The sequence below is a fragment of the uncultured Bacteroides sp. genome (genome assembly GCF_949298305.1).
Lineage (GTDB): Bacteria > Bacteroidota > Bacteroidia > Bacteroidales > Bacteroidaceae > Bacteroides.
In genome coordinates, this window is record NZ_CASFWU010000014.1 from 1 (window position 1) to 53208 (window position 53208).

At 48.0% G+C, this 53208-nt stretch carries 41 protein-coding genes; 12 read left to right on the forward strand and 29 right to left on the reverse strand.

Annotated features, from left to right (window positions below; translation table 11 throughout):
• Nucleotides 1-647 precede the first annotated feature (647 nt).
• Nucleotides 648-2054 carry a glucuronate isomerase gene (uxaC, locus tag Q1Y74_RS03100; protein ID WP_300812264.1) on the reverse strand — a complete coding sequence of 469 codons (1407 nt, stop codon included), beginning with the start codon at nt 2052-2054 and terminating at the stop codon, nt 648-650.
• Between the two features lie 221 nt (nt 2055-2275).
• Between uxaC and Q1Y74_RS03105 the strand changes: the two genes are divergently transcribed.
• Nucleotides 2276-3337 carry a substrate-binding domain-containing protein gene (locus Q1Y74_RS03105; protein WP_300812265.1) on the forward strand — a complete coding sequence of 354 codons (1062 nt, stop codon included), beginning with the start codon at nt 2276-2278 and terminating at the stop codon, nt 3335-3337.
• 54 nt (nt 3338-3391) lie between these two features.
• Nucleotides 3392-4870 carry a tagaturonate reductase gene (locus Q1Y74_RS03110; protein ID WP_300812266.1) on the forward strand — a complete coding sequence of 493 codons (1479 nt, stop codon included), beginning with the start codon at nt 3392-3394 and terminating at the stop codon, nt 4868-4870.
• A gap of 135 nt (nt 4871-5005) precedes the next feature.
• Here Q1Y74_RS03110 and Q1Y74_RS03115 read toward each other — a convergent pair whose 3' ends face one another.
• Nucleotides 5006-5641 carry an HU family DNA-binding protein gene (locus Q1Y74_RS03115; RefSeq protein WP_300812267.1) on the reverse strand — a complete coding sequence of 212 codons (636 nt, stop codon included), beginning with the start codon at nt 5639-5641 and terminating at the stop codon, nt 5006-5008.
• A gap of 409 nt (nt 5642-6050) precedes the next feature.
• On the opposite strand from Q1Y74_RS03115, the gene Q1Y74_RS03120 reads away from it, so the two are divergent.
• Nucleotides 6051-7274 (forward strand): DEAD/DEAH box helicase, encoded by a 1224-nt coding sequence (locus Q1Y74_RS03120; protein WP_300812268.1) that lies wholly within the window; start codon nt 6051-6053, stop codon nt 7272-7274.
• A 179-nt stretch (nt 7275-7453) separates the two neighbouring features.
• Complete coding sequence (locus tag Q1Y74_RS03125; protein ID WP_300812269.1) at nt 7454-8005, forward strand: DUF3332 domain-containing protein; 552 nt, start codon at nt 7454-7456, stop codon at nt 8003-8005.
• A 783-nt stretch (nt 8006-8788) separates the two neighbouring features.
• On the opposite strand, the gene galE is transcribed toward Q1Y74_RS03125, so the two are convergent.
• The 9 genes from galE to Q1Y74_RS03170 all read right to left on the reverse strand — a co-directional run bounded on the left by galE (nt 8789) and on the right by Q1Y74_RS03170 (nt 17395).
• Nucleotides 8789-9823 (reverse strand): UDP-glucose 4-epimerase GalE, encoded by a 1035-nt coding sequence (galE, locus tag Q1Y74_RS03130; protein ID WP_300812270.1) that lies wholly within the window; start codon nt 9821-9823, stop codon nt 8789-8791.
• A 178-nt stretch (nt 9824-10001) separates the two neighbouring features.
• The gene (gene rsxA, locus Q1Y74_RS03135) at nt 10002-10580 is read right to left on the reverse strand and encodes an electron transport complex subunit RsxA (protein ID WP_300812271.1); all 579 of its coding nucleotides are present in this window, start codon (nt 10578-10580) and stop codon (nt 10002-10004) included.
• A gap of 25 nt (nt 10581-10605) precedes the next feature.
• Nucleotides 10606-11190, reverse strand: a complete 585-nt coding sequence (locus tag Q1Y74_RS03140; RefSeq protein WP_300812272.1) for an electron transport complex subunit E — start codon at nt 11188-11190, stop codon at nt 10606-10608.
• A gap of 17 nt (nt 11191-11207) precedes the next feature.
• Nucleotides 11208-11861 carry an RnfABCDGE type electron transport complex subunit G gene (locus tag Q1Y74_RS03145; protein ID WP_300812273.1) on the reverse strand — a complete coding sequence of 218 codons (654 nt, stop codon included), beginning with the start codon at nt 11859-11861 and terminating at the stop codon, nt 11208-11210.
• A complete protein-coding gene (locus Q1Y74_RS03150; RefSeq protein ID WP_300812274.1) occupies nt 11858-12847 on the reverse strand; it encodes an RnfABCDGE type electron transport complex subunit D in 990 nt (329 codons plus the stop codon). The genes Q1Y74_RS03145 and Q1Y74_RS03150 overlap by 4 nt, the downstream gene beginning before the upstream one ends.
• 6 nt (nt 12848-12853) lie before the next feature.
• Complete coding sequence (gene rsxC, locus Q1Y74_RS03155) at nt 12854-14191, reverse strand: electron transport complex subunit RsxC (protein ID WP_300812275.1); 1338 nt, start codon at nt 14189-14191, stop codon at nt 12854-12856.
• 39 nt (nt 14192-14230) lie between these two features.
• The gene (locus Q1Y74_RS03160) at nt 14231-15154 is read right to left on the reverse strand and encodes a Fe-S cluster domain-containing protein (RefSeq protein WP_300812276.1); all 924 of its coding nucleotides are present in this window, start codon (nt 15152-15154) and stop codon (nt 14231-14233) included.
• 32 nt (nt 15155-15186) lie between these two features.
• Nucleotides 15187-15612 carry a SoxR reducing system RseC family protein gene (locus Q1Y74_RS03165; protein ID WP_300812277.1) on the reverse strand — a complete coding sequence of 142 codons (426 nt, stop codon included), beginning with the start codon at nt 15610-15612 and terminating at the stop codon, nt 15187-15189.
• Between the two features lie 271 nt (nt 15613-15883).
• On the reverse strand, nt 15884-17395 hold the full coding sequence (locus Q1Y74_RS03170) for a DUF3078 domain-containing protein (RefSeq protein ID WP_300812278.1): 1512 nt from the start codon (nt 17393-17395) through the stop codon (nt 15884-15886).
• 414 nt (nt 17396-17809) lie between these two features.
• Between Q1Y74_RS03170 and Q1Y74_RS03175 the strand changes: the two genes are divergently transcribed.
• From Q1Y74_RS03175 to Q1Y74_RS03185, 3 genes are all read left to right on the forward strand, one after another.
• Nucleotides 17810-19444 (forward strand): CTP synthase, encoded by a 1635-nt coding sequence (locus tag Q1Y74_RS03175; protein ID WP_300812279.1) that lies wholly within the window; start codon nt 17810-17812, stop codon nt 19442-19444.
• A 37-nt stretch (nt 19445-19481) separates the two neighbouring features.
• Nucleotides 19482-21341 (forward strand): membrane protein insertase YidC, encoded by a 1860-nt coding sequence (yidC, locus tag Q1Y74_RS03180; RefSeq protein ID WP_300812280.1) that lies wholly within the window; start codon nt 19482-19484, stop codon nt 21339-21341.
• A 200-nt stretch (nt 21342-21541) separates the two neighbouring features.
• On the forward strand, nt 21542-22873 hold the full coding sequence (locus Q1Y74_RS03185) for an MATE family efflux transporter (protein ID WP_300812281.1): 1332 nt from the start codon (nt 21542-21544) through the stop codon (nt 22871-22873).
• Between the two features lie 177 nt (nt 22874-23050).
• On the opposite strand, the gene Q1Y74_RS03190 is transcribed toward Q1Y74_RS03185, so the two are convergent.
• Both Q1Y74_RS03190 and Q1Y74_RS03195 read right to left on the reverse strand, forming a co-directional pair.
• Nucleotides 23051-24058 (reverse strand): class II fructose-bisphosphate aldolase, encoded by a 1008-nt coding sequence (locus Q1Y74_RS03190; RefSeq protein ID WP_300812282.1) that lies wholly within the window; start codon nt 24056-24058, stop codon nt 23051-23053.
• A 203-nt stretch (nt 24059-24261) separates the two neighbouring features.
• Entirely contained in the window at nt 24262-25269 is a 1008-nt protein-coding gene (locus tag Q1Y74_RS03195) for an endonuclease/exonuclease/phosphatase family protein (protein WP_300812283.1), read from the reverse strand.
• 186 nt (nt 25270-25455) lie between these two features.
• On the opposite strand from Q1Y74_RS03195, the gene Q1Y74_RS03200 reads away from it, so the two are divergent.
• Entirely contained in the window at nt 25456-25707 is a 252-nt protein-coding gene (locus tag Q1Y74_RS03200; RefSeq protein WP_300812284.1) for a type B 50S ribosomal protein L31, read from the forward strand.
• A gap of 605 nt (nt 25708-26312) precedes the next feature.
• Here the strand turns inward: Q1Y74_RS03200 and hydF are convergent.
• The 11 genes from hydF to Q1Y74_RS03255 form a co-directional block, all read right to left on the reverse strand.
• Nucleotides 26313-27494, reverse strand: a complete 1182-nt coding sequence (hydF, locus tag Q1Y74_RS03205; protein WP_300812286.1) for a [FeFe] hydrogenase H-cluster maturation GTPase HydF — start codon at nt 27492-27494, stop codon at nt 26313-26315.
• Between the two features lie 98 nt (nt 27495-27592).
• Nucleotides 27593-29011 (reverse strand): [FeFe] hydrogenase H-cluster radical SAM maturase HydG, encoded by a 1419-nt coding sequence (gene hydG, locus Q1Y74_RS03210; RefSeq protein ID WP_300812287.1) that lies wholly within the window; start codon nt 29009-29011, stop codon nt 27593-27595.
• A gap of 353 nt (nt 29012-29364) precedes the next feature.
• The gene (hydE, locus tag Q1Y74_RS03215) at nt 29365-30414 is read right to left on the reverse strand and encodes a [FeFe] hydrogenase H-cluster radical SAM maturase HydE (protein ID WP_300812288.1); all 1050 of its coding nucleotides are present in this window, start codon (nt 30412-30414) and stop codon (nt 29365-29367) included.
• Complete coding sequence (locus Q1Y74_RS03220) at nt 30411-31886, reverse strand: monomeric [FeFe] hydrogenase (protein ID WP_300812289.1); 1476 nt, start codon at nt 31884-31886, stop codon at nt 30411-30413. The genes hydE and Q1Y74_RS03220 overlap by 4 nt, the downstream gene beginning before the upstream one ends.
• 230 nt (nt 31887-32116) lie before the next feature.
• Nucleotides 32117-33994 (reverse strand): transglutaminase-like domain-containing protein, encoded by a 1878-nt coding sequence (locus Q1Y74_RS03225; RefSeq protein ID WP_300812291.1) that lies wholly within the window; start codon nt 33992-33994, stop codon nt 32117-32119.
• 2 nt (nt 33995-33996) lie between these two features.
• Complete coding sequence (locus tag Q1Y74_RS03230; RefSeq protein ID WP_300812292.1) at nt 33997-35967, reverse strand: DUF3857 domain-containing protein; 1971 nt, start codon at nt 35965-35967, stop codon at nt 33997-33999.
• A 475-nt stretch (nt 35968-36442) separates the two neighbouring features.
• The gene (gcvT, locus tag Q1Y74_RS03235) at nt 36443-37546 is read right to left on the reverse strand and encodes a glycine cleavage system aminomethyltransferase GcvT (RefSeq protein ID WP_300812293.1); all 1104 of its coding nucleotides are present in this window, start codon (nt 37544-37546) and stop codon (nt 36443-36445) included.
• A gap of 44 nt (nt 37547-37590) precedes the next feature.
• Complete coding sequence (gene pepT / locus Q1Y74_RS03240) at nt 37591-38814, reverse strand: peptidase T (RefSeq protein ID WP_300812294.1); 1224 nt, start codon at nt 38812-38814, stop codon at nt 37591-37593.
• 107 nt (nt 38815-38921) lie between these two features.
• Nucleotides 38922-40331 (reverse strand): amidophosphoribosyltransferase, encoded by a 1410-nt coding sequence (locus Q1Y74_RS03245; protein WP_300812295.1) that lies wholly within the window; start codon nt 40329-40331, stop codon nt 38922-38924.
• A gap of 515 nt (nt 40332-40846) precedes the next feature.
• A complete protein-coding gene (locus tag Q1Y74_RS03250) occupies nt 40847-42874 on the reverse strand; it encodes a cytochrome c biogenesis protein CcdA (protein ID WP_300812296.1) in 2028 nt (675 codons plus the stop codon).
• Between the two features lie 15 nt (nt 42875-42889).
• On the reverse strand, nt 42890-43189 hold the full coding sequence (locus Q1Y74_RS03255) for a Dabb family protein (protein WP_300812297.1): 300 nt from the start codon (nt 43187-43189) through the stop codon (nt 42890-42892).
• 100 nt (nt 43190-43289) lie between these two features.
• On the opposite strand from Q1Y74_RS03255, the gene udk reads away from it, so the two are divergent.
• Together udk and Q1Y74_RS03265 are read left to right on the forward strand one after the other, a co-directional pair.
• The gene (gene udk / locus Q1Y74_RS03260) at nt 43290-43898 is read left to right on the forward strand and encodes a uridine kinase (protein ID WP_300812298.1); all 609 of its coding nucleotides are present in this window, start codon (nt 43290-43292) and stop codon (nt 43896-43898) included.
• 11 nt (nt 43899-43909) lie between these two features.
• Nucleotides 43910-45334 carry a transglycosylase SLT domain-containing protein gene (locus Q1Y74_RS03265; protein WP_300812300.1) on the forward strand — a complete coding sequence of 475 codons (1425 nt, stop codon included), beginning with the start codon at nt 43910-43912 and terminating at the stop codon, nt 45332-45334.
• Between the two features lie 405 nt (nt 45335-45739).
• Here Q1Y74_RS03265 and metH read toward each other — a convergent pair whose 3' ends face one another.
• From metH to Q1Y74_RS03290, 5 genes are all read right to left on the reverse strand, one after another.
• A complete protein-coding gene (gene metH, locus Q1Y74_RS03270) occupies nt 45740-48511 on the reverse strand; it encodes a methionine synthase (protein ID WP_300812301.1) in 2772 nt (923 codons plus the stop codon).
• Between the two features lie 20 nt (nt 48512-48531).
• Nucleotides 48532-48984: an SsrA-binding protein gene (smpB, locus tag Q1Y74_RS03275; protein ID WP_300812302.1), complete on the reverse strand. Its 453-nt coding sequence runs from the start codon at nt 48982-48984 to the stop codon at nt 48532-48534.
• 34 nt (nt 48985-49018) lie between these two features.
• Nucleotides 49019-49594, reverse strand: a complete 576-nt coding sequence (locus tag Q1Y74_RS03280) for a Yip1 family protein (protein WP_300812303.1) — start codon at nt 49592-49594, stop codon at nt 49019-49021.
• A gap of 3 nt (nt 49595-49597) precedes the next feature.
• Nucleotides 49598-50404 (reverse strand): hypothetical protein, encoded by an 807-nt coding sequence (locus tag Q1Y74_RS03285; RefSeq protein ID WP_300812304.1) that lies wholly within the window; start codon nt 50402-50404, stop codon nt 49598-49600.
• A 135-nt stretch (nt 50405-50539) separates the two neighbouring features.
• Nucleotides 50540-51067 (reverse strand): DMP19 family protein, encoded by a 528-nt coding sequence (locus Q1Y74_RS03290; RefSeq protein WP_300812305.1) that lies wholly within the window; start codon nt 51065-51067, stop codon nt 50540-50542.
• Between the two features lie 151 nt (nt 51068-51218).
• Here Q1Y74_RS03290 and Q1Y74_RS03295 point away from each other — a divergent pair, with 151 nt between their 5' ends.
• Nucleotides 51219-52781 (forward strand): pectate lyase, encoded by a 1563-nt coding sequence (locus tag Q1Y74_RS03295; RefSeq protein ID WP_300812306.1) that lies wholly within the window; start codon nt 51219-51221, stop codon nt 52779-52781.
• Nucleotides 52782-53000: 219 nt separating this feature from the next.
• Nucleotides 53001-53208 (forward strand): hypothetical protein (locus tag Q1Y74_RS03300; protein ID WP_300812307.1); only part of this gene is annotated, 208 nt, incomplete at its 3' end.

The following is a 53208-nucleotide window of genomic DNA, read 5'->3' on the forward strand; positions in this document are numbered from 1 at the left end:
CCGAACAGAACTTTTAATGCTAAACTTATCAAAGAACTATTTGGCATAGTGGCAGAAGCCGCTTAGCCGATATGTTGAATTCTTAACGGACTATTAATACGTCTAAGCGTTAAAAAATCAAGTTCCGCAAGCTCAAGTTGCAGTTGACGAGCAACAAGTTGACAGGTCTACAAGGTGTTTACTTAAGTTTCGGATTTAATATTTCTCTGGTAGTTAAGCAGTTAAGAAGTTAAGGAGTTAAGGAGTTGAGCCAATACATTGTGAGCTGTTTGTTTTTCTATTGGCTTTTAACTCCTAAGCCCGCCCTGGCGGAATCTCTCCCCCTTCGGGGGGAGTTGGAGGGGGCTTCCTTCTAACTCCTCTAACTCCTGCAAGTTTGGCTTCGCCGATTTTCAATTCGGTAAAACCAAAACTTGAATAATAAAATCTTCATTCCTCATTCTTCATTATCTCGTCTATTGGCCTTTAACTCCTAAGCCCGTCCAAGACGGGTGATAACTCCTTTTGACTCCTTTAACTCCTGGAAGTTTCGCACTTGCGAAACTTGAGTAAATATAAAGTCAAAAATGGAAAACCGAGGACGGAAAGCTGACAGTCTCTCCGTCCTCAATTTTCCATTCAATCATCAGTTATCGGTCTGCAAGGTATCAGAACTGGAAGAATCGTTTGGCATTGTTGTAGCTGATGTCCTCAATCATCTGGTTTACGCGTTCCATCTCCGATACGGGTATCTCGCCGTTCTCCACATCGCGGCCTACGAGGTTGCACAGCGTACGGCGGAAATATTCATGACGCGGATAAGAAAGGAACGAACGCGAATCGGTCAGCATACCTACAAAGCGGCTCAACAGGCCCAGTACGGACAAGGCATTCATCTGCTTCTCCATGCCATCCTTCTGGTCGAGGAACCACCAGCCCGAACCGAACTGGATTTTGCCGGGAACAGTACCGTCCTGGAAGTTACCCAGCATGGTGGCTATCACTTCGTTGGCACAGGGGTTCAGGTTATAGAGGATGGTCTTGGTCAGCTTGCCTTCCGAGTTCAGGCGGTCCAGGAACTTGGCCATGGCCTTGGCGGTCGTAAACTCACCGATGGAGTCAAAGCCCGTGTCGGGTCCCAGCAGCTTGAACATCTTGCTGTTGTTGTTTCGGATGGCTCCGTAGTGGTATTGCTGTGTCCAGCCCTTTTCCCAGTCCATCCGGCCGAATACCACCAGCATGGCCGACTTGAACTTCAGTATTTCCTCCTTGCACAGGGTTGCGCCGCCATATACCTTATTAAATATAGCCTTGATTTCGGCTTCCGTATAGTCCTCGGCATAGAATTCCTCGATGCCATGATCGGAAAGTTTACAGCCCTGGCTGGCAAAGAAGTCATGACGCTTGCGCAATGCCTCCACCATGTCGTCAAACGTAGAAATCGTCACGCCGCTCACCTCGGACAGCTTTTCCACGTAGGCACGGAAATCGGCAGGCACCTCTACGGCCATCGCTTTATCAGGACGCCAGGTAGGCAGCATCTTTACCTCAAAACCGCTCTCACGGGTCTTGATGTGGTATTCCAGCGAGTCTACAGGGTCATCGGTCGTACAAACCACTTCCACATTGTAACGGCGCATCATGCCGCGTGCCGAGTATTCGGGCAGCTTCAGCTTCTCGTTGCACTCGTCGTAAATCTCGCGGGCAGTCTGCGGGTTCAGGATTTTAGTAATGCCGAAAGCGGTCTTCAGTTCCAGATGCGTCCAATGATACAACGGATTGCGGAAAGTGTAAGGCACCGTCTCGGCCCATTTCTCAAACTTCTCCCAGTCTGTGGTATCCTTTCCTGTACAATAGCGCTCGTCCACTCCGTTGGTACGCATGGCACGCCACTTGTAGTGGTCGCCACCCAACCAGATTTCGGTCAGCGATTTGAATTGGTAGTCATCGGCAACCATCTGCGGAATCAGGTGACAATGATAATCGATAATCGGCATCTTGGCCGCATGTTCGTGATACAACTTCTGTGCGGTTTCGGTCTGCAACAGGAAGTTTTCATCCATAAAGTTTTTCATTTCCCAGTGTTTTAAATATCTAAAAATATTACTTTTCCATTCAATACACGATACAACGTTGATAATAAACAGAATATGCTCTTTTCTGCTTTCACTTTTATTAACCGTTATCGAACACAAAAGTAGAAATTTTACTTGGAGCAACAAAATTATTCGTATCTTTGCGGCAATTAATTTATAATATTTAAGCTTTGAATGTTGAACCTTATCGCCCCCTCGAAATGGAAAACAAGAATTATACCATTAAGGACATAGCACGGCTGGCCGGCGTGTCGGCAGGAACCGTAGACCGCGTGCTACACAACCGCGGCGACGTCTCTGCGGCAAGCCGGGAAAAGGTACAGAAGGTTCTTGACGAAATAAACTACCAACCCAACATGTTTGCCATCGGCCTGGCCGCCAAGAAACCCTACCGCATTTTGTGTATTATACCTTATAATAAGGAACACGACTATTGGCATACCGTGGAACAGGGCATCGGCCGGGCCGCGCAGGAGATGCAACCGTTCAACGTCAAAGTAGACTACCTGCACTACAACCATGCCGACAAGGAGTCATACATGCAGACCTGCCTTTCCCTGCACGAAGAGCCGGCGGACGGTGTGCTCATAGCCCCCAACTTTGAGGAGGAGACACTGAGGCTGACCGCCGCACTGGAGAAGAGGAACCTCCCCTACGCCTTCGTCGACTTCAACGTGGACGGCGCACACGCCCTCTGCTACATCGGACAAGACTCACGCATGAGCGGATACGTGGCCGCCAAGGCACTGATGAGCCGCTACCGGCAGGGAGAGGAGCTCATCTTCTTCCTCAACAACCAGAAATCGAGCCCCGCCGAGATACAGATGCGCCGTCGCCTGAAAGGCTTCATGGACTACCTGGGCGAGCGCAACGAACAGCCCACCATCCACGACGTCATCCTCCAGAAGGAAGACAGCACCGAAAACAGGCGGATACTGGACCGCTTCTTTGCCGGACATCCGCACGCCGTTCTGGGAGCAGTCTTCAACTCGCGCGTCTATCAGGTGGCCGACTACCTGCGCGAGACCGGCCGCCGGCTGGATGCTCTCGTGGGCTACGACCTTCTGCCCAGGAACACCGACCATCTGCGCACAGGCCAGGTGGACTTCCTCATCGGACAGCGCCCCGAACTGCAGGGCTACTACGGTGTGAAGGCCCTGTGCAACCACATCGTCTTCAAGAAGCCCGTGCCGCCCATCAAGTACATGCCCATCGACATCCTGATGAAGGAGAACATTGACTACTACTTCGAGTTTGAATGACGACATACAAGACTGACAAACAATTTATATCAACCTTTATATACATTACTGACAATGAAAGCATTGAACAAACTGACGGCACCCAAGTCCGTCGCTCCCGAGAGAATCATCCAGTTCGGTGAGGGAAACTTCCTCCGCGCCTTTGTAGACTGGATTGTCTACAACATGAACCAGAAGACCGACTTCAACAGCAGCGTCGTAGTCGTACAGCCCATCGAGCGCGGCATGGCCGAGTGGCTCAACGGACAGGACTGCCTCTATCACGTCAACCTGCAAGGCCGTCTGAACGGTGAAGCCGTGAACTCGCTGACCCGCATCGACTGCATCAGCCGCGCCCTCAATCCCTACACGCAGAATGCGGCTTTCATGGCACTGGCCGACCAGCCCGAAATCCGCTTCGCCATCTCCAACACCACCGAGGCGGGCATCGCCTTCGACCCCGCCTGCAAGCTGTCCGACGCCCCCGCCTCCTCCTACCCCGGCAAGCTGACGCAGTTGCTCTACCGCCGCTTCAAGACCTTCAAGGGCGACAAGACAAAGGGACTCATCATCATGCCCTGCGAGCTCATCTTCCTCAACGGACACCACCTGAAGGAGTGCATCTACCAGTACATCGAGCTCTGGAAGGACGACTTCGGCGCCGACTACGAGAAGTTCAAGACCTGGTTCACCAAGTACTGCTACGTATGCGCCACCCTCGTGGACCGCATCGTGCCGGGCTTCCCCCGCAAGGAGATTGCCCAGATACAGAAGAAAATCTGCTATGCCGACAACCTCGTCGTACAGGCCGAAATCTTCCACCTCTGGGTCATCGAGGCCGCCGAGAACCTCTCGCTGCGCCAGCTGGCCGACGAGTTCCCCGCCAACAAGGCCGGACTGAACGTGCTCTTCGTCAAGTCCGAGGCACCCTACCACGAACGCAAGGTGACCCTGCTCAACGGCCCGCACACCGTCCTCTCGCCCGTGGCCTACCTGAGCGGAGTGAACATCGTGCGCGACGCCTGCAACCACCCCGTCATCGGCAAGTACATCCACAAGGTGCAGTTCGACGAACTGATGCAGACCCTCAACCTCCCCATGGACGAACTGAAGAAGTTCGCAGCCGACGTGCTGGAGCGCTTCAACAACCCCTACGTGGACCATCAGGTGACCAGCATCATGCTCAACTCCTTCCCCAAGTTCCAGACACGCGACCTGCCCGGCCTGAAGACTTATCTGGAGCGCAAGGGCGAACTGCCCAAGGGACTGGTGCTCGGCCTGGCCGCCATCATCACTTACTATAAAGGCGGCGTTCGCGCCGACGGAGCCGAAATCGTGCCCAACGACGCACCCGAAATCATGCAGCTGCTCACCGACCTCTGGGCAACGGGCGACACCCGCCGCGTGGCCGAAGGCGTACTGGCAGCCAAGGACCTCATCTGGGGCGAACACGGCGACCTGAACGCCATCCCCGGCCTGACGGACATGGTGACCGACTTCCTGAACTCCATCCAGGAAAAGGGCATGCTGGAGACCGTAAAGAGCATCCTCTAACGCAAGCCCCCGCCACGGCGGAAGCCCCCACACAAGGGAGCCGGAAAGCCGCAGTGACTGCACACGCTGTCACTGCCGGCCTTCCGGCTCCCCGCGTTTCAAGACGCCGGGCGACGACACCCGGCCCGCCGCCGCTCACTCCCGGGGCGCACGCACGTAGACCCGGTGCGACCCGCGCCCCTCAATACCGATGCCCGCACCCGGTGTCTCGCGCCACCTGCGCAGCTCCCGCCCCGCCGTCGTCCGGCTCAAGCCCGTCAGGGCGGCATAGACCGGCACCGTCAGGAAGGCGTTCTCCTCCAGATAGCGCTGCGCCAGCGCCAGACGCTCGTCCGGCGTAAACTCCGACACCCGACAGTCAATCCGCCCCGGCGCACGCGTCAGCCGGCAGCGCAGGTTCGTCTCCCTCAGCAACCCCTTCGCCGGGCGGAAATTGACGCCGCCCACCTCAATGCTTCCCGCATTGCGCCGCCTGCCGCTTCCGTCGGCCGCCTCGCGTTCCTTCCCCTTCTTCAGCGACAGCGAGGGCGTAAACAGCCCCAAGCCGTCAATCTTCACCGACCGCCCCTCGGCCATGGCCCACGCCACCGCACGGGCCGCCAGCTCCAGCGCAGCCTTCACCTCGGCCGGGTTCAGCGTAGTGTGTACCGCGGCCAGCGCGGCCAGTTCGTCCGTCCCGCAACAATCCCTGATAATCATCCGCGGGTAAAGCAACTTCTCACCTTCCCGGTGGAAGTCCTTCATTTCCTGCATAATGTATTCTGCTGACATAGGCATATAAAGTTTAAGAGATACCGTAGAAAAAGTTCAGTAGAATGGAGAGAAAACTTCCAAACACCTCGGAATGAGTTTAAAACCGAATAGTAGTTTCTACAAACCATTCTTTGGTTTATAAAAACCGAACAGTGGTTTATACAAACCAAAGACCGGTTTTAAAATCAGACAAGGCAAAGATAAAGTTTTTCCCCCGTAATCGCAAACATTCCTCCCCATTCTCTCCAACTTTTCATCGGCACGAAGCCCACACACCTGCCTACAGGCGGCACACGGCCGCCGGGCGGGAGGCGCGACAGGACGGCCACCGCCGCGCCCGCAGCCGCACCGGGCGGCACGTAGAGGCAGAAAACACTTGGCTTTAATCGCAGAAATACTTATCTTTGCGCCCAAATAATGACTGAACATGAAGTTTTCCGAACTATCACTGAACGACCAGGTACTGGATGCGTTGGACGCCATGCGTTTCGAGGAGTGCACTCCGATACAAGAGCAAGCCATCCCGGTCATACTCGAAGGTAAAGATTTAATAGCAGTGGCACAGACCGGCACCGGCAAGACCGCCGCCTACCTGCTTCCCGTACTGAACCGCCTCTCCGAAGGCAACCACCCCGAAGACGCCATCAACTGCGTCGTCATGGCCCCCACGCGCGAACTGGCCCAGCAGATAGACCAGCAGATGGAAGGCTTCTCCTACTTCATGCCCGTATCCAGCGTGGCCGTCTATGGCGGCAACGACGGCATCCTGTTCGAGCAGCAGAAGCGCGGCCTCACGCTGGGAGCCGACGTGGTGATAGCCACTCCGGGGCGCCTGATAGCCCACCTCAGCCTGGGCTACGTGGACCTCTCCCGCGTGTCCTACTTCATCCTGGACGAGGCCGACCGCATGCTCGACATGGGCTTCTACGAAGACATCATGCAGATTGTCAAGTACCTGCCCAAGGAGCGGCAGACCATCATGTTCTCCGCCACCATGCCCGCCAAGATACAGCAGCTGGCCAACTCCATCCTGCACGACCCCGTCGAAGTGAAGCTGGCAGTCTCCAAGCCGGCCGAGAAAATCATACAGGCCGCATACATCTGCTATGAGAACCAGAAACTGGGCATCATCCGCCACCTCTTCGCCGAGCAGACGCCCGAACGTGTCATCATCTTCGCCTCGTCCAAACTGAAGGTGAAGGAAGTGGCCAAAGCCCTGAAACAGATGAAGCTCAACGTGGGCGAGATGCACTCCGACCTGGAACAGGCGCAGCGCGAAGAGGTAATGTACGAGTTCAAGGCCGGGAAAATCAACATCCTGGTGGCGACGGACATCGTGGCGCGCGGCATCGACATCGACGACATCCGCCTGGTCATCAACTACGACGTCCCCCACGACAGCGAGGACTACGTACACCGCATCGGACGTACCGCCCGCGCCAACAACGACGGCGTGGCCCTCACCTTCGTCAGCGAGAAGGAGCAGAGCAAGTTCAAGACCATCGAGCGCTTCCTGGAGAAAGACATCTACAAGATACCCGTTCCCGAGGAGCTGGGCAGCGCCCCAGCCTACGCCCCCCACGCCCCCGAGAAAAAGAAGAACGGCGGCGGCAGGCACAACAACCGCAAACGCGACCGCAACAGGAAGTGACACCCCGTCACCCCCACCGGCACGGGGCTTCGTCCCCGGCCGAGGCATCGCCAATCTGCCATCCGCACAAAACTTTGGCACCCCGGATGCGTTTTATTCCAAATGAAATCCATATCTTTGCCAAAGATGTTCCCCGCCGGGGAACCATCCTCAACTTAAACACAGTAAAGAAAAGAGTTATGAGAAAGATTAATTTAAAAATGACAGCCACCGTACTCGTCTGCGGCGCATTCCTGTTCTCATCGTGCATCGGTTCCTTTAGCCTGCACAGCAAACTGGTCAGCTGGAACCAAAGTATCGGCAACAAATTTGTTAACGAACTCGTCTATCTGGCCTGCAACATCATCCCCGTTTACGGAGTTTGCTACCTGGCGGATGCACTGGTTATTAACTCCATCGAGTTCTGGTCCGGCAGCAATCCCATGGCCAGCATCGGAGACATCAAGAAAGTACAGGGTGAAAACGGCAACTACCTGGTGGAAACCCTGGAAAACGGCTACTCCATCACACGCGAAGGTGAAGACCTCTCCATGCAGCTCATCTATGATCAGGACCTGAAGACCTGGAACGTCGTATCTGACGGTGTATCCACCGAACTGATAAAGCTGAATGAAGATGGAACTGCACGGATGTACCTTCCAGATGGCGAAAGCATGGATGTAGCACTGAACGCCCAAGGCGTAAGTTCCATGAGACAGGCAGCTATGATAAACTTATATGCCAACCGCTGACTCATTCTACAGTACCAAGAAATTGACACTGATTGTCAGGGTCTCAAAGAGGATGTATCCCAAATGAATAAACACCGGCATATTGTCATCAGCTTTAGCTGAAGCCTCTTATGGCAACTTACCCACAGACATAGGACATAGTTCCACGGGCAGAAAGCCGAATCTTGGAAACACATGCACAGGTTCTCGGTTCTTCGCTTCATTCAAGCAGACGTGAGATTTAAATCATACTTATTCTAATGCGTCCTCACATTGAGTCAGACGACCTTCATTTACAACAGTAAGAACCTTATCATTCCCCATCCCAATGGAATTGGTAAGGTTCTTCATATTTTCAGCCCCTATATAGCACAGATACAGAGCCAATCCAAACTTGAGTTCATCGATTTTCAAACCGAACTAACCGGAAACAGGACACAATCTTCCGCACAGGACTGACAGTATACATTCTCTTTCCCATCCAGTCATTTTGACTCACCCAAAGCACGGGGAGTCTTTGATTCAAGTACTTACCTTCAGCTGGACACACAGTCTGAGAGAAAAAAATAAGCCTTGTCTCGCGACAAGGCTCATTCACAACACAAACACAAAATAAAACACGACAAAACTACTATGCAATCTTACCTGTCTATGCCGGGGAGGCATACGTACTATTTATGGATATTCACATACTCATAAAGAGCTTCAGGTTGATTAGCACCATATAAACAAATGCGGGGATGCATTTGTTTTATCCTTATTGTTAAAAAGAACAAAATTCAATTTGTCAAATACCATACGCTCTTATTGAATACCTCTTTCACGAAGCTTCAACTGCCAATTCCATGCAGAAAGCAGCGTATCTTCAATACTCGTTTCGGCCTTCCATCCCAACTCAGTATTGGCAAGTTCCGGATTGGCCCAAACTTTTTCAATATCACCAGCACGACGACCAACTATCTGATAGTTCAACTTTACACCTGTTGCCTTTTCAAAAGCATGGATAAGTTCCAAAACAGAAAGTCCACGTCCAGTACCAATATTGAATACTTCCACTTTTTCTTTCTGTTTCTTCTCCAAGATTCGCTGTATTGCCACTACATGAGCCTTTGCCAAGTCTACAACGTTAATGAAGTCACGAATGCAGGAGCCATCAGGCGTATCATAATCATCACCGAATACGCTCAACTTCTCACGAATGCCGATAGCAGTCTGAGTAAGATATGGTACCAAATTTTGTGGTACCCCATTAGGCAATTCACCCAACAAAGCAGTAGGATGAGCACCAATCGGATTGAAATAGCGCAACAAGATTGCACTTATAGGAGCACCAGAAGCTACCGTATCACGCACAATCTCTTCATTGATTTGCTTTGTATTTCCATAGGGAGACTCAGCCTTCTTGATAGGTGCATTTTCTGTAACCGGCAATTCATCCGGTTGACCATATACAGTACATGAGGAAGAGAATACAATACCTTCTACCCCGTATTTCGGCATCAGCTCCAACAAATTAATCAACGAAACCAAATTGTTTCGATAATAGAGCAACGGTTTCTGTACAGACTCACCTACAGCCTTACTTGCAGCAAAATGAATAATAGCCTTTATATTCTTATATTTAGCAAATACCGCTTCAAGACCAGCAAAATCCAAACAATCCAATTTTTCAAAAGCAGGACGAATACCCGACACTTTTTCAATGTTGTCTACCACATCAGCATTGGAATTGGACAAATTGTCTATAATAATCACCTCAAAACCTGCATTTTGAAGTTCTACGACTGTGTGAGAGCCGATATAACCGGTACCTCCCGTAACTAATATTCTTTCTTTCATAAATTGAGCATTTAGCTTATAGGTTGTCAAAACGATACAAATGTAAGAAAATAAATTTATATAAATGACAAAACGAGAAAAAAAACGCAGATTGACACCAATATTTCCACAAGTAAAAAGAGACTTATGAAAAAAGGAGGTGTCAATCTGCGCTACACAAACGCTCTTATTCGAAGAATCAAATCTTCACAACGCCTGAAAATCCCATAAACGCCATAGCCAACAAGCCAGCAGTAATAAGGGCGATAGGAGTTCCCTGCATACCCTTAGGCACATTAACCAGACTCATTTGTTCGCGCAAGCCTGCAAATAAAGTCAAAGCCAAACCGAAGCCCAAGGCTGTTGAGAAAGCGTAAACAACACCCGTCAACAAATCATAATTCTTTTGGATAACCAAAATGGCAACACCCAAAATACAGCAGTTTGTTGTAATCAAAGGCAAGAACACGCCCAACGCCTGATACAAGGAAGGGGACACCTTTTTCAGGATAATTTCCACCATCTGTACCAATGCAGCAATCACCAGAATGAAAGTAATGGTCTGCAAATAGCCCAGCCCGAAGACATCAAGCACAAACTTTTGAATAAGGAAAGTGACAATGGTGGCAATCGTAAGTACAAATGCTACGGCAGCAGACATACCCAAAGCCGTCTCAACCTTCTTGGAAACACCCAAGAAAGGGCAGATTCCCAAGAACTGCGACAATACGATGTTATTGACAAAGATTGCCGAGATAAATATCAGTATATATTCCATAATATAACAATTACAAGTTATTTAATTACGCCTTCTTCAGCCTGTTAACCAAAGCAATAAGGTAACCTAAGGCAATGAATGCACCGGGAGCCAACACAAACAGCAACATGCCGTATTCCTCAGGAAGAAGAGTCATGTTAAAAATCTTGCCAGTCCCCAGGAATTCACGCACGGCGCCCAACAATGTAAGCGCGATGGTAAATCCGAGTCCTATACCCAAACCGTCAAAGAACGAAGCAACCGGATTGTTCTTGGCAGCAAACGCCTCAGCACGCCCCAACACGATGCAGTTCACCACAATCAGAGGGATAAACAGGCCAAGAGTAGCATAGAGGTCAGGGACATAGGCCTGCATAATCATTTGTAACAACGTCACGAAGGAAGCAATCACCACAATATAAGAAGGAATGCGGACCATATCAGGAATCAGGTTCTTGATGGCAGAAATCACCACATTGGAACAAATCAGCACAAACATGGTAGCCAAACCCATACCCATACCGTTAATGGCAGAAGAAGTTGTACCCAACGTAGGACACATACCAAGCAGGAGTACAAATGTGGGGTTTTCTTTAACGACCCCATTCATCAAAACTTTAAAATTATTCATGTTTCTACTCCTTTCTATTATTTAACGCTGACAGAATCCGCAGCTGCGGCATCAGCAGATTCAACACTCTTTTGAGTAGCACCCGAAGTGCCGTCAGTCGTATTCTGACCGGCATAAGCAGCATAAGCGGCATTGACGGCATTCAGGAACGCACGGGATGTGATGGTAGAAGCTGTGATGGCATCCACTTTTCCACCGTCCTTGCTGACGGTCAACGGAGCCTCGCCCGGATTCATTCCGGTGATGTCTCCCTTGTTGCCACTTTTGAACCAGTCGGCAGCCTTAGAGCCCAATCCCGGAGTCTCAGCATGAGACAAGAGTGAGTAATCGATAATTTTGCCCGACGCATCAAATCCCACCAGAACTCTCAAATCTCCACCAAAGCCCATGGCAGAAGCCTCGACTGCGGCACCAATATACTCACCACCTTTCGTAGCAGGATAGACGGCATATTCCACACCGTTCACTTCCTGCATCTTCTTCTCAGCAATGGGGTCATTGTCAAACCCGGGAACTACCGCGCTGACTGCGTCACTCAATGTCTTGGCATTGGCCAACGCAATCGGTTCTTTTGTCAATTCATTCACATAAGCCAGCAAGGCTACGGAGATAGCAGTAACTCCCGTAAGCACCAGCAACATGTTCTTCAAAGATGATTCTAACTTTTTCATTTTTTCTTTGCCACCTCCCCAAAGCGTTTAGGTTTCACATAAGTGTTAATAAGTGGAGTGAACGCATTCATAATCAGAATGGCGAACGACATACCCTCAGGATATGCTCCGAACAAGCGGATAATCACCGTAAGCAGACCAATGCACACACCGTAAATAAGCATACCCTTGTGGTTCATCGGTGAGGTTACATAATCTGTAGCCATAAAGATGGCTCCCAGCATCAGACCTCCCGACAGCAGGTGTACGAAACCACACGCATACTTGGCAGGGTCAACCAGGTGCATAATATAACTGAACACGAATACGGTTACCAGAATGGATACAGGGATGTGCCAGGAAATGATTTTCTTCCAAAGCATATAGGCCAACCCCAGCAACAAAGCCAATGCACTGACCTCGCCGATACAGCCGGGATTGTTACCAATGAGCAAATCGAAAGAACTGGGAAGCTGATCAATAGAGAAACCCGGCGCACCATTGATGACACCTTTCATAATGGCCAACGGAGTAGCCGTAGTCACCGCATCGGTATAAGCAGTCAGCTGTCCAACAGCAGGCCAGCTGGTCATCTGCACAGGGAAAGACAACAGCAGGAACACACGTCCAACCAACGCCGGATTGAAAGGATTGCAGCCCAGTCCGCCGAAGGACATCTTGCCGACACCGATGGCAAACAAGGCACCTATGATGATAATCCAAACCGGCAGGTTAGAAGGCAGGTTGAAAGCCAGCAGCACACCAGTAATGATGGCCGAGCCATCGGCTATGGTAGATTCTTTCTTCAACAGAAACTTGCAAATGGCCCATTCGAAGAATAGACAGGAGAGCACGGAAACAGCCGTAACAATCAACGCGCCCAACCCAAAAAAGTAAAGCGATACAAGAAATGCCGGTACCAGTGCTATCAGTACTCCGTACATATTCTTTTTCACACTGTCACCCCCATGCACGTGAGGTGAAAGAGATACAACCAATTTATTCATACTTCATTATTTTTTAGCTTGACGTGCACGTATCATGGCGCCTACCTTTCCTTTACCCAAACGGATGTAATCCAGCATCGGGCGGTTGGACGGGCAAGTGAATTGGCATGAACCACACTCAATACATGACATAATATCTTCTTTTTCCACTCGTTCAAAGTCTCCGTGAGCCGACACCGTTGCAAGCAAATAGGGCTCGAGTCCCATCGGACAGGCACTTACACACTTGGCGCAACGGATACAAGGTTGAGGAGCGTTACGCCGGGCTTCCTTGTCATTCATAATCAAGATGCCCGAACTTCCCTTGGTCGTAGGCACATCGGTGTTCATCAGTGCCTTACCCATCATGGGGCCACCACCTATTATTTTACCGGTATCTTCAGGCAAGCCACCGCAAGCGTCAATCAACTGCTGCATCGGCGTACCGATACGGGCCAGAAAATTAGAAGGTTTGGACAGCGACTTGCCGGTAACGGTAATGACACGTTCAAACAAAGGCTTGTTTTTCTGCACAGCCTGATAAACGGCAAATGCCGTACCCACATTCTGAACGACCGCACCTGTAGAGATGGGCAATGCGCCGGCTGCCACCTGACGGTTGATGATGGCGTCTATCAACTGCTTTTCACCGCCTTGCGGATATTTCACCTTCAGAGGAACTACTTCAATGCCAGCATAGCCGGAAGCGACCTTTGTCATCAGCTGGATAGCATCAGGTTTGTTATTTTCAATACCGATGAATGCCTTGTTAACCTTCACAGCCTTCATCAGAATGGAAACGCCCACCATAATTTCCTCGGCATGTTCCAACATCAACTGGTGGTCTGCAGTCAGATAAGGCTCACACTCCACAGCATTGATAATGACGCATTCCGCCTTGAATGCAGGAGGAGGACACAGTTTCACCTGCGTGGGAAAACAAGCTCCTCCAAGACCTACGATACCTGCATCAGCTATTTTCTTCACGATTTCCTCAGCAGAAAGGGTACATTCCTTCACCAAATCTTCCGAACGGTCAATGCTCTCCTCCCACTCATCTCCTTCCACATCAATGAAGATAGCCGGTTTGGCATAGCCACTTGCATCGATGACGGTATCTATTTTTGCAACCTTACCGCTGACGGATGAATGTATGGCTGCTGAAACGAAGCCGCCGGGTTCGGCAATTTTTGTGCCAACTTTCACTACATCACCCTTGGCCACAATGGGCTTTGCCGGAGCACCCAGATGCTGTCCCAACATAATAACCGCCTTTGCAGGAACTTCTGCCTTGACAATGGGCTGATGCGCTGAAAGCTTATTTTCGTGTGGATGAACTCCACCTATTGAAAATGTCTTCAACATACAATTCTGTATTTTAAACGTTTATTTATTCTGCAATCATTATTTGTTCTCAGAAGCCTTCTCCGCTTTTTCCTCAACCGGGGCGGCAACCACCTTCGGAGCCGTTTCCGCCTTAGGAGCTGTTGTTTCTTCTGCCTTCGGCTTACGCGGAGGGAAGTTCAATGCAATAATTGTATGTTGCGGACAAGCCTCTTCACACTTACGACACGACTTACATTTATTGTAATCAATGTATGCCAGGTTGTTCTCCAGCGTAATGGCTTCAAACGGACATACTTTGACACACTTTCCACAACCGATGCAGGCAACCGTACAAGCCTTGCGGGCCACAGCGCCCTTATCCTTGTTCACGCACTGCACGTAAACACGACGTGACTTCTTGCCTTGCGGACGTATTTCGATAATGTTTCTCGGACAAGCTTTGGCACAAGCACCGCAGGCCGTACACTTGGCTTCATCAACCTCGGGAAGACCCGTCTCCGGGTTCATGTGGATAGCACCGAACTGGCAAGCTGCCACACAGTCGCCGCATCCCAGACATCCATAACTACAGCCCGTTTCTCCACCATACAGAGAAGAAGCGATGGCACAACTCTTGGCACCGTCATATTGATTGATTCGAGGACGGTTAGCACACGTACCGTTGCATCTCACCACCGCAACCATAGGCTCGGAAGCGGTTGCATCCAATCCTAAGATTTCGGCCACCTTTGCCATAACCGGCTGTCCGCCCACCGGACAAAGCTTGCCATCCAGCGAACCGGCCTTCACGCATGCGTCTGCAAATCCACTACAACCGGGGTAACCACATCCACCGCAATTTGCCTGTGGCAACACAGCCGAAACCTGGGCAATCCGCGGATCTTCATACACTGCGAATTTCTTGGAAGCGACGTAAAGTATAGCCGCCGAAACCAGCGCTATCACTCCCAACGAAATCACTGCAATCAGAATTACATTCATAAATTAGTTGTTTATTGATTATTTATTATTAGTTAGTTATCTTCCATTGAACGCACTGAAAAAGAGAATTTCTTTCCCAAACGAGCCCTGTTTAACCACAGGCCACCGTAATAGGGCACAAGCAACACTAACGAAGCCAACGCAGAAATCAGCTCGTCGTTACAAAGTGCCATAAAAACAAAAAGGGAAATTACTAAAATAAGAAAAGGGAAAATAAAGGCAAAGGCCACTGCAGAGGCTCCCATGGACAACTCACCCACCACCCAGACTCGTTCACCTATCTGATAAGAAGCGGCATCAGCGTCTGTCACGTCAACTAATTTCTCCTTGACGTCGGCAGAAGTGCAATGCCCCTTGATGCTGCATGCCGCACATGCCGAAGTTTGGACAATTCTCACTTGAAGATGAGAACCGTTTATGTTTTCCACAATACCTTGATGTTTTATAGTATTCGCCATTTTGCAAAGTGTGCATTACAAATCGTGGCAAATTTACGCATAATTTATGAACTGCAAGGGTTTTGGAAGCTTTTTTCTGTGTGCGATAACGCTTTTTTCCCGTTTTAGATACTTGTGGCACACATAATGAACACACATACTGCTACGAATATAAAAAAAGTCCCTCTTCAGAACCGTAAAGAATAATCCGGATTCCAAAGAGGGACCTTAACAATAAAAGGTGAACAATCTGCAAGTGGTATTACCGACAGGCCCCACTATAAAAGCAAGACTACCACGTATAATTAAGTCCGAAACCAAACGTCTCGTTTACCTGGAAATAACTATCACCTACCGTCGGCATGGCACTGTCATCATAACGTGCCCACACATACAGCTTGGCAGACAAATAGCGGTTCAACACAAAATTGACTGTACTTTCCCATTCGATACGAACCCAATCATAACTGGTCAGATAGTCCAAACGAGAATTCAATGTGACAGACGGAATAATGGTCCACGCCACATTGGACTGCACCTGCGAACCAAAACTATGCTTCACACTTTTCCCCTCATCCAATCCATAACTGGTTTCGCTGACTTTGCTGTTGCCCACATAGCGCAAGCTGTAAGACAACGGAGCCAGAAAGACAGAGAGTGTCACCTTATTTTTGGACAGTTTGTAGTCCATACCGATACTGGTAGCCCAATCGGCAGGCGCAAAAAAAGCCGCTTTCAAGTCTTCGCTATTGGCGGGATAGGCCGGACAGAACTGGGTTTTGAATTCAGTTGAAATAGTATAATACCACTTTGCAACCGCCTGTATACCCATTTTGCTGTACAAGCGCAATTGGTCGTTGTTCACCAGATAATTATGAAACTCATCGGAAGGAGCCGATATGAACCCTAATTTTGCTTCCACCAGATTTTCCCACTGGACCTTTTCACGGTCATTATAGTTGGCATAAAATTTCAGATAGGCAAGCACTGAATGCGTACTTTCGCCCCCTTTATACCAGTTGTCAGAGAAGTGGTTCTGAGTAAACTGCAAAGAGCCGTTACCGCCTGTCACCCACCAGTTAGGCTTATGAATAATCACCTCGGCATCTTCCTTTACCCTCACCATGTTTTCCTGCACAAACAGGCGGACAATGCTTGGTCTGGACGATGCCTCCTTCACGATGTTATCCTTGAATGCACGACCTTCGTTAATTTCTCTTTCTGTACTCACCACAAGATCCGGACAATCCACGTACGCCTGCAACAGAGCTCGATCCACCACTTCATCAGAACGTTTTTTGGAAGTAAAAGCCAAGGTGTCGTAAGGCAGCATTTCACTTACAGGAGAAACCAATGTGTCCATTGGATGAAAAGCCCATCGTAACTTGGAAATTCGCTTCAAAGGAGCTGTATAATAAGTAAAAGGCACAAACAACCTATAATAATCAGGATTTGATGCAATATATCTTTCCGGAGTAGTCGGATTATTCAGATAATCCAATATCCCAAAATATTTCTCATAAAGAACGGAAACCGTATCCACTTTAAATATAATTGTGTCTTGCGTACAAAGCAAAGTATCCTGCATTTTCAATTTAAATATCCAACGCTCTTTCAGTATATCCGGTAAAGTATCTGCCTGAACTGTATCTTGTTCATTCACAATACTCGACTCACTCCTTGCCTCCCGCGCCACAATTATCGTATCCCGAAGGCCGTTGCTATCGGGTACTACATTCAGCGCCATAGCTGACGAAGAGAAAACAAGGCTCATTATCCACAAAACAAAATGTCTATTCTTCATACACTTCATAACCATGATTCGAAGGCAAAAATACGTCATTTTTAATTAGGAAACAACCCGTAAGGAAAATAAATGAGGAAAGCTATGGAATACAGCCAACGACACAAGGGGAGAAGCCTCTTTATACAATAAGACGATATTTAACAATGCACATCGGACAAGCGAAAATAATTAAATGCCACAATAAGGGTTCACACCATATTTCGATATTTTAGAATCACAGAACTATGATTTCAAATCCATTCTCCCAGATTATCTCTTGTATCTTCCACCAGCTCTTGCCTACAAGCCCACTATAATCCTGCCAAACATGAGATTTTTACATTTGTTTTAACCAAACCTTATGTACTTCCTCATTTTTTTCATAATTTTGCGCTTTAAAATTGAGAATAAAATCATTAAAACAGTAAAGCTGTGGGAGAAACAAAGTATATTTTCGTCACCGGTGGCGTTGCTTCTTCATTGGGAAAAGGCATCATCTCATCCTCCATCGGAAAATTGCTGCAAGCAAGAGGTTATAAAGTTACTATCCAAAAGTTTGACCCGTACATCAACATCGACCCGGGTACCCTCAACCCCTACGAACACGGTGAATGCTACGTGACAATAGACGGACACGAAGCTGACCTCGACCTGGGCCACTACGAACGCTTCCTAGGCATTCAGACAACGAAAGCCAACAACATCACCACGGGACGCATCTACAAGAGCGTCATCGACAAGGAACGCCGTGGCGACTATCTGGGCAAGACCATCCAGATTATCCCTCACATCACGGACGAAATCAAACGGAACGTGAAGCTACTGGGCAACAAATACAAATTTGACTTCGTCATTACCGAAATAGGCGGTACCGTAGGTGACATCGAGTCATTGCCCTATCTGGAAAGTATCCGCCAGCTGAAGTGGGAATTGGGCAAAGACGCACTCTGCGTACACCTTACTTATGTACCCTATCTGGCTGCTGCCGGCGAGCTGAAAACCAAACCGACACAACACTCTGTCAAGGAACTGCAAAGTGCCGGAATCCAGCCAGACATCCTTGTGCTTCGCACAGAACATGAACTGAGCACAGGCCTCCGCAAAAAAGTAGCACTCTTCTGCAACGTGGACGAAGAAGCCGTCGTGCAGAGCATCGATGCTCCGACCATCTACGAAGTGCCTATCCTGATGCAGGCGCAAAAGTTGGACGAAACAATTTTAAAGAAGATGGGGCTTCCCGTTGGCGACACTCCGGGTCTCGGTCCGTGGCGCAGCTTCTTGGAACACCGCCACAAGGCAGAGAAGACCGAACCCATCCACATAGCCTTGGTGGGCAAGTATGATTTACAGGATGCCTACAAGTCCATCCGCGAAGCCCTTTCGCAGGCCGGTACCTACAATGACTGCAAAGTGTCCGTAGACTTCGTGAACAGCGAAAAGCTGACCGACGATAATATTGCCGAAGCCCTGAAAGGCATGTCAGGCGTACTCATTGGCCCCGGATTCGGTGAGAGAGGCATCCCTGGCAAGTTTGTCGCCATCCGTTATGCCCGCACCCACAACATTCCCACTTTCGGCATCTGTCTGGGCATGCAGTGCATGGCCATCGAGTTTGCCCGCAATGTATTGGGATATGCCGATGCCAACTCTCGCGAAATGAACGAGAAGACACCCCACAACGTCATCGACATCATGGAGGAACAGAAATCCATCACCAACATGGGCGGTACCATGCGTCTGGGCGCCTACGAGTGTGTCCTAAAGCCGGGCAGCAAAGCCTATGAAGCCTACGGCAGCGAACATATTCAAGAACGCCACCGTCACCGTTACGAGTTCAACAACCAGTACAAAGAGGAATACGAAGCAGCCGGAATGAAGTGCACGGGCATCAACCCCGAATCTGACCTGGTGGAAATCGTAGAAATCCCCGACCTCCGCTGGTATGTCGGCACACAATTCCATCCTGAATACAGCAGTACGGTATTGAAACCCCATCCGCTGTTCCTCAGCTTTGTGAAGGCAGCCATCGAATATAAGAACGAGAATAAAGAAAACCAAGCAGACTGACACCTTATTTATATAACAAACAACAGTAAAGAACCCAATGGATAAAAATACCATTACCGGACTGGTCCTGATTGCCATCCTGCTGGTGGGCTTCAGCTTTCTGAGCCGTCCCAGCAAAGAGCAGTTGGCAGCCCAGCAACACTATTACGACTCCATCGCCCAGGTACAGCAGCGCGAAGCTGAACTGAAAGCCAAGGCAGAAGCTGCCCTGGCCAACGAGAAAGAAATGCAGGCAACGGACTCCACCGCCCTTTTCTTCAACGCGCTCAAGGGCGAGAACAAGGGAATCACCATTCAGAACAACCTGGCCGAAATCGTTGTGGACACCAAGGGAGGCAGAATCGCATCCGCCACCCTGAAGGAATACATGGGACAGGACAAGCAGACTCCCGTCACCCTGTTCGACGGAGAGGATGCCTCCATGAACTTCCTGTTCTACAACAAGAAGGAAATCATCCAGTCCGATGACTATTACTTCACGCCTGTCAACCAGACCGATACCTGCGTCACCATGCGCCTGGCTGCCGACAGTGCCAGCTACATCGACTTCACCTACACCATGCACCCCGACACCTATCTGGTGGACTTCACCATCCAGGCGGTCAACATGGAAGGCAAGCTGGCCTCGACCAAAAACAGCGTGGACATCGAATGGTCACAGCGTGCCCGCCAGATAGAAAAAGGATATACCTACGAGAACCGGCTGGCCGAACTGACCTACAAGATTGCAGGCGACGATACGGACTATCTCTCCGCCTCCAAGGACGACAAGGAGGATGTGGCCGAGAAACTGGACTGGATAGCTTTCAAGAACCAGTTCTTCTCCTCCGTATTCCTGGCCGACGCCAACTTTGAGAACGCCAAACTGGCTTCCAAGATGGAGCCGCAGGGCAGCGGATACATCAAGGATTATTCCGCCCAGATGAGCACAGCCTTTGACCCCACAGGCAAGACCCCGACACAGATGTACTTCTACTTCGGTCCCAACCATTACAAGACGCTGACCGCCCTGGACAAGGGACGCGACGACAAGTGGGAACTCAACCGTCTGGTTTACTTGGGCTGGCCCCTGCTACGCTGGGTCAACAAGTGGTTCACCATCAACATCTTCGACTGGCTTTCCAGCTGGGGACTCAGCATGGGCATGGTGCTGCTGTTCATGACGCTCATTGTCAAGATAGTGGTATTCCCCGCCACATGGAAGACCTACATGTCCTCCGCCAAGATGCGCGTGCTCAAGCCGAAAATCGACGAAATCAACAAGAAGTATCCCAAGCAGGAAGATGCCATGAAGAAGCAGCAGGAAATCATGGGACTTTACAGCCAGTACGGAGTCAGCCCCATGGGAGGCTGCCTGCCCATGCTCATCCAGTTCCCCATCCTGATGGCTCTCTTCCTCTTCGTGCCGAGTGCCATCGAGCTGCGCCAGCAGAGTTTCCTGTGGGCCGATGACCTCTCCACTTACGACGCCTTCATCACCTTCCCGTTCCACATACCGTTCCTGGGAAGCCACCTCAGCCTGTTCTGCCTTCTGATGACAGTGACCAACATCCTCAATACGAAGTACATGATGCAACAGCAGGATACCGGAGCCAATCCGCAAATGGCCGCCATGAAGTGGATGTCATACCTGATGCCCGTCATGTTCCTGTTCATCCTGAACGACTATCCCTCGGGACTGAACTACTACTACTTCCTGTCTACCCTCATCAGTGTGGCCACCATGATTATCATGCGCAAGATGACCAACGAGGAAGCCTTGCTGGCCCAACTGGAAGCCAACAAGAAAGACCCGAAAAAGATGAAGAAAACGGGATTCGCAGCCCGATTGGAGGCCATGCAGAAGCAGCAGGAAGAGCTGATGAGACAACGCCAGCAGCAACAGCAGAGGCACTGATAGCGTAAAAGTTTTTCATACAGCGAGGCCGGTTTTGCAATTGTTTGGCTATCAAGCAAATGGCAATAGCCGGCCTCACCTGTATCCTGAGGTACCCATACCTATATCCCGAGGTAGCCTCACCTATATCCTGAGGCTGTCTCAGTCCTATAGAGAGCCTGCCACCCCTCGCATCTGTAAACATTAATATACATACATCCATGCAGACCCCTTACACCAACAAGCAGATATGGCTCATAGCCTACCCCATCCTCATCAGCCTGATTATGGAACAGCTGATCGGAATGACCGACACCGCCTTCCTGGGCCGTGTGGGCGAGGTGGAACTGGGTGCATCGGCCATTGCAGGCGTGTTCTATATGGTCATCTTCATGGTGGCCTTCGGGTTCAGCATCGGAGCGCAGATACTCATTGCCCGCCGCAACGGCGAACAGCAGTACCGCGAGATAGGCCCCCTGTTCTATCAGGGCATCTACTTCCAGACCGGCCTGGCAGCCGTGCTGTTCCTTCTCTCCTACTGCTTCTCCCCCCTCCTGCTGAAGCGCATCATCGCCTCGCCGCAGATTTACGAGGCCGCCACCGCCTACCTGCACTGGCGGGTATTCGGGGCCTTCTTCTCGTTCAGCGCCGTCATCTTCCGTGCCTTCTTCCTGGGCACTGTGCAGACCAAGACGCTCACGCTGAATTCCATTGTCATGGTGCTGAGCAATGTGGTGTTCAACTACATCCTCATCTTCGGCAAACTGGGACTGCCTGCACTGGGCATAGCCGGCGCCGCCATCGGCTCGTCGCTGGCCGAACTGGTATCGCTGGTGTTCTTCATCATCTATACGCGCTGCCGCATCGACTGTTGCAAGTACGGCCTCGACCGCATCCCCCGCTTCCAGTGGCCGGTGCTGCGCCGCATGCTCGATGTATCCTTCTGGACCATGCTGCAGAACTTCCTTTCGCTCTCCACCTGGTTCCTGTTCTTCCTCTACATCGAACACCTGGGCGAGCGCTCACTGGCCGTAACCAACATCATCCGCAGTGTCAGCGGCATCCTGTTCATGGTAATGATGGCCTTTGCCTCCACCTGCGGGTCACTGGTGAGCAACCTCATCGGTGCCGGCCATGCTGACAGCGTACAGCCGACCATCCGCCAGCACATTCGTCTGGCCTACCTTCTGGTTCTTCCGCTGGCCCTGCTTTTCTGCCTCTTCCCCAACCTCGTACTGGGCATCTATACCGACATCGACGCCCTGCGCCAGGCCTCGGTACCTTCCCTGTGGGTAATGTGCTCCACCTACCTGGTGCTGGTGCCTGCCAACGTCTACTTCCAGGCCGTCTCCGGCACGGGCAACACCCGCACCGCCCTCTGCCTGGAAATGGCCGTATTGGTCATCTACGTGGCCTACATCACCCTCATCATCCTATATCTGCGCCTCGACGTAGCCCTCTGCTGGACATCCGAAGTCGTCTACGCCACCTTCATCCTCCTCTTCTGCCACCACTATCTGAACAGGGGAAACTGGATTCAAAAAAGAATCTGATATTTTGCATACAACTACCCTTCGACACCATAAACAGAGAAGCGTTCACTTCACTTTTCTGCAATCAAAGCTACCAACTTCCCCCCCCCCTTTTTTAGAACAAGACCTTTTCACCTATGAACATAAAAAAAGCTGCTCCGCACTTGCAGAGCAGCTTTCATATAAAGAGTAGGATGATTACTGTTGAGCCAATTTGCCGTCAGAACCCAGCACATTGATGATTTTGTGCTTGTACATCTTCTCCATATTGTCACGAGCCGGACCCAGATACTTGCGCGGATCGAATTCAGCAGGTTTCTCAGCGAAGACCTTACGAACAGCAGCTGTCATAGCCAGACGAGAGTCTGAGTCGATGTTAATTTTGCAAACTGCAGACTTGGCAGCCTTACGCAATTCGTCTTCGGGGATACCGATAGCAGCTTCCAGCTTGCCACCATATTTGTTGATAGTATCAACTTCTTCCTGAGGAACTGAAGAAGATCCGTGCAGTACGATGGGGAATCCCGGCAGTTTCTCCATCACAGCGTCGAGTACTTCGAATGCCAAAGGAGGAGGAACCAGACGACCAGTCTTCGGGTCAACGTGGCATTGTTCGGGCTTGAACTTGTATGCACCGTGAGAAGTACCGATAGAGATAGCCAAGCTGTCGCAACCTGTACGGGTAGCAAAGTCGATTACTTCTTCGGGATCTGTATAAGTGTGGTGTTCAGCAGAAACTTCATCTTCTACACCGGCCAACACACCCAGCTCGCCTTCTACAGTTACGTCGAACTGATGAGCGTAGTCAACAACCTTCTTGGTCAAAGCTACGTTTTCCTCATAAGGCAGGTGAGAACCGTCGATCATTACAGAAGAGAAGCCCATGTCGATGCAAGACTTGCAGAGTTCGAAGCTGTCACCATGATCCAGGTGAAGCACGATTTCAGGATGTGCGCAACCCAATTCCTTGGCATATTCAACAGCACCTTCAGCCATATAGCGCAACAAAGTCTGGTTGGCATAGTTGCGTGCGCCTTTGGAAACCTGCAGGATAACCGGTGACTTCGTTTCAACGGCAGCCTTTACAATGGCCTGCAATTGCTCCATATTGTTGAAGTTGAAAGCCGGGATAGCATAACCGCCTTTAATGGCACGAGCGAACATATCTCTGGTGTTCACAAGGCCCAAATCTTTGTAATTAACCATTTTGTTTAAAGTTTATTGTTAGTGAATCAATAATTCTATGCAAAAGTAAGCATTCTCTTTCAAATAGCGGTCGACAATACAAATAAAAAAACTCTCCGAACAAAGGAAAAGCAATCATTTTCCAACTGTTTGAAGAGTTTTAACAAAGGATTGTAATGTCCATGTTACAAGTCTGGAAAATACTCCTTTCTTTGCAACACAATCTATTTTCTCAAGTAAATGATAGTGGGCAGATGGTCACTGTACCCATTCAGCCACGTGCGTCCTCCGTGTGTACGTAAAGGAGAGCCCTTATACTTGCCATCCTGTTGGATAAGGTAGTCACGTAGGAAAACTTGATTGTCATCGAAGCGTAATTCCTTTCGTTTTTTCAGCAAAGGCTTTGACAAGACAATCTGATCAAACAAGTTCCATTTGCCACGATAGAGCAACGTACCGATTCCCTTGTCTTCCAACGTCTCCCACCAAGGATTGTAGTACTCGGTTTTCTTCACATCCTTCCTGTATTTACGAGCCCCCAATGTCTTCATACTTTCGTCCATCGGGTCATCGTTCATATCACCCATTACTATCAGTTTCAGCTTTTTATCCTCACGTCTCAACGAATCGGCCAACGCCTTTACCTGACGGGCGGCATGTACACGCACCGGTGATTCGGCTCCACGTGAAGGCCAATGGTTGACAATGACACACACGCGCTCGCCTGCCATCCGGCCATCCACAATCAGAAAGCCTCGTGTCAGGTGCGTTGTGTCGCCCTGATAAGGTTGTGAAAGTACCAATTTGGAACGAGTTACCTCGTACTGGTTCGGGTCGTAGAGCAAAGCGCAGTCAATACCTCGCTTGTCTGGACCTTCATAGTGAATATATTTGTATTGCGAAACAGCAGGCTGTTTCAACAAATCATTCAGTACACGATCATTCTCCACTTCAGCCACTCCGATAAAAGCGGGTCCCTGCGGCACACGTTCACGAGACAACTCACCCAGCACTCGGGCAATATTCTTCAACTTAGCCTCATACTTTTCAGATGTCCATTTATAACTGCCCCCTGGCAAAAAATCGTAATCGTTCTTGCCGGCATCGTGGATGGTGTCGAACAGATTCTCCAAATTGTAAAATGCCACACTATACAGCCTACGCTCTACGTCCTGTGCCCAAAGACTGAATACACAGAAACAAAAAAGTCCTAAGAACAAAAGTTTTTTCATAATTATACAGATTATTTGCCTGCAAAAAAAAGAAATAAAATGAGATAAAACTATTTTTTGGCCAAACTTTTTTTCCATTTCAAATAAATAGCGCTATCTTTGCACGCTGAAAAGTTTAATGACCATTACACCACTATTTGTTACCAGCAATAGTAACCGAAATAAAAAATTAAAAACGATATCGAAATGAAAAAAGGTATTCATCCCGAAAATTACCGTCCGGTAGTATTCAAAGATATGTCAAACGGTGACATGTTCCTGTCTCGCTCCACAGTCAGCACAAAAGAGACTATCGAATTCGAAGGCGAAACTTATCCGTTGGTAAAACTGGAAATCTCCAGTTCTTCACACCCGTTCTACACAGGCAAGTCCAAGTTGGTTGATACTGCAGGCCGCGTTGATAAGTTCATGAGCCGCTACGGAAACCGCAAGAAATAATCCTACATCCCAATTGTAGAAGAAAAAAGGCTGTTCCAACCTAATGGTACAGCCTTTTTTGCATATATCCCCTCCTAAAAGGGGCAACCACTCTTTGAAGTATTATTCAGAATACAGCTCAGTACATTTGTTTATATACAAAAGATTAAACCCACCAACCTTAGTCTAAAGAAGAATCTGTGCCCCCTTAATTTGCAAAAATCAACCAATCAAAAGATACCTCACCACGCCAGAATCAACTGGTACCTTAACTGGAGAAATTTGAGAAAAAAGAACGAATGCCAAGCCCTTGAAAACTATGTACACCGTCTAAAGCAAAGGTTCTTTGACAAAATAAATGAATACTCAACAATGAAGTTTGGAGAGCTTCGTACCCAAAGTTGCCTACTGTAGGAACGAAGGTTACCTACCATCAATGCGAAGGTCGCCTACTATCCGGATAAAAATATGAAAAGAAGGAGGATAAACAGTATAAACAACTGAGATTCAAACACATACACAAATCCGCCCAAAGTCTCATACATTGTAAGCATCTTTAACCGCCAATCAGTGTCCGTTAACAATGCCTACCTATGAAAATGTTCTTCAATTGAACACATACTGTATCAATACACCACTTTATCTAAAATGCCATTCAGCCAAGCAATAACTATCCCATAATTGCTCATCGGAACATGTTGCCGTTTGGCAGATTCAATGCGGCTTAGGACATGCCGACGATTAAACATGCAGCCCCCACAATGAATGACAAAATCGAAAGCCGAGAGATCGTCGGGAAAATCGGCACCAGAAACCATGTCTATTCGCAGCCCTTCACCAATCCGTTTACGCAACAAACGTGGTATCTTGACACGTCCTATATCCTCTGATAAGGGAGCATGAGTACAAGCTTCGGCAATCAAGACATGAGACTGCTCCGTCAATCGTTCTATGGCAGAGGCACTCTCCACATAATAACCAATATCCCCTTTCTGGCGGGCAAACAGTACAGAAAAGGAAGTAAGCAGACTCTCGGCAGGTTTCTGTGAATAAACATCATGAAAGACCTGAGAATCAGTCACAATCAGGCGAGGAGGTTTCACTAATAGACGAAGAGTTGAAGCGAACTGATTTGTAGTACAACACATCACCGAGCAATGCCCGTCAAGCAACTCACGCAAAGTCTGCACCTGAGGTAAAATCAAACGTCCTTTTGGAGCCTGGATATCTTGAGGCATCACAAGCAATACCAAATCACCTTCAGCGACCAAATGAGACACGATAGTTGGCTGCATCACATCTGCCGCCAGTCTTACCAATTCCTGAAGTACGCAATCAATCCCTTCCCCACTGACAGCACTTACTACAAATGGGCTCTTGCCACAAGCACACCTCACACGCTCCACTGCCTCCTGAGGTTGGTTGAGCAAATCAGCCTTATTGAGCACAATGATAACAGGTATGTTTTTCTCCTGAAAAATCTTCAGCCAATGTAACTCAACCACAAGCTCAGTATCTGTACATACAAGGATTGCTACATCAGTCTTATCTACCGTTTTCAGAGTCTTATCCATGCGCAAAGCTCCCAATTCTCCTTCATCATCAAATCCGGCAGTATCAATGAAAACACAAGGTCCCACACCATGCAACTCCATCGACTGATAAACAGGATCGGTAGTAGAGCCGGGTATGCCAGACACAAGTGCAGCCTGCTGGCCGGTCAAAGCATTAAGCAACGAAGACTTACCGCTATTTCGCTTTCCATAAATAGCAATATGCAAACGATTGGAACGTGGAGTATTATTCATTCTAAAATCAATATCGGGAATAAAGAGGAGAAAGTTTTATATCTACAAAACCACCAATCACACAAAAACAATCCTCTCCCCTCAACTAAAAAATATAATCAAAATCTGAAATCGCGTTCACCTTCTGTAATCCTTTTCAAATATTCGGACGTACGGTTTCGTATCGGCTCACTAGGCACGTGCTGCAACTCCCGCTCTATCATCTGCTTGCCCAGTTCGCGGGTCTCCGGAGAGGCATAATCCTGAAGATATTCCTGCAAGGTAATCAGGGCATTGGGCGAGCAACAGTTGGCAATCTGCCCCGATTTGAGCAATGACATGAAACGGTCGCCCGTACGTCCAGCGCGGTAACAGGCCGTACAGAAACTGGGAATGTAGCCCAAGCGCAACAGCCAATTCACCACCTCGTCCAATGTGCGCGTATCGCTCACATCAAACTGCGCCGAGTTATTCTCAGGCACTTCGGGCGTGACATAGCCACCGACACTGGTCCGCGAACCACCACTAATCTGCGAAACGCCCAATTCAAGAACCTGCGCACGGGAACTTTGTGACTCTCGGGTAGATACTATCATACCCGTATAAGGCACACTGACACGGATAACCGCTACAATTTTACGGAATATTTCATCGGATATAGCATTTTCAAAAGTAGATGCATCAATGTCATCAGCCGAACAGATGCGGGGCACACTGATAGTATGCGGTCCCACACCGAACGCAGCCTCCAGATGCTCGGCATGCATCAGCAGGCCTACGAAATCATAACGATAGGTATTCAAACCAAACAAGACTCCCAAGCCCACATCATCAATGCCGCCCTGCATAGCCCTGTCCATAGCCTCCGTATGATAGGCATAGTTACTCTTGGGTCCGCGCGGATGGAGCTTCTCGTAGTTCTCCTTGTGATAAGTTTCCTGAAAAAGAATGTAGGTGCCAATACCGGCCTCTTTCAGGCGACGGTAATCCTCCACTGTGGTAGCAGCAATGTTGACGTTTACCCGCCGGATTGCCCCGTTCTTGTGACGGATACTATAAATAGTCTGTATAGACTCTAAAATATACTCCAGGGGATTGTGCAACGGATCTTCGCCGGCTTCCAGTGCCAAGCGTTTATGTCCCATGTCCTGCAGGGCAATAACCTCACGGCGTATCTCATCCTGTGTCAGTTTCTTACGGGTGATAGTCTTATTTTTTAAATGGTAGGGGCAATAAACACATCCATTCACACAATAATTGGACAGATAGAGGGGAGCAAACATCACAATGCGGTTGCCGTAGAACCGTTGTTTGATGTCCTTGGCCAGGGAGAAAATTTCTTCCAACAAATCGGGCTGCTCGCACTCCAGCAGTACGGCAGCCTCGCGGTGGCTAAGTCCTTTGCAGGCACGTGCCTTTTCTATCAGCAACCGAATCAGTGCCGTATCGTTCTTGTGGGCCTCTGCATAAGACAAGGTATCCAGTATTTCTTCGTGACAGATGAATTCTCCGGCCAAAGATGATTTTACGTTGTACATAAGTGGTTTTAATTTAAGTTTCGCAAGTTTATTAACGGGTTGTAGTCAAGAAGTTAAGCCAACACCTTTTATGAATGGTAAATGGTTAATGGTTAATGATAAATGATAAATGGTAAATGGTAAGTGATGAATAAATTCTTCATTCTTCATTCCTCATTCTTCATTTCTCCGTTTTTTCATTATCTTGTCTATTGACTTTAACTTCTAAGCCCACCCTGGTGAGACCTCTCCCCCTTCGGGGTGAGTTGGAGGGGGCTTCCTTCTAACTCCTCTAACTCCTGCAAGTTTATGATTTTATAAGTTGAAAAGTCGGTCAGCTGCAAGAATAAACACCTCAGTCTCCCGACTCCCCATTATACATCTCCGAAATCTCCTCTTCCCCAATCAATTCTATAACCGATAGACTCGAGTTGGCTTTGTAACTGAGCTATGCCTTCGGCCGATTCGGCACCCAAGCAGGCTTTGTCATCATAAAGCGCATAGTTGCTGCGAAGTGACGACGGGGAAAGATTGGGCATCACGACGTTGGCACCTGCCAAAATGCCCCGTGTACGTCCCTCGGGTGACAGGGTTGCCAAGGCTGTCGTAGATGGTATCAATGCCAACGGGTGCATGAGGCGTAGAATGGAGAGCAGGCGGAGTGTTTGCCGCAAGTTTCCTGCCGGTTCATGAGCAAAGGGAGTGGCATGATGCGGTAGGAAAGGACCAATACCAATCATCTGCGGACGGAAACGTTGGATGAAAAGCAAGTCATCCACCAGGTGGTTTACAGTCTGCCCCGGAGAACCGACCATAATGCCGGTACCCGTCTGATAGCCAATGCTCTTCAAGTCATCCAGACAGCGCAGACGATTGTCGCGCGACATGCCTGGAGGATGCAGGCTACGGTAGTGAGCCGAATCATACGTTTCGTGACGCAACAGATAACGGCTGGCACCTGCCCGAAAGAAGCGCTCATAGGACTCGCGCGATTTCTCACCCAATGAAAGAGTGATGGCACAATCGGGCCAGATGGTGTGAATGGCCGACACCACTTCTTCCACAAAATCATCCGTCTGAAGCGGATCTTCCCCACCCTGCAAAACAAATGTACGGAAACCCAGACTGTAACCAATCCGGCAACACTCCAGGATTTGCACTTTATTCAAACGGTAACGTTGTAGCCCACGATTGGCAGAACGGATGCCGCAATAGTAGCATCCATTGCGGCAATAGTTGCTGACTTCTATCAGTCCTCGCACATATACACCGTTCCCAAAATGAAGACGGGCGACCGAACGCGCCGCATTGGCCAACAAAGTTTCCAATTCGGCATCATCCGTTTCCACCAGCAGCGCCAGTCTGTCGGGCAACAAGGTACGATCACGGCGCAACTGCTCTACCCATTCTTCCCACGGCATCATTCCTCCTTATGCAAGTTCTCGTAGGTCTCGCGCCGTTTGAGCAGCTCCTGATTAAGCTGACGACGACCCGACATAAAATCGTTGTGCGCACTGGGCCCGGAGATGCAACCGCCTTCGCAGGCCATCACTTCAATAAACTTAGCTTGTACCTTACCCGTCTTGGCCGCCGCGCGCAATAAACCGATATTCTTTTTATTGAGGTCGGACACCTGAATCATCGGTATGCTGTCAGCCTCCTTACCCAAATAGGCCTTGATGGCACCAGCCACACCACCAGCTTGTGCAAATCCATGCGCTTCACGCACAGAAGTATAGCTGACACTATATGCAGGAGTCTCCTTCAACTCAATATGGAAGCCAGCAAACACAGAAGCCAGTTCCTCAAAAGTCATCACATAATCTACGCATTCGTCCCGACGAGCTTCCTTGCGTTTAGCAACACACGGGCCGATAAAAACAATCTTAGCATCAGGATGCTGCTTCTTGGCAATGCGAGCAGCATAATACATGGGCGAGCCTGTAGTAGATACATATTTTCTCATTTCGGGCACATGCTTCTCCACCATTTCTATGTAAGACGGACAACAGGAAGTAGTCATGAATGCCTGTCCTTCCTCGAGTTTCTCCTTCAATTCCGCAGCCTCGTGACTCACGGTATCCATGGCTCCCTGCGCCACCTCAATGACATCGGCAAAGCCCACTTTCTTCAATGCGCCGTACACTTCTTCAATGGTAGAATTGAATTGTCCCAAAACAGAAGGTGCAGGAATAGCTACCACCTTGCTGCCATTGCGTATCTCGCCCAACACATCGAACACCTGCGAAATTTCAAAAATGGCACCAAAGGGGCAAGCATTCAGACACTTGCCGCAATATATGCACTTGGACTCGTCTATGTGTTCAATATTGTCTGCATTTTTACTGATGGCTTTCACCGGACATGCCTCCTCGCAAGGCACAGGTATATAGACAATAGCATGATAAGGACAATTTTGATGACATTTGCCGCAACTAATGCAGGTGTCGTGGTCAATCATGGCCTGCCCATTCTTCTTGAAACGGATAGCATCCTTGGGACAATTCATGTAACAGCTGCGTGCCACACATCCACGACACAGGTTGGAAACCTCGTAATTAACCTGTACACAGGAAGAGCAAGCCTCATCAATGACACAAAGAATGTTCTCCTTCAGTGCCCGTTTCTGCTCCACTACCCGACGGGCATAATCGGAAAGCGGTGTCAATTCATCCGTCTCATCCTCCATATCAAAGCCTAGAAGTGGCAGCATTTTATACTTATAAACTGCCCTTTCCTTGTGTATACAGCACCGCCCCAACGGACGTCCGCGTCGCGGGCTTAATTCAATGGGCAGACGGTCTATTTCACCTACCAGCTCATTCTGGTTCCACAAGTCAACAAGTTTCGCCAACAATTTGTGGCGCACAATCATTACGTTATTGGTAAAAGCCATAAATTATAGTTAGTTAAGTTTCGTTCACGAAACATGAATTAGTTAGAATCAGTGCACAAAGATAACGAATACGGATTTTTTAACCAAAAGAAAAAAAGGAAATAAAAAGCAGGAACAATCCCGTCATGTTACTTAACAGGGTCATTCGATTATCTTCTTTTGTCCTCTATCCTTGTCTTCACACCCATGGAAAGCATACTGAAAATTCTATGAACCGCAGCACATCTGCATCAGAGTGGTTTCTTCAGCAAAACGAACTTGCTTTTATATTGTTCAGTCACATGTTTCCAAAAACGAAGAAAATCTGCATACACATCCGAAGGATAAAAGCCTTTGTGAACAACCAATCGATGAATCACTCTCAATTCATTATGCTCAGCACTGACTTGTGAAGAGAATTCGCCAAACTGACTACTAAGTGACGTAGATGAAGGAACAAATTCCATCTCATATTCATCAGGGAAAGAGATATACAAGGTATCTGCATCCATATACCCTTGTTCAACATAAATGGGCTGAGTCCGTTCATGACGAAGCGAGAAATCCGGTACATCCCTGAACACGTTGACTGGTACAAACAAACGATTACCCGTCTTACTACCATACTTTCCCACATTCAATTCGTAAGTAAGCTTCAAAGACGGAAATGCCTTTTTCTGTTCTTCCACATGCCAATCCGTAACCTGAACCCGCGAAAGCCCCACTCGTGAACGTATCAACTGTTCCTGTCGGTCAGGATTCATCGAAGCAATTGCGGCATTCTCTTCATACTGCCCTAACCAGGCTCCTTCGCGCACCCGAATAACAGCATCGCCCGCTGGAAGTATCCGGATTTTCGCACAAACAATCTGTCTGTTTAAAGAATCGGGATAATCGGGGATTCTACACAACCGCCCACCAGACGATTCAACCAACAAGGCATCATGTCCGGCTATGGAACGATGAACATATCCAAAGGGCAATTGAGGATTTGTACACTCCAACCACAAGGTATCGTTGGGAAGAGGTACCTGCAAAACGACATGATTCATCTGATTGGCACTGGAAAAATCAGGAATCAATCTGGCTCTTTCTGTACTGACAACTGCATAGGTGGACGGAATGCCCAATTCTTTCAACATGGCACGCATGTAGTTCGTCAGGCCTTTACAATCACCAAAACCCAACTGAGAGACCTCGGCAGCTGCTGCAGGTTGCAAACCACCTATTCCCAACTGGATACTGACATAGCGAGTTGTAGCAGCCAGGAAATCGTAAACGGCTTTCACTTTCTCCCGTTCCGTATTACAGCCTGACACTAATTCATGTAAACGCTGTTTCACGGATTCGTCCAACACATCACGGTCAGTCTGCAACTGGTACAACCATAATCCGTAGTTCCTCCATGTGTCCAAGTTTCCTTTCACCTTGTCAAATTCAAAAGCCGAAGGGGCAAAATAGACCATCGGCAACAAATCGCTCCAAGAAGGGGACAAAGGTTCCTTATTCAAAGGCGGCAAATCAGTCGCAATGACCTGAATCTGCTGCTTCCCATCCGCTGTCACTTCATCCCGTATATCCACATTTCTGTTATCCAAATTCTTAGCATAATATCTGCACGATTGGCTCACAGGAAGCTTTATTGAGTAGAAAGCCTTTTTGACCAACTGGTTAAAAGAAGTCTGAGGCATAAATGTGGGAAAACCGATGACTCCATTACGGCACTTCTCTTCCCACTCATATTTGACTGTATAGGGAAAGGAAGGATAATTGCAAATAAAATAATACCGATAATCATCAGTCAAGAGCGATGAGGAATACTCAGAAACCTGCAAATCCGATTTTCGGATTTTCCTTACCCGATTACCTTTTAAATCTAAAATTTCGCCCGAAAAATTATTCAAAGAAACATATTTGTCACAAAAACATACGAATGCCGCATCCTGCTCACCCATACGGTCGAACACCGTGATAATCAATGAATTTTTCGAAACATATTGCGTCGCAGAGGTACATTCCACCTCAGTCCGGGCTTCAAGCACCATCGAATGCAGGTTCCCTTGAGCCGAAAGGTTGAACAATCCGCCCCAACCAATACAACAAACGTATGCAAAAACAATCCAGCGCATCTTTACTTCACGATTTCCGGTTGCAACTGCTTCTTCAGAACAATGAGAGCACCATTCTTCTCCACGGCTCTATTCCATATTTCCTGCAACTGAGCATAGTATTCAGCTGGTAACTTATGTGCTTTTACTTGAAATTCGTATTTCAGATATACAGTCCTGTCCTCGCGACTAATCCAATAATTGAACAGCAACTGATTGTCTTCGGTTTTCACTTTACTGCCTTGGGGCATTTCCTCAACCTGATACCCTTCAGGAAGTTCTAATTCACACGTCAGATTCACTTGGTACGGATAGTCAAATTCAACAGGCAACACACGTTTAGTCTGAACAAAAGGCGATTCCACCAATTGCTTGAATATCATAGGATTGACATACAACATATCGCCTGCCTGCTCCAAAATCTTCTCAAAATCAGCTTCTTCCTGCAAAGCTCCACCGAAATGGTTCTCGGGTTCCGTTACCTGAACATTACTGAACACAAAATCTTCGCCAGTCAAACAAGGCAACATTTCCCCACGTTGTTTTTTGCTGCGGTATTCCAAACCATATTGTCCCAACATGGTTACTTGCCTATGCCCTTTCAACTTTCCATCCAAGATAGAAGCTTGAACTCGAATAGCCAATAAATTATTGGAGATTTGCATAAGATTGACCCACCTTTTTTCTTCAGGGACATTCATAGCCAGCAAACGTCCTTTGTCTACTGCGAGCTCACTTGGAAGTACGTTGAACGTAAGAAGGGGCATCGAACTATCCAAATAAATAAAATCGTTCTTCTCTGGATTATAGACAGCCACTACAAATGAATTAAACTTCTGAAAAGTAGGGAAGCTGACAGGAAGTTTTCCCAAAGAACGCCGGCTGAGAGCAACAGGATAAGCTTTCAGGCCAAAGCCTTTGAGAATGCTGATAAAGATAAAATTCAAATCCGCGTTAGTTCCACTTTTTTGCTTAACTACCTTATCTATATTATCGCAATAGAAACCATAATTTCCATTCCACGCCAACTGACTCTTCAATAATTCGAAAGCGGCTTTAACTTTTTCCTCAAAAGGAGGAGTCTCACCATATTCCTGCTTCAACTTTTCAATTGCATTTTGAGACTCCACCACAAAAGGAGTGGTCAAACGCAACCATCTTCCAAATCCCTGATGCTCACTATCGAGCAATACCTTATCCACGTCCGCCCAGTTCTTACTATAAGGCTTATAACCTTCACCCGGGAAATTTGTTCCTTGCAAATCAAAACTCAATTGAATTCTATAGTCCTCAGGACACCAGCAGAAAGGTTCATCCTGACGCAAGGCCGGTAACTCGTGTGCTGTAAAAATATATTGCTCAGCGGGAATTCTAAAATTGCTTGCCACCTTACTTGGCCCACTTTCAACCGTGCTGACAGCATTGATGACAGAACTTTCACGTTCTACCTGAATCAAATTTTTCCCTCCATATTCGATATTAAAAATCAAAACATTCGGAATAGTCACCATATACCGATTATACACCACAGGAATTTCCTCCTGCATCATCCAATTTTCAATATGCGAAAAATAGTCAGAAGTTATTGTATAACTGTATTCTATAACCGTACCTTTCCGGACATTCGGAAGAGAAAATTTGCGTACCTTATAAAAAGAACTGATACGTTCGTCTGAAACCAGATTTTTCTTCAATGAAGATTTTACAATTTTGCCTTTTTCCCAATTGTAAGAACTTCCCTTCAAATCTAAAATAATGTCCTGCTCTTTATCACGTTCATCCGGTGCATAATAAGGAATACTCACATCGGCATATTCCATTCCCTCCGATTTCAGAATCTTAACGCGCACCCAATACTCGGTTGTCAACTGAAACTTTCCTTTATAAGTAAAATAACTTGTTCCTTCCTTAATCAGATAAACAGCAGAAGCTGTCGTGTCATTTTCATAGATTTCCATCGCAACTTCTTCTTTAGAAGGTTTGCCATATTTCATATTCGGTTCAATGGCATAAGTTGAACAGAGACATCCGACTATAAACCATAAGAGTAATGTGCTGCAAATGTTTTTCATAATTTTATTGGCTTTAAATGGAACAAATAAGGTTTTCAAAGCAGAATATGCACTCGTATATCCGGCGACTCACTCTAATATCATGTTTTATTCTCAACTCAGAAAGAAGGAACTTAAGTTTCGGATTTAATATTTCCCTGGTAGTTAATCAGTTAAGGAGTTAAGCCAATACATTGTGAGCTGTTTGTTTTTCTATTGGCTTTTAACTCCTAAGCCCGTCCAAGACGGGCGATAACTCCTTTTAAGTCCTGGCTTCGCCGATTTTCAATTCGGTAAAACCGAAACTTGCAGGAAGGAACATCCATCTTTCCCATCACCCCTGCAAATCTCGCCATTGCAAAATTTACAGGGGTTAATGCTGATTAATGGAAACATACTTCCATTGAAAAGCCTTGCATTATTTGCGGAAAGGCGGACGCACTACAACAGCTTTCAACTTACGACCACGCATGTCAATACAGATTTCAGTGCCCGGTTTACTATATTCAGGCTTCACATAACCCATCCCGATACCGATTTTACGAGTAGGAGACATGGTACCTGATGTTACTGTACCTATTTCAGCTCCATCGGTACCAAACAGGGCGTAGCCGTGACGAGGGATGCCACGCTCTACCATCTCAAAGCCTACCAGTTTGCGTGTAGTACCTTCCAGCTTCTGACGCTCCAGCATGGCACGGTTGGTAAAGTCCTTGCCATCTACGAATTTGGTAATCCATCCCAAGCCGGCCTCAATAGGCGAAGTCGTATCGTCCAGGTCATTGCCATAAAGACAGAAACCCATTTCCAAACGCAGGGTGTCACGGGCTCCCAGTCCGATAGGCTTAATGCCAAACTCAGCTCCAGCCTCAAAAACAGCATCCCATATTTTCATGGCATCTTCGGGGTAGAAATAGAGTTCAAAGCCTCCTGCTCCTGTATAGCCGGTATTTGAAATGATGACATCCTTTACTCCTGCAAATTCACCATGCGTGAAATGATAATAAGGAATAGTGGATAAGTCAATGGAAGTAAGTTTCTGTAAGGCAAGAATGGCTTTGGGACCTTGTACGGCCAGTTGCGCCATACGGTCGGATGCATTTTCCAGTTCGGCACCCACAGTGTTGTGACTGACGCACCAGTTCCAGTCCTTTTCTATATTGGAAGCGTTCACTACCAGCAGGTATTTCTCAGGCTCGTATTGATAGACCAACAGGTCATCTACAATGCCGCCATCTTCGTTGGGGAAACAGCTGTATTGCACCTTTCCGGGAGCATCGGCCGTAACAGGAGTCAGCGCAGCCACATTGTTGGAAGTGACCTTCTGCAGGAAAGCAAGCGCATGAGGACCCTTCACCCAAAATTCGCCCATGTGAGAGACATCAAAGACGCCTACGCCCTGGCATACGGTGAGATGTTCGTCGATGATGCCCGAATATTCAATCGGCATGTTATATCCCGCAAACTCGTGCATCTTGGCACCCAGCGAGATGTGTTTTTCGGTAAACGGTGTTGTTTTCATTTCTTGTAATTGGATTAAAGTTATTCTGTATTATCGCTCAAAGACTATGCTTGTCCCACGATTTCTGCAATCTTCACAACGACATTCATAGCCTTCTCCATGCTCTGGATGGGGACAAACTCAAAACGCCCGTGGAAATTAAGGCCTCCAGCAAAAATATTGGGACAAGGCAATCCTTTGAAAGAAAGTTGCGCGCCGTCCGTTCCACCACGGATAGCCTTTACATGAGGTTCCACCCCAGCAGCCTTCATGGCTTCGAAAGCAATGTCTATGACATGCATCACAGGCTCGATTTTCTCCCTCATATTATAATATTGGTCACGCACTTCAATCGTGGCTGTACCTTCGCCATATTCGGCATTGATAAAAGCCGTCAGACGCTCCATGCGTTGCTTGCGCTGCTCAAAACGGGCACGGTCGTGATCGCGGATAATATAAGATACCGTTGTCTGCTCCACTTCACCCTGGATACCTATCAGATGGAAGAAACCTTCGTAACCATCCGTATGCTCGGGTGATTCACTTTCGGGCAACAGAGCAATGAAACGATTGGCAATACGAATGGAGTTAACCATCTTGTTCTTGGCATAGCCCGGGTGCACATTGCGTCCTTTGAAGATTATTTTGGCCGAAGCCGCATTGAAGTTCTCAAACTCCAATTCTCCGACTTCACCGCCGTCCATGGTATAAGCCCAGTCGCAACCGAACTTCTCCACATCGAACTTGTGCGCTCCCAAGCCGATTTCCTCGTCGGGATTAAAGCCGATGCGTATCTTGCCATGCTTAATCTCAGGATGCTGCTGCAAGTAGACGATGGCCGAAACAATTTCGGCAATACCAGCCTTGTCATCGGCACCCAACAGAGTCTTGCCATCGGTCACAATCAGGTCCTCGCCTTTGTGGTCAAGCAACTCGGGGAACTGTACAGGTGACAAGACTATGTTCTCGTCGGCACACAGTACAATCTCGCCTCCGTCATAGCCCTGCACGATGCGTGGAGATACATGCTTGCCACTCATGTCAGGACTGGTGTCCATGTGGGCAATGAAGCCAATGGTGGGCAGGGGTTTATCAACATTGGCAGGCAAAGTGGCAAACAGATAACCGTTGTCGTCCAACGAAATTTCCTCCAGGCCCAGGCTTTCGAGTTCATCCTTCAGATAGCGGGCAAAAACCATCTGGCCCGGTGTGCTGGGGGTTACACCTGACTCCTCGCTCGATTGTGTATCGAAACTTACATACTTAAAAAAGCGCTCTACTAAAGTCATATACTTAATATTAGTTTGGTTCTTTGGCCCGTAAAGATAAAAAAAGGGGCGTGAATTGCCAAGCAATCCACGTCCCTTTTTTCGTATACAGTCTAACGAATTGTCAATCAGAAACAGCTGCTTCCGTCAAAACAGTGCGTACAAATCTTGCACTTAGGCAATCCGATGGCCTCGACCAGTGTTTCCAGTGTATTGAAACGCAAAGAAGTAAAACCAAAGCGTTCACGCATGATTTCCACCATACGGTTATATTCGGGCGAACCCGTTGACGCATATTTCTCAAGGTTCTTGTTCTCGTCGCCTTCCAGTTCCTTGATGATGCGACGTGTAACCAGTTCCAGCGGACTCTTGGAAGCGGTGAAGCCGATGAAAGGACAGGAATAGATGAGCGGAGGACAGGCTATCCGGATATGCACCTCCTTGACGCCATACTCGTAAAGCACCTTCACATTATCGCGAAGCTGAGTGCCGCGCACAATGGAGTCGTCGCAAAACAGCAGACGTTTGCCTTCAAGCATCGAACGGTTGGGAATGAGCTTCATTTTGGCAACCAGATTGCGCATCTCCTGCCGGCTGGGGGTAAAACTGCGTGGCCACGTAGGCGTGTATTTGGCAATGGCCCGATGATAAGGCACTCCCTTACCTTCCGCATATCCCAATGCCATTCCCACGCCCGAGTCTGGAATGCCACAAGCGCAATCCACTTCCGACGTATCGGTCTGCGCCATTTTCAGTCCGCTGGTAAAACGGACATCTTCTACATTACGGCCTTCATAACTGGACGTTGGGAATCCATAATACACCCACAAGAAGGAACAGATTTGCATCTTCTCCTCAGGCTTACGAAGTTGCTCCACACTGTCGGCCCTCAGTCGGACAATCTCGCCCGGACCCAGATAGCGGTCTATCTCATAGCCCAAATTCGGGAAACTGCTCGATTCACTGGTGGCAGCATAAGCCCCCTCTTTACGCCCGATGACAATGGGAGTACGTCCCCACTTGTCACGCGCAGCGATGATGCCATCCTCGGTGAGGAGCAACAGCGAGCAAGAACCCTTTACCCGCTTGTAGACATTCTCAATGCCTTCTACAAAAGTCCTACCCTGAATGATAAGTAAGGCAATCAGTTCCGTCTGATTGGTCTGTCCGGAGCTCAATTCAGAAAAGTGCATATTCTGGGCAAGCAAATCGTCTTCCAGTTCCTGAAGATTAGCAATCTTAGCCACCGTCACAATGGCAAAACGCCCCAAATGCGAGTTTAGAATGATGGGTTGCGGATCTGTATCACTAATGATTCCGATGCCCGAATTTCCTTTAAACTTGTCCAACCCATCTTCAAACTTCGTCCGGAAATACGTGCTTTCCAGGTTGTGAATAGAGCGGGCAAACATCTTTTCCTCCTCATTGTACGTGGCCATACCACCTCGCTTGGTACCTAAATGCGAATTATAGTCCGTCCCATAAAACAAGTCGGTCACACAACCCGTTTTTGAGACTGTACCAAAAAATCCTCCCATACGTTTCTCTCTTTTATTTTGTAAATGTAATACGTTATATTATTTAAGTTTCGCAAATTCATTAATCGGGTCTGGTTAAGGAGTTAAGCCAATACCTTTTATGAATGGTAAATGATGAATAAATTTTTCATTTTTCATTCCTCATTCTTCATTATCTTGTCCTAAACCCGCTCTGACGGGCGATAACTCCTTTTAACTCCTGTAAGTTTCGTACTTGCGAAACTTGAGTTATATCAGCGAACTTTGTCAAAAACAATTCCTATCCGATACGGATTGGTACAATATTCAGGTTTCCATAGCTTTCTCTCCAAGCCTTTCCGGCATTCTCTCCGAGCCTCTTTGACATTGCCTCCGAGCCTCTTTGATGTCACCTCCGAGCCTCTTTGACTACAGCATACGATTTGTACCCTACAAGCTGCCCGAAGGCATTGAAGCGAGAGGTAGGAAACGCAGAAATCCAATCAACATATTTTACCTGTCATCATGCCATCGGGATGCACAGGCTTAAATGTCGGTCACTCAGATTTGGCCTTCTTGTAATTGTCCAAACCGACCTGCAAGAAGTTTACATACAGGTCAATGTCCTCATCGTAAGAATAGGATTTGTTGAGCGGAAGCCCCTCATTGTCTATCAAGACATAGAATGGCTGTGCATTGGCTCCGAACTTCACACGCTGCAGGTAACTCCATTTGTCGCCCACGGTACGCAAGGTACGTTCCTTACCATTCTCCATAATCTTCATGGGAGCGGGCAACGGGGTCTTATCATCTACATAGAGCGTGATGAGTACATAATCATTATTGATAAGATCCGATACTTTCTGGTCTGTCCACACAGCCAATTCCATCTTACGGCAGTTGACACAACCATATCCTGTGAAGTCCAGCATGACGGGCTTACCCTGACGACGGGCATACTCCATACCCAAGTCATAGTCAGTAAACTGCGCGTGAACCTCGTTGGTATAGAGGTTGAAATCCTGTGTCTTCATGGGAGGAGCAAAGGCACTGACCGCCTTCAGCGGGGCTCCCCACAGGCCGGGTACCATATAGACGGCAAATGCCAGCGAGGCCAGCGCCAGGAAGAAACGGGGGACGGATACTTTGGTATTGTCATCGTCGTGCGGGAACTTGATTTTGCCCAACAGGTAAAAGCCCAACAGAGCAAAAAGTACAATCCACAAGGCCAGGAAAGTCTCGCGGTCCAAAATGCGCCAGCCGTAAGCCAAGTCGGCCACGGAAAGGAACTTCAACGCAAAAGCCAGTTCAAGGAAACCCAACGTCACCTTAATGACATTCATCCATCCACCCGACTTTGGCATAGACTTCAGCCAGGAAGGGAAGAGGGCAAAAAGCGTGAAGGGCAGGGCCAAAGCAATGGCAAAGCCAAGCATTCCGATGGCAGGAGCAATCATATTGCCCGTTGTTGAAACCTGTACCAACAAGAAACCGATGATAGGTCCTGTGCAAGAGAAAGACACCAGCGACAAAGTGAAAGCCATCAGGAAGATGCTCAGCAAACCGGTAGTAGCCTCAGCCTTACTGTCTACCGCATTGCTCCACTTGGAGGGAAGTGTAATCTCGAACGCACCGAAAAAGGAAGCTGCAAACACCACCAGCATCAGACAGAAGAATATGTTGAAGATGGCATTGGTAGAAAGAGCATTGAGCGCACTTGCACCGAAAATTCCGGTAATGGCCAGACCCAATGTGACATAAATAACAACAATCGAAGCGCCATAAGTCCAGGCGTCGCGGATACCCTTCTTTTTATCCTTGCTACGTTTCAGGAAGAAACTGACGGTCATTGGGATAATAGGCCATACACAAGGAGTGAACAAGGCAACCAATCCGCCGACAAAACCAGTGATGAAAATGTAAATCCACGACAAGTCTTCCTGCGAAGTGGTTTCACCCAAAGCATTCAGTTCGTCAATGACAGGGCTCCACAAATCATTGCCGGAAACGGCAATGGACGTAGGGCCGTCAGCTCCGCCAATGACACTGACAGCCTCTGTAGAGGCCGTATCCGCCGACGCTTCAACCGGCGCTGCAGCAACGGGAGCAGCGGCAGGAGCAGCCCCTTCGGCCTTTCCACTATAATTGAACTCTACCTGTGTGGGAGGAAGGCAGTTCTCATCGTTGCAGGCACCATACTCCAAAAAGCCTTCCACCTGATAAGCGCCACCAGTGAGTTTCAGCTTCTGGATGAACTGAACCGAGTGCTCGAAATAGCGTACATTCATCTCGAACATTGCGTCATAGCCCGAAATTTCCTTGCCTACGGGACGGAGTTTGCCAGCCAGTTCGGCTCCCGAGATTTTATCAATATTAAATGTGGCCGATATGGGACCACCGTCACCCAAGTCTGTAGAATAGACGTGCCACCCCTGGTCGATAGTTGCCGTAAAGACAATCTCGGCTTCGGTAGCCGAAACATTCTTCCACTCGCTCTTGAACTTCACCGGCTCCTGAATCTGAGCCTGTACGGCCATAGCCCCTGCAATGGCTATAAATAATAAGGAGAATAGAATCTTCTTCATCTGCCAAATTCATTATCAATATTCATAATCTACACACGCACGGCTCTCTTTCACCTCAGCCAAAAGTTTGCCGGCAGCCACATGATCGGGATGAACGGCGTAATGCTTCACATCTTCCAAGGTGTCAAATTCGCTGTAAAGTGCAATGTTCCAAGTCTCGGACGGATTGATATTCAGCCCCACCTCAATCTTGCGAATAGTAGGGATTTTGGCGGGAAGCGCCTCAATGGCCTTCTTAAAACTGTTCATCGCAGCCAGCCTTACATCGGCCGGAACTTCCTCTTTCAACTTGAACAAAACAATGTGTTTTACCATAACTTTGTTATTTTAATGATTTATCTTTATATTTGTCAGCAAATGCAGCCGAAAACGACTGCAAAAATACTCGTTTTGTTTTAAAAATACATTTAAACGGATGTTAATAATAGGAATAGCAGGCGGTACCGGTTCAGGAAAGACCACCGTCGTAAAAAAAATTATCGAAAGCCTGCCTGCAGGCGAAGTAGTATTGCTGCCACAGGATTCATATTACAAAGACAGCAGCCATGTGCCCGTGGAAGAAAGGCAAAACATCAACTTCGACCACCCCGATGCCTTTGAATGGAGTCTGTTGTCCAAGCACGTTACCATGTTGCGCGAAGGCAAGAGCATCGAACAGCCTACCTACTCATACCTGACCTGCTCACGTCTGCCTGAAACCATTCACATCGAACCGCGGGAGGTTATCATCATTGAAGGCATTCTGGCCCTGTGCGACAAGAAGCTGCGCAACATGATGGATTTGAAAGTCTTTGTGGATGCCGACCCCGACGAACGCCTCATCCGCGTCATACAACGAGACGTCATAGAACGAGGACGGACAGCCGAAGCCGTCATGGAAAGATATACCCGCGTACTGAAACCCATGCACCAGCAATTCATCGAACCTTGCAAACGCTATGCAGACCTCATCGTGCCCGAAGGAGGAAACAACCGGGTGGCCATAGATATACTGACCATGTACATCAAGAAGCACCTGAAATGAACTGATAAATCATGCACATCCCTATCTCCCTCCACCGCCTGAGAACCGGACGCAAGCTCATTTTTTCGTCCGTCCTTCTCCTGCTCTGCTGCCTGCTGGGCTGTAAAGGTACTCCACAGAACTCCTCTAACCCCAAAAGCACTGACGACCTGCAACAGATTAAAGACAGCGGCGAACTGACCGTATTGACCTTATACAGTTCCACGTCCTACTTTATTTACCGGGGAGAAGACATGGGATTTCAATACGAATTGAGCCAACAATTCGCTAAAAGTTTGGGGGTAAAACTGAAAGTGAAGGTGGCAAAAAACAGCCGCGAACTGATTCAGAAACTGCTGGCCGGCGAGGGAGACCTTATCGCTTACACGTTACCTATCACCAACCGACTGAAAGACAGCCTTGTATACTGTGGGGAAGAGGTCATCACCCACCAGGTCATCATCCAGAGACAAAGCGAAAGAGGCATCAAGCTACTCAAAGACGTAACCGAACTGATTGGCAAGGACGTATATGTTAAACCTGGAAAACATTATGAACGCTTGGTCAATCTGGACAAAGAGCTGGGCGGAGGCATACGCATTCATCGGGTAACCAACGACAGTATCACAGCCGAAGACCTCATTATGCAAGTGTCCCAAGGCATCATTCCCTATACGGTAGCAGACAATGACATAGCCCGACTGAACAAGACCTACTACCCCAACCTGAACACCGAACTGGCCATCAGTTTCGACCAACGGGCATCGTGGGCCGTACGTAAAGATTGTCCGAAACTGGCTGAAGCAGCCAACCTCTGGCATAAAGAAAACATGACTTCGCCGGACTATACGGCCAGTATGAAACGCTACTTTGAAAACAGCAAGAGCATCACCCACAGCCCCATCCTTTCTTTGAAGGAAGGCAAAATATCCCACTACGACGCCTTGTTCAAGAAATATGCCTCCGAAATAGACTGGGACTGGCGCCTGCTGGCCTCACTGGCCTATACCGAGTCCAACTTCGACACCACCGCCGTTTCGTGGGCGGGGGCTAAAGGTCTGATGCAACTCATGCCCTCCACCGCCCGCGCCATGGGAGTGCCACCCGGCAAGGAGCAGAATCCTGAAGAGAGTGTGAAAGCCGCAACGAAATACATTGCCGCCACGGCCAAAAGCTTCGACCACCTGCCTGAGGAGGAACGTATCAACTTCGTACTGGCTTCCTACAATTCGGGTATCGGACACGTGCTGGACGCCATGGCACTGGCCGAGAAATATGGCAAGAATAAAAACGTCTGGCGGGACAATGTGGAGACCTTCATCCTGCTGAAGAGCGAAGAGGAATATTTCACAGACCCTGTCTGCAAGAACGGATATTTCCGAGGGCGTGAAACCTATAACTTTGTCAGGGATATCATCGCCCGCTTCGAACTCTATAAGAAAAAGATAAAAGGTTAACGTCAATCCCCGCTCAATGCGAGCTTATGTCCGGACGGGCATAAACCAACAGGCCGAAACTACCTATAAGAAGTTGCCCCACTACTTAGAGGTAGTTTTATCGTTACTTAGAGGCAGTTTCCCCACTACTTACAAGTATTTTACTTAAGTTTAACTCTAATTCCAAAAATAAAGGAATAGATATTCCAAAGACTATCGAATGAGTATTCCATAGGCAATGAAATAGGTATTCCAAAGACTATCGAATGGATATTCCAAGGACAATGAAATAGGTATTCCAAAGACTATCGAATGGATATTCCAAGGACAATGGAATTCCAAAGGGATTAAAGAAACTATTATTTTTCCTGTTTTTCGGACAAATCCTCAATGGGTTATGCCGGAATAGGTTGAGGCCATAAGGCCTCAGAACAGATTGAGACGATTTTCCCGGGCCTCCTCGATGGAAACGGTCTTGATTTGCCGATTGCCACGAGATGCCAAAGCCTCCTGCTCCTGAGCAAGCTGGCGAACGAAATCTTCCCGCTGGACAGGATTCATCAGGCGGGCAGCTACCGTGGCATTTTGTGAAGCATCTTTCAGATGCACCACCGGCGCATGGTAAACGGGAGCAATTTTCAGGGCCGTATGCAGCTGCGAGGTGGTGGCACCACCTATCAGCAAAGGGACATCCAGACCGGCCTTCTCCAGTTCGGCAGCCACATGCACCATCTCTTCCAGCGAAGGTGTAATCAATCCGCTCAAACCAATCATGTCCACCTTCTCCTCCTGTGCCTTCTGCACAATGGTCTCTGCGGGCACCATCACCCCGAGGTCTATAATCTCATACCCGTTGCAGGCCATCACGACGGAGACGATGTTCTTGCCGATGTCGTGCACATCGCCCTTTACCGTGGCAAGCAGCACCTTGCCGGCAGAAGCCGTACTATCCGTCCGCTCGGCCTCGATGACCGGCTGCAGGATGGCCACCGCCTTCTTCATGGTGCGTGCCGTCTTCACCACCTGGGGCAGAAACATCTTGCCCGCCCCAAAGAGGTCGCCCACGTGGTTCATACCCGCCATCAGAGGGCCTTCGATGATATCCACCGCCCGCGGATATTTCTTCAGGGCCTCGGCCAAGTCTTCCTCCAGATAGTCCCCCACTCCTTTGGTCAGCGCATATTTCAGGCGGTCTTCCACCGAAGTGCCTTCGCGCCAAGCCAGTTGTGCATGAGCAGCCGATGAGCGCGCTTCGGGATTGTTGCCCTTAGCCGCCTCCGCTTCCGCCTTCAACCGCTCGGCAGTCTCTATCAGGCGTTCGGCAGCATCGGGACGACGGTTCAGCACCACGTCCTCAATGCGCTCCAGAATGCCGGAAGGAATATCGGTATAAAGTACCGATGAGGCCGGATTCACGATGCCCATGTCCATGCCTTCGCGAATGGCATGATAAAGGAAAACGGCGTGCATGGCCTCGCGGATATAATTGTTACCTCGGAAAGAAAAAGAAAGATTGCTTACTCCACCGCTCACATGGGCTCCCGGCAGATTCCTAAGAATCCATCCCGCCGCACGGATAAAGTCTACCGCATAGTTATTGTGTTCTTCCATGCCGGTAGCTACGGCCAAGACATTGGGATCGAAAATAATGTCATTCGGATTGAAACCGACTTTGTCTACCAACAGCCGATAGGCACGTTCACAAACCTCTATCTTACGCTCGTAAGTATCGGCCTGGCCTTGTTCGTCGAAGGCCATTACCACCGCTGCCGCTCCATAACGGCGGATGGTGCGTGCATGCTCCAAGAACTTTTCCTCTCCCTCCTTCAACGAAATGGAGTTTACCACCGCCTTGCCTTGCAAACACTTCAATCCTGCCACGATAACTTCCCATTTTGAAGAGTCTATCATCACAGGCACACGGGCTATTTCAGGTTCGGAGGCTATCAGATTCAAAAAGGTGGTCATTTCCCTGGTGGCATCCAAGAGACCGTCATCCATATTGATATCAATCACTTGTGCCCCGTCTTCCACCTGCTTGCGGGCAATACTGAGGGCTTCATCGTAGTTCTTTTCATTAATCAGGCGAAGGAACTTGCGCGATCCCGCCACATTACACCGTTCGCCAATGTTGACGAAGTTATTCTCTGGCTTCACTTCCAGCAATTCAAGCCCCGACAACCAGAGGTATTCAGGACGGGCAGCAGGCACATGCGGAACCGCTCCTTCGGCCATAGAGACAAAACGGGCTATGTAAGCATCGGTCGTTCCGCAACATCCGCCTACGATGTTGACCAACCCCTCATCAATATATTCTTTAACTTCACGCGCCATCTCTTCGGGAGTCTGGTCATATTGCCCCAAGCTATTGGGCAACCCCGCATTGGGATAAGCACTGATATAATAAGGAGCGCGGGAGGCCAATTGTTGAAGAAAAGGCTTCAACTGACGGGCGCCAAACGAGCAGTTCAAACCTACAGAAAAAATATCAGCATGCTGGACGGAAGCGAGAAAAGCCTCCAGTGTCTGACCGGAGAGGGTACGTCCTCCAGTGTCAGATATTGTCACAGATAGCATCAAAGGAACCCGGCGCTTCATGGCCTCCATAGCCAATTCGGCAGCATGAAGCGCAGCTTTAGCATTAAGCGTATCGAAGATTGTCTCTATCAGAAGAGCATCCACTCCACCTTCCAGCAGGGCTTCCATCTGTTCCCGATAAGCATCGGACAGCTCATCATAAGTCAAAGCCCGAAAAGCAGGATTGTTCACATCAGGACTCATGGAACAGGTCTTGTTCGTAGGACCTACGGAACCGGCTACAAAACGAGGTTTCTCCGGACAACGGACAGTGTACTCATCCGCTAATTGCCGGGCCATTTTTGCCGCTATCCGATTAATCTCGCCAACATACTCTTGCACATGGTAGTCGGCCATACTGACACGCGTGGCGTTAAACGTATTGGTTTCTATGATGTCAGCTCCGGCTTCCAAATACTTGCGATGAATATCCTGCACCACATCGGGACGAGTCAGACAAAGCAGGTCGTTGTTTCCTTTCATTTGCCCAGGGAGATGGATAAAGCGTTCTCCTCTGAAATCTTCTTCTGTCAGGCCATATTGCTGTATCATGGTACCCATTGCCCCATCCAGTATCAGAATGCGTTCACGTACCAGTTCTTCCATACTTGCCTTCTTCATCGTTCCGTCCTCCGTCTCGGTTAATATTTAAACATGCGTGCCATGTCACGCTTGTCATCCTTCTCTTTCAAGGCCTCCCGTTTGTCATATTGCTTTTTTCCTTTGGCTAAAGCCACCACAACTTTAGCCAGTCCTTTTTCGTTGATGAACATACGCACTGGAACAATAGTAAATCCTGGATCTTTCGACCCACGAGCCAATTTTTCCAGTTCTTTCTTAGTCAGCAATAATTTTCGCTCCCTGCGTGCCGAGTGATTGTTATACGAACCATAGAAATATTCGGCTATGTGCATGTTCTTCACCCACAATTCACCGTTTGAAAAATAGCAAAATGTATCGACCAGACTCGCCTTTCCCAATCGGATAGACTTTATTTCAGTACCCGTCAGCACGATGCCGGCAGTATAGGTGTCTATCAGTTCATAATCAAACGTAGCACGTTTGTTTTTTATATTGACAGGAGCTTGTTTCATATATCAAAAAGAGTTTATACACTATCAGGAGACATCAGTTCAGCAACAAAATCAGCTTGTTGAATACAAATTGTATCACTACCGGGCAAAGCAATAACAGGGCAGAAGCAAGAATGGTGAAACGCAAACGGTCTTTCTCGGCAATTTGCAACAATCCCTTACTGCCTTCCCACACAATGTAGACAATATAAAACTGAAACAACATGGCGATGATGACAAAATCTGGCAATACGCCAATAATGATTTGAAGAAGGAAAGGTACCACCAGCGCATATCCGGCAAACTGCTGAGTTAAACGCAAATCGTTTTCCTGCATGAACAGGCGCACCCGCAACTCGTTAATCAGATAAGCAGCCAGAAAATAGCCGCCAAACAACGAAACAGCCACAGCACAGCACTGCGTCATGGCATATTGAAAACTTTGCGGGCCATCCCATCCTTTCAGCAGCAAAGCGCCAATGAAAACAGACAACCCGCATAAACCAATCATAGGATAGACAAAATCGGTAAATACCGTTCGTCTATCCTCTACCAAACGAATTTCCTCCCAGGCACGGGCCGGAGAGGAAATCAGTAAAAACGCTCTATGAAATAAATCTTTGTAATTCAAGGATTAATCTTTAATATCACAACTCCATACAGACTCCGTAGCCCCATCCAGAGAATCATTCGACGAGTTGGTCTTGGTTACCACTTTCAATCTTGTAGGCTTAACTCCTGCTTTTCCCTGGAAAGCATAGATAGCATACGACAGGTTATAAGCCTTAAGACCGGCATAATAGGACGATTTACGTTCAACATTCTCCTCACTGCCGTCTGCCACTACGTGATTCAAGGTCAGAACCAATTCCGTATCGCCGTTCTTTACTTCGTCCATATTATAAGTCAGCACAAATGTATGCTTATCCAGTTCAATCTTCTGCTCATCTTCGTCCGAAACGACTTTAATCCAATAAGCCATCGGCAAAAACAACCATTTGTTGTCAAATCCGACAAACGGCTCTATGTTACCGGCACCTCCGTAAATTACTGAAATGTATCCCGAAAGAGCGAACATAGGTGCATTAGCCTGTGAATAACTGGATTCAGAGATAGGGCCTTCCGAACCTTTTGCAGTCAAATCGGAGGCTGTACTACCTGCGTAGAGAGTACCCGTAATGCTCTCAGCTTCGGCAGACTGCTGGGTAGAATCGTATTGGAAATAAAAGAAATACATGTTGCCGGGTGTGAAAGTCTCAGTAGTTCCAGACAACACTACCTGCTGTCCGCTTGCCATGGAGAACGTAGGAGGATAATAATTCACACATTCGCCATAAACAGGTACAGTCACAATGGGATCGCTCTCAGTGTTCAAACATGAAGTTAAAGAAATGCCCAATAATAAGGTAAGGGCCACTGCAAAAAGTTTCACTTGTTTCATTTCTCTTTTTTAATATTTGGGTTTGCAAAATTAGACAAAAGAATCGGCTTACATAGTATCACATCCGTTTTTTCATTGTTTTTAAGAAAATGGAAAGAGATACCGATTACTGCATTAAGCAAGCATATTTAACCTTTATTTACAATCCAGTCCGTCATTATCTTCCTTCACAACATTTGCAAACAACTCCAAATGCTCGTCTACGTAGGTAGCAATACAAGTGGTAAATTCTTCCTCTTTTTCCAGAAACTCGTCTTCCAAATCATCGAAAGCCCCGTATTGCTCATACATGGCCATAAACTCGTCATCTGTCCGTTCGCGTTCCAAATCCTGCCGATGGGCATCATATATCTTCCGTGCCGCATAAACCAATCGTCCCAGGTCGTTCAGCCCCCACAGGCGCATTACTTTGGCAAACGGATTGACAAAGATGTATCCACCATAGCCATTCTGTATCAGCTGGCAAAAGCCTCCCTCCATCACCTCGTCGCGAAAAATCTGATATGCCAGCAACGAATGCTGCTCAGCCGTCAGCAACGGCATGGTTTCGGCAGTAAGAGCACCGCCGATTTTTTGTTTGTAAGCATCGGTAAACACTTGGATAAAAGCGTCCATTCCCTCAGAGGCTGCTTGGCGCAAAGCACTGTCTTTTACTTCAATCATTTGAATTGCTTTTTTGTTATGCAAAACTACAAATAAAAAGGAAAAAGAACGAAAGTTACACATAGAAAAAGAAAATCTCCACCTCAACAAGCCCCCATTTCCTTACTTTTGCGAACAGTTAAACGTCTCAATTCAAAAAATAACGATAACCATGAAAAAATTCATTTGTACAGGATCTTTTCTATTCCTGCTAACAGTGGCTTGTGGCGGGAACCCCACTACGTCAACTGATATTCCGACAAATCCGAATCCTTCTCCTGAAGAAACTCCAGAAGTAACAGTCAACGCACCGGCTTTTCCCGGTGCCGAAGGTTTTGCCCGCAATACCACCACGGGAGGACGTGGCGGCATCATCTATCACGTAACTAATCTGAACGATGACGGCACAGGTTCCTTGCGGGCCGGACTCAAGATGAGCGGACCACGCATCATAGTATTCGATGTATCAGGTATCATCGAACTAAGCAAAACCCTCGAAATAAAAAACGGCGACGTCACCATTGCCGGACAGACAGCCCCTGGTGACGGCATCTGTCTAAAAAACTATTCGTTCGTCATCAAGGCGAACAACGTCATAGTACGTTTCATCCGTAGCCGTATGGGTGACGAACTGAAGACTGAAGACGATGCCATGTGGGGACGCAACCTGCAAAACATCATAATAGACCACTGCAGCATGAGTTGGAGTACAGACGAATGTTCGTCTTTTTATGGCAACAAGAACTTCACCATGCAGTGGTGCATCCTCAGCGAGAGCCTCACCAACTCTGTACACGGTAAAGGCAGCCACGGTTATGGCGGCATCTGGGGAGGAGAAGGAGCCAGCTTCCACCACAACCTGATGGCACACCACAAAAGCCGCACGCCACGCCTCTGCGGCAGTCGTTTCTCTGGTCGTCCGAATGACGAACTGGTAGATTTGCGTAACAATGTGTACTATAATTGGGGACCCACCAACGGAGGCTATGCCGGCGAAGGAGGCAGTTACAACATGGTAAATAACTACTACAAACCCGGTCCTTCCACTGCTACCAAAGAAAGCCTTGTAAATCGGATTTTCCAACCGAATGCTGATGACGGTTCACAAAAGAACCCACAAGGTATCTGGGGCACTTTCTATGTCAACGGCAATTATTTCGACAACAGTTGCCCGCAAATACAAAATCACAAAAAAAAGGAAAAAGTACTGTCCCTGATTGATGCCGTCAACCAAGACAACTGGAAAGGCATTCATGCCAACCTCAACAACGGCAACCTTCCTGACGGTAGTCTAGATGGTATCCGTGCCAACATTCCGTTTGAAGTAGCAGCTGTAGGGACACATAGCGCAACCGATGCTTATCAGAAGGTTTTAAACTACGCCGGAGCCTGTCTAAAACGTGATGCCATAGACCAACGCATTATCGCCGATGTTGAGAACGGACAGTACGAATACGAAGGTAGCAACGGCAGTACCAATGGACTCATCGACTCACAAGCTGACGCAGGCGGATGGCCTGTATACAACAGCATCGAGAAACCACAGGATACAGACAATGACGGCATTCCAGACAACTGGGCTGACATTAATCTTCCTGCCGGCAAGACATATCGCGACATAGACCCAGCTACCGGTTATTGCTATCTGGAACTCTATATCAACAGCCTGGTAAACGATTTGATGAAAGCGGGTATTGAAAGCAGTAAAGAATCGCCTTGTTCTACAGACTTCTAAATCGGCATATTCATACATTCTCAATCTTTTGTTATTCCCTTAACATCAACTACAACAAGAATTAAGTATCACAAGTTCATTAATTGACTGTAGTTAAGGATTTAAATCAATACTTTATGGTGGGAAAACGATCATACACTCAAACTATCCAGCACGAACTCCTAGTTCCCCAGCGGGTTATAAATCCTTCAGCCCTTGCAAGTTTCACACTTGCAGAACTTGAGCCAAGAAGGAAATTCAATATTCAAAATAAACCACAAAGCTAACCGTATCCGAAGTAAGCGATTAGAATTTACCATCAAAGCCAATTTTTCCAATTGGCCTGATGGTAATCATTCTATTTTCCGACACGATAATTTTATCGGCTGTTTTTCAGCCGATAAAATAAAAATGTCCGCAAGAAAATATTTTTGTTTTAACATTTCGG

Excerpts from the sequence above, each read along its gene's own strand:
- uxaC (WP_300812264.1), bottom strand. The coding sequence starts at position 2,054 with ATGAAAAACTTTATGGATGAAAACTTCCTGTTGCAGACCGAAACCGCA.
- Q1Y74_RS03105 (WP_300812265.1), top strand. The coding sequence starts at position 2,276 with ATGGAAAACAAGAATTATACCATTAAGGACATAGCACGGCTGGCCGGC.
- Q1Y74_RS03110 (WP_300812266.1), top strand. The coding sequence starts at position 3,392 with ATGAAAGCATTGAACAAACTGACGGCACCCAAGTCCGTCGCTCCCGAG.
- Q1Y74_RS03115 (WP_300812267.1), bottom strand. The coding sequence starts at position 5,641 with ATGTCAGCAGAATACATTATGCAGGAAATGAAGGACTTCCACCGGGAA.
- Q1Y74_RS03120 (WP_300812268.1), top strand. The coding sequence starts at position 6,051 with ATGAAGTTTTCCGAACTATCACTGAACGACCAGGTACTGGATGCGTTG.
- Q1Y74_RS03125 (WP_300812269.1), top strand. The coding sequence starts at position 7,454 with ATGAGAAAGATTAATTTAAAAATGACAGCCACCGTACTCGTCTGCGGC.
- galE (WP_300812270.1), bottom strand. The coding sequence starts at position 9,823 with ATGAAAGAAAGAATATTAGTTACGGGAGGTACCGGTTATATCGGCTCT.
- rsxA (WP_300812271.1), bottom strand. The coding sequence starts at position 10,580 with ATGGAATATATACTGATATTTATCTCGGCAATCTTTGTCAATAACATC.
- Q1Y74_RS03140 (WP_300812272.1), bottom strand. The coding sequence starts at position 11,190 with ATGAATAATTTTAAAGTTTTGATGAATGGGGTCGTTAAAGAAAACCCC.
- Q1Y74_RS03145 (WP_300812273.1), bottom strand. The coding sequence starts at position 11,861 with ATGAAAAAGTTAGAATCATCTTTGAAGAACATGTTGCTGGTGCTTACG.
- Q1Y74_RS03150 (WP_300812274.1), bottom strand. The coding sequence starts at position 12,847 with ATGAATAAATTGGTTGTATCTCTTTCACCTCACGTGCATGGGGGTGAC.
- rsxC (WP_300812275.1), bottom strand. The coding sequence starts at position 14,191 with ATGTTGAAGACATTTTCAATAGGTGGAGTTCATCCACACGAAAATAAG.
- Q1Y74_RS03160 (WP_300812276.1), bottom strand. The coding sequence starts at position 15,154 with ATGAATGTAATTCTGATTGCAGTGATTTCGTTGGGAGTGATAGCGCTG.
- Q1Y74_RS03165 (WP_300812277.1), bottom strand. The coding sequence starts at position 15,612 with ATGGCGAATACTATAAAACATCAAGGTATTGTGGAAAACATAAACGGT.
- Q1Y74_RS03170 (WP_300812278.1), bottom strand. The coding sequence starts at position 17,395 with ATGAAGAATAGACATTTTGTTTTGTGGATAATGAGCCTTGTTTTCTCT.
- yidC (WP_300812280.1), top strand. The coding sequence starts at position 19,482 with ATGGATAAAAATACCATTACCGGACTGGTCCTGATTGCCATCCTGCTG.
- Q1Y74_RS03185 (WP_300812281.1), top strand. The coding sequence starts at position 21,542 with ATGCAGACCCCTTACACCAACAAGCAGATATGGCTCATAGCCTACCCC.
- Q1Y74_RS03190 (WP_300812282.1), bottom strand. The coding sequence starts at position 24,058 with ATGGTTAATTACAAAGATTTGGGCCTTGTGAACACCAGAGATATGTTC.
- Q1Y74_RS03195 (WP_300812283.1), bottom strand. The coding sequence starts at position 25,269 with ATGAAAAAACTTTTGTTCTTAGGACTTTTTTGTTTCTGTGTATTCAGT.
- Q1Y74_RS03200 (WP_300812284.1), top strand. The coding sequence starts at position 25,456 with ATGAAAAAAGGTATTCATCCCGAAAATTACCGTCCGGTAGTATTCAAA.
- hydF (WP_300812286.1), bottom strand. The coding sequence starts at position 27,494 with ATGAATAATACTCCACGTTCCAATCGTTTGCATATTGCTATTTATGGA.
- hydG (WP_300812287.1), bottom strand. The coding sequence starts at position 29,011 with ATGTACAACGTAAAATCATCTTTGGCCGGAGAATTCATCTGTCACGAA.
- hydE (WP_300812288.1), bottom strand. The coding sequence starts at position 30,414 with ATGATGCCGTGGGAAGAATGGGTAGAGCAGTTGCGCCGTGATCGTACC.
- Q1Y74_RS03220 (WP_300812289.1), bottom strand. The coding sequence starts at position 31,886 with ATGGCTTTTACCAATAACGTAATGATTGTGCGCCACAAATTGTTGGCG.
- Q1Y74_RS03225 (WP_300812291.1), bottom strand. The coding sequence starts at position 33,994 with ATGCGCTGGATTGTTTTTGCATACGTTTGTTGTATTGGTTGGGGCGGA.
- Q1Y74_RS03230 (WP_300812292.1), bottom strand. The coding sequence starts at position 35,967 with ATGAAATATGGCAAACCTTCTAAAGAAGAAGTTGCGATGGAAATCTAT.
- gcvT (WP_300812293.1), bottom strand. The coding sequence starts at position 37,546 with ATGAAAACAACACCGTTTACCGAAAAACACATCTCGCTGGGTGCCAAG.
- pepT (WP_300812294.1), bottom strand. The coding sequence starts at position 38,814 with ATGACTTTAGTAGAGCGCTTTTTTAAGTATGTAAGTTTCGATACACAA.
- Q1Y74_RS03245 (WP_300812295.1), bottom strand. The coding sequence starts at position 40,331 with ATGGGAGGATTTTTTGGTACAGTCTCAAAAACGGGTTGTGTGACCGAC.
- Q1Y74_RS03250 (WP_300812296.1), bottom strand. The coding sequence starts at position 42,874 with ATGAAGAAGATTCTATTCTCCTTATTATTTATAGCCATTGCAGGGGCT.
- Q1Y74_RS03255 (WP_300812297.1), bottom strand. The coding sequence starts at position 43,189 with ATGGTAAAACACATTGTTTTGTTCAAGTTGAAAGAGGAAGTTCCGGCC.
- udk (WP_300812298.1), top strand. The coding sequence starts at position 43,290 with ATGTTAATAATAGGAATAGCAGGCGGTACCGGTTCAGGAAAGACCACC.
- Q1Y74_RS03265 (WP_300812300.1), top strand. The coding sequence starts at position 43,910 with ATGCACATCCCTATCTCCCTCCACCGCCTGAGAACCGGACGCAAGCTC.
- metH (WP_300812301.1), bottom strand. The coding sequence starts at position 48,511 with ATGAAGAAGGCAAGTATGGAAGAACTGGTACGTGAACGCATTCTGATA.
- smpB (WP_300812302.1), bottom strand. The coding sequence starts at position 48,984 with ATGAAACAAGCTCCTGTCAATATAAAAAACAAACGTGCTACGTTTGAT.
- Q1Y74_RS03285 (WP_300812304.1), bottom strand. The coding sequence starts at position 50,404 with ATGAAACAAGTGAAACTTTTTGCAGTGGCCCTTACCTTATTATTGGGC.
- Q1Y74_RS03290 (WP_300812305.1), bottom strand. The coding sequence starts at position 51,067 with ATGATTGAAGTAAAAGACAGTGCTTTGCGCCAAGCAGCCTCTGAGGGA.
- Q1Y74_RS03295 (WP_300812306.1), top strand. The coding sequence starts at position 51,219 with ATGAAAAAATTCATTTGTACAGGATCTTTTCTATTCCTGCTAACAGTG.